Source organism: Pseudoalteromonas sp. NEC-BIFX-2020_015, from assembly GCF_012952265.1.
In the GTDB taxonomy this organism is placed as follows: Bacteria; Pseudomonadota; Gammaproteobacteria; order Enterobacterales; family Alteromonadaceae; genus Pseudoalteromonas; species Pseudoalteromonas neustonica.
Window position 1 is genome coordinate 115,344 of sequence record NZ_JABCJL010000007.1, and the last position, 57,671, is coordinate 173,014.

A 57,671-nucleotide genomic window follows, 5' to 3' on the forward strand; every position below is an offset into this window, starting at 1 on the left:
GGTGTGAACGTTGAGATTAAGCAAGGCTCCATTGCTGCTTTGGCGCGTGGACTTTGTTATTGGCATGCAACGCACCGCTTTTGTGGGCGCTGTGGTAGTAATAATATACTAGTTGAAGCAGGGCACTCTCGTTTATGCATGAATGAAGAGTGCAAACATCCAACCTTTCCACGTACCGATCCTGCCGTAATTATGGTCGTCACGCGCACATTTTCTGATGGTATAGAACGCTGTTTACTTGGTAGGCAAGCAGCATGGGCGCCAGGTATGTATTCGTCTTTGGCTGGATTTGTAGACCCCGGAGAAACACTTGAACAAGCTGTTACGCGTGAAGTGATGGAGGAGGCGGGAATTGCAGTAGATAATGTACGTTATATCGCATCACAGCCTTGGCCGTTTCCATCTTCAATTATGTTAGGGTTTATTGCCGAAGCCGTTACTGAACAAATACAAGTAGATAAAGACGAGCTTGATGATGCGCTGTGGTTTAGTCGTGACGAACTTAATAACTTTGGTAGTTGGGATATCGAAGGTGAACACTTAAAGTTGCCCAGAGCTGATTCTATCTCTCGCTATATAATTGACTATTGGCGTAATTTAAAAGTTTAAGCAATGTGTAGTGTGTTCTAACGAAATATTTTAAGGATTAATAATGACGAGTAAAAGTAATAAAAACACTCTATTAGTAAGTACCGGGCGAAAAAAAGCGTACACGCACGGCGTAGTTAATCCCGTAGTACAACGGGCATCAACGATTGTATTTGATTCTGTTGCTGAACTAAAACAAGCAGCAAAAACCCGAGGTGATAAAACGCTATTTTATGGTCGCCGTGGTACGACGACACATTTTGCGTTACAAGAAGCAATCACAGAGCTTGAAGGGGGCGAAGGCTGTGCGCTCTATCCATGTGGTGCAGCAGCGATAAGCAGTGCACTCTTGGCGTTTGTAAAAGCAGGCGATCACATTTTAATGGTTGATAATGCGTATGAACCAACGCGCGATTTTTGCGATAAAATTTTAGCCGGATTCGGCGTTGAAACCACGTATTATCCGCCTACAATTGGTGCGGGTATAAAAACATTCATCAAAGAAAATACCAAAGTCTTGTTTTTAGAATCTCCAGGTTCTATTACGATGGAAGTTCAAGATGTACCAGCGATGGTTGCTGTGGCTAATGAACAAGGCGTGATGACAATGCTCGACAATACTTACGGCAACGGTTTGCATTATCGACCACTTGAGCATGGTGTCGATATCAGCATTCAAGCGGCAACAAAATATATAGTTGGTCACTCAGATGTGATGATGGGCGTAGCCGTTGCGAATAAAAAATACTGGCCTACATTACGTGAACAGTCTTACTTACTGGGTCAGTGCACATCAGCTGATGATGCATACTTAGCACTACGTGGCTTACGTACTATGGCTGTGAGACTCAATCAGCATGAAAAAGCAGCAATCGAAGTTGCTAAGTGGTTAGAGAGTCATCCATTAGTTGATCATATCCGCCATCCTGCATTTGACAGCTGCCCAGGGCATGCGTTTTTTAAGCGTGACTTTGATGGCAGTAATGGCTTGTTTTCCTTTGTAATGAAAGAAGGTAACCAGCAGGCGATAGATGCATTTTTGGATGGCTTAGATCATTTTAAAATGGGCTTTTCGTGGGGCGGCTTTGAAAGTTTAGTAACGGCTAACTTAACAATGAAAGGATTACGTTCACAAACAGGGTGGGAGTTAGGTCCTGTGATCCGGCTGCATATCGGCCTTGAGGATGTTGATGATTTAATCACTGATCTTAATCAAGCACTTGAGCTGTATAAGCAACATTTAAATTAAGTAAAAACATAATTTACATTCTTTGTTACAAAGCCAACGCCTACGTTGGCTTTTTTTTGCTAGTAATTCAATACGTTTGCACTTAATGTAAGGAAAACACTTTCACGATTAGGACTTTGTGTGACGCAATTAAACCCCAAGCGACTTTTAAATATTACTTTGTTTGAACTAACCCGACTGTTTTTAACTAAACGTGGCTTACTTGCCGTTGCTGCATTTACTATTTGTTGGTTGCTTATTTTACGCTACCCAGTAGGACAAGCGGTAAGCACTATGAGTTCACCTGAGCTTGCTGCAGTTGCTCAACATATATTTGGCGTCATTGGTTTAAGTAAACTATTAATGTGGCCTGAAGCTGAGTTGGCGATGTATTGGCTAATTGCTTTGCATAGCTTTCCTATTTTTTGCTTATTTTTGTGTAGTGACCAAATTGTGGGTGATAGACAACGCGGTACATTACGCTTTTTGTCATTACGGGCAACGCGCAGCGAAATACTATTTGGGCGGTTTTTAGGTCAGGTACTTATTTTAGCAATATTAATTACCATCACTTTAGTCGCAACAGTGGCAACACTTGCATTTAGAGAGTCATCGCTATTGTTAAGCGGGCTAAATCGCAGCCTAGTTTTGTTTTTCTATTTAGTGGTCACAGTACTACCATTTATTGCGTTAATGACGTTTTTAAATACGATTGCTCGATCTTCACGATTAACGGTGATCATGGCCATATTATTTTTTGCAGTGGGTAATATTGTCGTTAGCCTTATGAGCTGGCAACTACCTATATTTGCTATTCTTAATTATATATTTCCCGGCGTTCAGCTTGAGCAAGTTGCAGGGCAGAATGCAGATTTATTTAGCAGTATAGGTATTCCTTTATTACAAACAGTGGTGTTGTTAGTGGCAGCGCAGCGTATCTTCTCAAGGAGTTCACTATGAGTACATTAATACAGGCTAACGGACTCTCTAAACAGTACGGGGCTAAATTAGCGTTAGATCAAGTGAGCTTTGAAGTTAAAAAAGGTGCACCCGTAGCATTAGTTGGCCCAAATGGGGCCGGTAAAACAACCTTATTTAGTCTGTTATGCGGTTATATCATGCCTACATCAGGCAGTTTATCCATAATTGGGCACCGCCCTGGCGCAAGTGCATTGTTTGGAAAGCTATCAGCGTTGCCACAAGATGCCCAGTTAGATCCTCGTTTTAGTATTGCGCATCAGTTAACATTTTATGGGCAACTGCAAGGGCTAACGACTAAGCAAAGTCAATCAGAAGCTCTCAGAGTACTCGAATTAGTTGGTTTAGCTGAGGTTGCAAAACAACGCAGTGATGATTTATCGCACGGCATGCGTAAGCGCGTAACAATAGGGCAGGCTTTAATAGGCAAACCCGAAATTGTAATGCTTGATGAAGCCACAGCTGGGCTCGATCCTATTCACGCACGTGAAGTGAGAGAGCTTGTTTCAAACTTAAGTGAGGAAGCGACGTTTATTTTAAGTTCACATGACCTCACAGAATTAGAGCGATTATGTGGGCAAGTGTTACACCTTGATAAAGGTAAAATCACTGAGCACCAAGCAAACAGCAATATAGAACAAACACAGCATCACATGACAATACTGTTTGCTGAAAACTATCCTAATATTGAGCAAAGCATTCAAAGCTTAGCAGCAGTTAATAGAGTTTATATGAGTCAAGCAAAGGAATATGTTGTTGAATATCAAAAAACAGCGTCTTTGTTTGATATTGAATTACTGCAATATTGCCATCAACAAGGCTGGCGCTATCGACAGTTAGTGAATGGTCATACATTAGAAAACCAAATATTTACACAGGAGAAAATATAATGGGTTTATTTAGCGGATTAATGGGTAACGCAAGTGAAGTTGATGATGCCGATTTAGAAAAGGTATTAGCAAATACACTTGTCGAAGATGAACAAGTTGAAAAAGCGTATAAAGTAGTACGTGATATGTTTATTTTTACTAATAAACGACTCATTTTAATTGATAAGCAGGGCGTAACGGGTTCTAAAATAGAGATGATCAGCATTGGTTACTCAAAAATAACTAAATTTAGTAAAGAAAGTGCCGGCCATTTTGATTTAGATGCCGAGTTAAAAATTTGGGTTGGCTCAGACCCTACGCCGATCAGTAAAGACTTCAAATCAGGCGACAACATCAACGATGTGTACCGTATTATCAGTCAATATGCGCTTTAAAGGAATAAACTAGTTTTTTCATGTATAGCAAAAATGTCCGCGTTTTTGCTATATAGATATCCCAGCCTTAACATCCCTTAACATTTAAGCAACTAAAAACAAGCACTTAGTTAAGTGTTTGTTCAGTTTGGGAGCGTTAGCATGCCCACGTCTTAGCCAGTCGGCTAAAGACATAGCAATGTAACAATTTAATAGGGAAATCTTATAATGAAAAAACTAGCAGTGATAATTTCGAGTATTCTTCTTTCAAGTGCCGCGGCTGCTGCAGACACTTATGAATCAGTTAGCCATCTACAATATATGGATACAGATGGTAATGACAAAATTAGCCTTGATTCAACATACTATTTCTCACCAAAAATGACACTAGGTCCTTATGACCAGTTCGAATACATCAATAAACAAAGTAATGTATATGGTAAGTATTCAGATGATGATTTTAGCGACCGAGCTACTGTGGGCGGTGAGTATTTTCTAGATAGTTTTGTACTTGGTGCTGAATACCAAAACCTAGATTTAGATCTTGGTTCAAGCGCAGATATGATTCAATTATCAGCAGGTTACTTTTTCAACCCTGACTTACTGTTAAAAGTAAGATTTGTTGATGTTGAAAATGCAGACAATCGTTTCTTTTTTGATGTAGCTTACAATCACAAGTTGAACAGCACTGATTATATCGGTTTTACTGTTACAGCAGATGATGAGTTTGATAATCGTGCGTTGAATGTTAAATATTTCATGGATCTTCAACAAGGTAACTACCTAACAGTTGAAGCAACAGTGTCAGATAATGACAATGCATCAAGTGATTGGGTTTTAGGCTCTAATTACTACTTCTCAAAAGCGACATCAGCGTTTGTTACATTTAATAAAAACGATGATTACACCTTGGGTGCTCAACATTTCTTCAATAAAAATGTTGGTTTAAAAGCGGGTTACGGTAATAACTGGGATGATTCTGGCTCAGATGCTTACTTTGCAAATGTAAGCTTACAGTTCTAATTTAATTTTTAACTGTAAAGTACTAAAAAGCCAGCTCACTTGAGCTGGCTTTTGTATTTTAGAATTGAATTATATTAAAACCTGCTTACCAACCGCATTGGCGACCTTTGTTTTGTTTATCAAGGTACTTTTGCAGTGGCGCAAAATAATCAAGTAGTGCTGTTGCGTCCATTTCAGGCTTACCCGTTACAGTTGCTAAGGCTTCTTGCCAAGGGCGGCTTGAGCCCATTTCTAGCATGGTATTAAGCTTTTCACCGGCCGCTTTTGAGTTATAAACCGAACAGCGATGAATGGCTTCTTTATTGCCTGCTATTTCACATAAACTACGGTGGAAATCAAATTGTAAAATATGTGCTAAGAAATAACGCGTGTAAGGCGTATTGCCCGGTACGTGGTATTTAGCGCCTGGATCAAAATCAGTTTCGCTACGCGCGATGGGTGCTTTAACACCTTGGTATTTTTCACGTAATTCCCACCATGCTTTATTGTAGTTTTGCGGTGTTACTTCACCAGAGAATACTTGCCAGCGCCATTGATCTACTAATAATCCAAATGGAATGAAAGCAACTTTATCTAATGCCATTTTCATTAATAGGCCAATGTCTTTTGATTCGTCAGGCACTTGCTCTAATAAACCAATTTCTTTTAAGTATCCAGGCGTAACTGACAGGGCAATCGTGTCACCAATTGCTTCATGGAAACCATCATTAGCACTTTCTTGATAGTAAAGTGGCTGTGTATTGTAAGCGCGTTGATAGAAGTTGTGGCCTAATTCATGGTGAATAACAGAGAACTCTTCACCAGTGCGTTGAATACACATTTTAATACGTAAATCGTCTTTACTGTCAATATTCCACGCTGAGGCGTGACACTGAACGTCACGATCGGCAGGCTTAGTGAACAATGAACGTTCGTAAAAAGTGTCTGGAAGTGCGTCAAAGCCCATTGAAGTGAAGAATTTTTCTGCGCCGCGAACCATTTTAAGCTCATCGTACTTATGCTGCGCTAATAATGCTGTTACGTCATAACCAGGATCAGCATTTTCAGGTGCAACTACATCGTAAATATTGCCCCACGATTGCGCCCACATGTTCCCTAATAAATGCGCAGGAATAGCTTGATCTTGCGGTACTTTATCTTCGCCGTATTTTTCGCCTAGCTTAGCGCGAACATGGCAATGAAGTGAATCATATAGTGGCTTTACTTGGCCCCAAATACGGTCAAGTTCTTTAGCGAAATCATCGGCTGGCATATCGTACTTACTACGCCACATTGCGCCAGTGTCTGCATAACCAAGTTCTTTTGCACCTTCATTAGTAAGGGCAACTTGTTGCTCATAAAGCGGGCGCATTGGTTTTGAAACCTGACGCCAGCCTTGCCACAAATCAAGTAGCTCGTTGTAATCGCGGCTAGTGGCCATTTTAGACGTCATATCACCTAAGCTTAGGCAGCTGCCGTCTTCTTTACAGTATTTTCCTTTGCCGTAAATACCGCCTAGTTCAGCGACAAGCTGAGAAAGTTGCGCTGTTTTTTCCGCATTTTGTGGGGCTGGTAAAGTTAAAGCGAGTTTTAATTTATCAAGCTTACGACGTGCGTCATAACCCAGTTCAAGAGAATCAAATTGCGCAGCTTCATTTGCAAGGCGAACAACCGCTTCTGTCATCTTGCGATTTACTTCGGCCGAAAGTGCAGAGGTGTCGTGCGTAATAAAGTTAGCGTAAATCCATTCTGCGCGGCTTGATTCTAAATACAGTGCACTGAGTTCAAGTTCTGTTGCATCTAAAAAGGTTTGTGCGTCTTGTGCCGTCACTGGCGCAGGGCTGACAGCTTGAGCTGATGTGTTTGTTGTATCTTGGTTGCAGCCACTTAATGCTAATGTGCTGGCGACCATTAAAGCGCTCAAACTGAGCTTAAAATGTGGAGTAGTCATGTTGACCCTTATATTTGTTATTTATCACGTGGGATAATAGCAGCGTCTTGAAGTTAGGCAAAATTTATCAAGCCTAGCATTGAACATTATGGGTAAAACATGTTTACAGCGACATTGTATTTATACAAGGATCAGCCATAATTGAAGGAGTGTATTTTTATTAATTTATAAGGATCGTTCCCATGTCAGTGTTTGTATTATTACTGGTGGTGGTAATAGTCATTTTTGCGGTAAAAGATATCCGCTTAAGTCTAGTAAGCCGACCAACGTTTAAAATGTTTAAAAAAGTGTTACCGCCGCTATCGCAAACTGAACGTGAAGCAATGGAAGCAGGTGATGTATGGTGGGATGGGCAACTTTTTAGCGGCAATCCCGATTGGCAGGTTTTACATAGTTACCCAAAGCCTGAGTTGAGTAAAAAAGAGCGTGCGTTTTTAGACTCTGAGGTCGAAACATTACTGGCGATGCTTGATGACTATCAAATTGTGCAAAAAGATAAAGACTTACCTAAAGAAGTATGGGATTACCTAAAAGCCCAAGGTTTTTTTGCGTTGATAATTCCTGAAAAATTCGGTGGACGCCAATTCTCTGCTATCGCTAATTCAACCATAGTCGCAAAAATTGCGACTAAGAGTTTAACGGCCGCAGTGACTGTTATGGTGCCAAATAGTTTAGGCCCAGGCGAATTACTATTACATTATGGAACCACAGAACAACAAGCGCGTTGGCTACCAAACTTAGCAAGTGGTAAAGATGTACCGTGTTTTGCACTTACTGGTCCAGAAGCCGGCTCTGATGCGGGCAGTATTCCCGATTCAGGTATTGTATGTAAAGGCGAGTTTGAAGGTCAGGAAGTCATTGGTCTACGTTTAAATTGGTCAAAACGTTACATAACACTAGCCCCTGTTGCGACAGTACTTGGTTTAGCATTTAAAATGTATGATCCGGATAGTTTATTAGGTAAAGACAAGGAATTAGGGATCACGTGTGCACTGATCCCAACAGATCACCCTGGGGTAGAGACTGGGGAGCGTCACTTTCCGCTTAACATGGCGTTTATGAATGGCACAACGTACGGTAAAGATGTCTTTATTCCCCTTGATTGGATCATCGGTGGTCAACAAGGTGCTGGTCGAGGCTGGCGAATGTTGGTTGAGTGCCTAAGCGCAGGGCGTGGTATTTCATTGCCAGCACTAAGTAGCGCGACAGGGCATTTGTGTGCGCGAATGACATCTGCTTATGCAACGGTTCGCCAGCAATTTGGTGTATCAATTGGTCAATTTGAAGGTGTACAAGAAGCACTTGCACGTATTGGTGGATTAACGTATAGCCTTGAAGCGTGTCGTTTAATGACCGCAGGGGCAATAGATTTAAAATTGAGCCCATCAGTGGTGACCGCAATTGCTAAATACCATATGACTGAAATGGGCCGTACAGTTATGAATGATGCAATGGATATTCATTCAGGTAAGGGAATACAAGTGGGTCCTAATAACTATTTAGCACATGGCTATATGGGTATACCGGTATCAATTACGGTGGAAGGGGCAAATATTTTAACCCGTAATTTAATGATCTTTGGCCAAGGAGCAACTCGTTGCCATCCATTTGTATTAAAAGAAATGGAAGCTGCGGCAATGGAAGATGATGAACTCGCGTTAAAAGAATTTGATTCCTTACTACAGCAGCATATTTTATTTGCTGCAACTAATGCGAGTATGGCGTTAATCCATGGTTTAACGCGTAGTTACTTTGCTAAATCCCCAGTATGTGGCGCAACCGCAGATTATTATAAGCAGCTTGGGCGAATGAGTCGTGGTTTAGCTTTTTGTACGGATGTGGCGATGCTCATTTTAGGGGGAGAGCTTAAGCGTAAAGAAATGATCTCTGCACGTTTAGGCGATGTATTAAGCCACCTTTACTTAGCTTCATGTGTGTTGAAACGTTTTGAAGATGAAGGGCGCCAACAAGCCGATTTACCTTTTGTTAAATATGCCGTTGAATTATCGTTATTTGAAATAGGTCAAGCGTTTAACGGCTTTTTCAAGAACTTCTCAAACCCAGTTGTTAACTTTGCTCTAAAGCGTATCGTATTTCCGTTTGGTAATCATTATCATCGTCCGAGTGATGATCTTGCTCAGGCAATGTGTGAGCATATGACCCAACCAGGAGTATTCAGAAACCGTTTAACGCATTTATGTTATGTGGATGATAAAGCAGGGACTGGCGTAATGGAAAATGCCTTTATTGCTATGCATAATACCAGTGATGCATTCAAGCAGTTGAAAAAATGGCAACGCGACGGCACCCTTAGCCGCAATGATGATATTGAAACGGCGATTACCAATGCGATTGAAAAGCAGCTCATAACAGCCGAGCAAGGCGTAAAGTTGCACGAAGCTAATAATTTACGTAAACAGGCTATTGCGGTAGATAACTTTCAACCAGGTGAACTTTAACCTTTAAGTATATAACCTTGTATTTTATGCGGGGTTTATTTTTATACGTTAAATGCTCATACACATTAATACCTAGCGATAAAGCTTTGTAGCACAGCGTATGTGTATGTTAGATGTTTAAGGGGGGGAGCTAATGTCATTGGGTGTATTTAAGTAAAGAAAACACGTGGTTTTTAGCTCTTTTCAATAATAGAAAGCGCATAATATGCACTTTCTATTATGAAGAGTTATTTTATTACTGCTTATCTGGTGGGAAGTTACTTAGAATATCAGCCACTGTTTTAGTAATTGCGTCAGTGCGCGCTTCAGGTGATTGATTTTTTCTTAATCGACCTTCTTTTGCTCCGCGCCATACTAATTGATTTGATGCACGGTCAACAACATCAACAATTAACGTGCCTACTTCATATTCACGCGTCGTTGTTTGTGTATTGTAACCCATACCCCAGTAGTTCCAACGTGCGCTGTAACCGGTGTTAAATGTGTCTACATCAATTTTTGTGTCTACCGATGCATGATAGTTAATAAGTACATCAGCTTGCGTTATTTCGCTCAACTGCATGCCCATGTTTGTCAGCTCTGTATTAACTGCATCACGTACGCGCTTTTCCATTAATGGACTGATCTGATAATTGGTCGTATTTTTAGTTAAACTTGCATCTTGAACCCAAGCAAAGGTTTTATAATTACTAAAATCAGCCGATTTATCGTAATCCCAATCAGGGGTTTTTGCGCATGCTGCTAAAAATAGCACTGCTGTTGCAATTAGTAGGTTTTTCATCACGTTTGCTCCTTGGCAAATTTAAACTCTATTCATTTGATAACATAACATAAAAAAAATCCCACAAATGACATTTTTCAATATGTTTGTGTTATTAAAGTTTACCTAACCCGAACTCTGGTTAAGATATTTACTAACTTACGCGTCAGACGCTTTCCAATTGCAAGTAAATTCAACGTAGTTAGCGTTGAAACTTGCCATTTAAACTAGCGACTGAAAATAGACTTATTATCCAGAGTTCAAGTTACTTGGTTGTAAGTTTAGTTGTTATTAGCTGAATTATAGATTAATTAGTCATCAGTAGTGTGCTCTACTTCTATCCAATCTTTTTCATCGACCCAGTTTTGTGCGCCATCTTTAACTGAGCGAATAGGCACAATGTAATCGCAGCTAATTTGTGGTTTCACAGAGGCGAATATTGGCACAAAACCAAAGCTTAATGCGGTCTCTATAATTGCTTTTTGGTTTTGCGGGTCGATATCGGCCGCCTCATCAATGTAAATAGGAATACGGTATAAGTTTTGTTCTTGGTCGCTCAATAGGTAGCGAATAAACAGCATGCCGCATAATAATTTAATGGTGATACGCGTTCCGTTTGAACCTGCTGAATCGATTTTTTCAAAGTGCTCCGTTTCGCCAGCGCGGTTTACCACTTCAAAGCGAATATCAAATAAATCGGTTAATGTTAAACCCGCTTTATCAGAGGCAAGCTTAATTAAATGATCTTTTGCTTCATTAACAGCGCTTTCGCTGTAAGGTTCTTGGCTGAGTAAATCTAATGTATCACCTTGTTCAAACTGGTTTGACGTACTGATAATTGTATCAATACTATCAACCAGCATTTTACGTGGTATTACATTGATTTTAAACGCTTGTAAGTTAGAAATACGGTGCTGACTAATGCCTTTATTAAAGCTGTTCATTTCACGGCGCAGACGGTCTAAATCTTCCCGCAGGCCTTTAATCGTGGCTGCAACTTCGGTCAGTGCAACACGCGCTTGGCGCTCAACAGCGTCACGTTCATTATCAATATTATGAAATGCACCGATGAGTTTTTGGTATTTACTAAACTCGTCGTTTTCGTTATCAAACTTAGTAATACCCGCATTATAAATATGTAAATAAGTGTTACGCACGTTAATATCAAAGTTACGTAGCTCTTGGCAGTTTTTATTAAAGTGATGTACTAAATCACTGAGATTATCAAAGTCGATTTGAATATCAATCATGTACGGGGTGATTTTACCAGTATACAAATCAAGAGTATGGTCAATTCGTTCAGATTTCACTTGGCGTAGGCGATCAGCTTGGCGAGAAATAAGATCTTTTTTCGATTTAATAATCGAGCGTCTATCAGCAATTGAGCCGCTATTTTTTTGAATATCTTGTAAGTAATCGTCTACTTGATCACGCTCTGCAAGTAATTGCTCTTTGAGCATCGATTGCGCATCGACAGATTGCAGCATTACCTCAAACTGTTCAAAGCGTTTTAACGCGCTTTCGGCTGACATGAGCTCATCGTATAACGCGTCTTTTTCTTTTTGTTTGTCAGCTACATTGGCAGCTACATCGCGCTGTTGCTTAAATTCCTTTAATGAATGTTCAAGCGCTGTTAGCTGGGCGGTTAATTGCTCTTTGTTCTCGCCGCTTTGCATTTGCACTGATGAGAGCTTTTTCAGTTTAATCGTTGCGCCGGGCAGGGTAAGTACACCGCCTTTAACGTTATCTGATAATTGCTCTAAAAATGCGCCAAACACATCTTCATCGGTGATATCAATATCGCCATTGCTGGTGGTGGCGAACGAGAGAATATCTGGGTTTAAAATACGTGAAATTTCTTCAACATCTTTTAACGATAAGTCCTCGCGCATACGCGTGAATAAATTGAACTCAAGGTTTTTAAGTTGCAGTTTTAAGCTTTTTATTTGCTTTTGTGTTTCGCTAATGCGGTAGTCAAGGGTGTGTAAGCTTTGCCCTTGCGCACTATTTATTGAGTGCGAAAGTGACTCGTAATCTTGCTTTAACTGGCTAAGGCTCACTTTTAAGGTCGCCATATTCACCAATTCAAATTCAGATTTTAGTGCACCAAAATCTAAAAACCATTGCTCGATTTGTGTTTGTCTGCGCTCAATATCTCGTGATTGCTGCACATAAAGCTGTTGTTTTTGCTCAAACTCGTGCTTTTCGTGCTCTATGTTCTCAAGGGCGATATTAAGTTCATCTAATTGCGCTTCTTGATACGTGTCAAAATCAATTAAGGCTTGATCAATTTTTGGTGCGTATGCGGCCAGTTTACCTTTAAGCACGGTTTGGTTTTCAAGCATAGACTCAAGCGCGCTAATTGGCTCTTGCATAGATTCTAGCGCTTTTAACTCACGTTTTGCGCGGTTTACTTTATCGAACGAGCGACGCCAGACTTCATAAAAATCGACTTTTGAATTTGACATATGGCGTTCAAACACGCGCAACATAAAGCGTTTTACATCTGCAGCACCCAATTTATGCAAGTTTAAAATTCGGCGGAAAATCTCTTTATAAATAGCCGAGTCTTGCACATTATTAAGCGGGATCATTTTTAAGTTAATGTCGCCATCAAATGGCGTAGCACCGCCCGTTAATAACGCGTTTAACTCTTGCGCTTTAAGCTCAATAGGATTAAAGCCTTGCTCTTTTAAGTGATTAAATAGCTTAGTGAATTTTATAATGGTTTTACCTTGAGTGTACTGTTCAAGGTTAAGCTTTCCTTGGTAACAAAAAAACTGATGCGCGTAACCTGCTATTTTACCAAGCCCTGCTACACCAATAACAACAGGGCCATGGGGGAGGTCGGCTTCAAGTAAAATATAAGATTGATCTGACGAGAAATAAAACTTACGGGTTTCGTCTAAATCATGGCCATCCCATTCGGTAAGGCGTAAATCATTGATCAGCGGAAATTGCAGGGCGTTAATGACCGAGCTTTTACCGGTATTATTAGGGGCACAAATAGAGCTACTTTTATCAAGTGGGATCACACATTTTGCATAACCTGCGGTGTTTAAAAGTGCGAGTTTGCTGAGTCCGTAAAGGTTTTTCATTATTCGTCCTCACCAATATAGGTTTCTTCGTTCACTTCCATTAATGCATCGATATAGCGATAAGCAGGTGCTTGTAACATAAAGCCATTTTCCACTTCACGGGCAAGGCCTAAGCGTATCATTCGTAAATACACGTCTTTACGTAAGTCAGAGCCTGAAAAAATTTCGAGTTGATCAAACAAGTGTTTGTTCATCTGTACTAATGTTTGCATTAGTTCAAGGTCATTCACTTCATCAAACAGGGCGCGCATTGGATCTTTACCTGAGTTGGCATAGTGTTCAATCAAAATGTAAATGGTTAGGGCAATCGCGCGGGAGATTTTTCCCATATTTGGGGTGCTTTCGTCACTGGCAAAGTAATAAAAACCACGGCTATCGTGTTGTAAATCATGGCCAAGGGCGCTAAATAATGCGCGATATGCATCAATTTGTTGATCAAGTTCTTGCCACATTACCGTGTCTTGTTCGCTAATATGATAGCCCGTGACTAATTTTTTATTAATCGTTTGTAGGTGGCTTAGTTCATCTAAATTTATGTGTGTCATAACGGTTACTCATTTCCTGTTGATGATTGTGAAGATGCAACAGGGTTAGAATTAAAGGGTGTTGTATTAAAAGGAAAGAGTGAAAAATGTTGTCCTGCGATTTTAACGCGCATTTTTTTATCGCTTTGATTTATTTCAATATCAGTGTCGCTTACTAGCTTTTGATATAAAAATAGCATTTCGTCTGCTTCAAGGTCAGGGTAGCTTTCCCCTAAAAAGCTTAATAATGGTTGTGGTTTTTTACGCTTCGCATTAAAGCGCTTTTTAAAGTTCGCTTTTACATTGTTGTAATCAGGAATATTAGGAGTAACAAAAGCAGGCACATCGTTTTGGTCGGGTAGTTCATATTCACTGTGCTCAAACTCTGTCAACGTGGCCATATAAGCGATGATATGGCGTTGTTGCCCGAGTGAAAAACGTTGCGTGTCAGATACAAAATGAGGTTGAACAGCACTTAGCATATTATCAACACCATTTTTACGCACCAATCCCAGCACTTTTGCCGCTTGGCGAGTGATCATATTATTGCGGCGTAACTCTTCACGCAGTGGCATCAACATATCGGCACTTTTACGTAAGCTTTCGCGACCCACTAGGTGCATCTCTAAAATGCGGGTGCGCAGTTGCTCTAGCATACGTTTGTCTTGGTAGGCTTTACCTGAGCGTTCTATGTATTCAATTTGCGTACTTATTTGCGTTTCAATGGTACTAAAACACGCATGAAAATCGCCACGAATATCAACCATCTCAAGCATTGGTTCTATGTACTCGTCAAATGCTTCAATGACGGCTTTATAGCGCTTTTGCAGTGATTGCACTGCGTTATTGGCTTTAGCTTGTTCGACTATGTTTAAAATGGCGTTTTCATTGTGGGCAAATAATTTCATTATTTTACGCACTCGATCATCCATAATGCGGCTAAAGCGGCGCATCTCATCGTAGTCTTCAATGCTACCGGCATTATCTAGGCGGTTGCCTAGGCGTGCTAAATCTTCAACCAATACGCTAATTTCTTGTGCTAGGCCTAAATGCTCTTCTTGCAATAAAAAGGTGGCGAAATCTGCAATGGCACGGTTAATTTCAAGCTGAGATGATTTTGCCAAGGGAATAATAATATCTTGGTTTAAAAGCCGATTGGTTTCTTTATAGATCCGTTCGTTTGACCACGTTGGTTGTTTTTGTTTGATCGCACTTTGTACGTCTTTTAGGCTAAAATCGGCCATTTTAAAACGTTTAAATAGCAGCTCTAACATTCCCCAGTGCTCGGTTAGGGTATTTAGCAACTTTTTAGCTGGGATCATAAAGCTCCAAAAAATCTAATGAGTGCTGTGTACCTGTGTTATTTGGACACAGCAATTACTTATATAATATTAAATTGGCAATAGTTTTACACAGCCTTTGGTGCTAGACTGCGCGCCGTGTCGATTACTGACACCTAGTATACAATTTTTACATTTTTATAAAGGTTGTTCAAACACCATGGTAACTGCAATTATCCTAACCCTGATAGCGCTTGCATTCGTGCTCATCGTTATAGAGGATATTATCCATGTAAACAAGGCCAAAACCACGCTTTTCTTTGGTACTTTATGCTGGATTATCTTATTTATCTCGCCTTTAAACGGGCAAACCCCCGAAAGTGTACAACACCAACTTGACCACAATATTTTAGAGATTGCCACATTATGGTTGTTTTTAATGGCTGCAATGACCTTTGTTGCCTATTTAAACTCTAAAGGTTTTATCCAAAATATTGTGCACAAGATCATGCCAAGCTCGATTAGCGAGCGAAAGTTAATGTTCTTGATTGGTGGCTTTTCATTTTTATTCTCGTCGATTTCAGACAACATTACCGCGACGCTAATTTCATTGGCCGTTGTTATGTCGTTAAAACTGGACCCGAAAAAACTGATTAAGTACGCAACGTTAATCATCTTCAGTGTTAACTCTGGTGGTGTGTCGTTAATTACCGGTGATGTAACAACCTTGATGATTTTCCTTGATGGTAAAGTCAGTATTGGAAATTTACTACTGTTAATTGCCCCTGCATTATTTAGTGTTGCTTTATTGGCCGTTATGCTGTCATTTGGGTTAAACGGTGCGGTGCAGTTTACTAAGCAAGAAGATCGCCGAATTGAAAAAACGGATATAACCATTGCCGTTATTTTCTTATCGACGATTATTGCAACGCTGACACTCAGTGTGATGTATCACGTACCTCCATTGTTAACGTTCTTGTTTGGTTTATCGTTAATGTTTTTAACGGCGCAATTTTTAATGCGCAAAAAAGACGTCAACAAAAAAATCATCGACTACATTCGTGAAATTGAATACGACACGCTACTGTTTTTTGTGGGTGTACTACTGCTTGTTGGTGCGCTAAAAGAAGTGGGTATGCTAAGCAAGTTTACGAATTTGTATGAGTTAATGGCACCAGAGTATGCAAACTACTTAATGGGTATACTCTCTGCTGCGGTAGATAACGTTCCGCTGACTGCTGCGCTGCTTAAAGCTGAAATAGTCATGAGTCCGCAACAATGGTTGTCGTTCACGTATGCAACTGGTGTGGGCGGCTCAATGCTTATTATTGGCTCTGCGGCAGGTATTATTGCGATGAGTAAAGTAAAAGCACTCACATTTTTAAGTTATTTACGTATGTCGTTGTATTTATTAATAGCGTATACAATCGGTTATATGGGCTCATATTTAGCAGGTAGTTTTATTTAATGACCTTTATTAATTAAAACAACTTGACAGCTAGACGTCTAAACGATAACTTTCAAAGCCCACTTTATGTGGGCTTTGTTATTTTAATTGGCAATTATAAAATGCAATTAATCTAACATTCAGAAGAGGTGCGGTATTTAGGTACTTAATGTGAGGCGACGACTGCCAACGACCATTAAGGAGGGAAATATTCGCCGAGGAAAACAACTGCACGTCACAGTGGTTTTTCGGTTTATGGGGCTGAATCCTCAAAACTGTCACCAAATTAGGTGGAGAGCTTCTGGCAGTGGACTTTTCTTATCGAGCACCCCCTTGCCAAGTTCTTCTTGTATTACCGTGGTTTGAATGCCACAAAAGGAGACGACATGAATACCCAATTAGCTGCTAATAACGCGCAACAGTCAGCACAAAACCAAAAAACAGATCACGTAGTAGCAAAATTTGGCGGCACCAGTGTGGCCAACTTTGACGCTATGAACCGTTGCAGTGAAATTATTGTAGCCGATAACAATGTACGCGTAGTGGCTGTAAGTGCCAGTGCAGGTGTCACTAATCACCTTGTTGCATTGTGTAAAAAAGATATCTCAACGGATGAGCGCGCAGAAAACATCACTGGCGTGTTAGCCATTCAAGAAGCCATTTTAAATGAGCTATCGCTTGATGCAGATTTAGCCCATGGCTTTGACGAAACTATTAAGGCGTTTCAAGCTTTAGCCAGTGAAGGCGTTAAATCAAAACAACAACAAGATGAACTCCTGAGTTTTGGTGAACGCTTATCGTCGTATTTATTTACCCAAGTGCTGCGTTTGAATGGTTTAAACGCAATTCGTTTTGATGTGCGCCAAGTATTAAAAACAGACAGCCAGTTTTCAAAGGCAACACCAGATGTAGCGGCCACCGCTGCGGCTGCGAAAGAGCATTTGGTCCCGCTATTAGCGGAGCACGTTATTGTAACGCAAGGTTTTATAGGCAGTGATGCACACGGCCAAACGACCACTCTTGGTCGTGGCGGTTCAGATTACAGTGCAGCATTATTAGCTGAAGCAATTAACGCCAAAAGCGTGCATATTTGGACGGACGTGGTAGGTATATTTAGCACTGATCCACGTTTATGTGCCAAAGCAACACCGATTGCGCGCTTAAGTTTTGATGAAGCGGCAGAAATGGCCACTTTTGGCGCTAAAGTGCTACATCCTGCGACTATTTTACCAGCAAGCCGTAGTCACATTAACGTCTTTGTAGGTTCGAGCCGTGAACCAGAGCGCGGTGGTACGTGGATTGAACGTGAAAAATCACAATTGCCAGGTATTCGTGCAGTTACACAGCGTAAAAACCAGTTATTGCTTACGCTTAAGAGCCCTGAAATGCTATTAGCCAGCGGTTTTTTAGCGCGCGTGTTTACGATTTTAAGCGAGTTTAACATCTCGGTTGATTTAGTTACCACGTCAGAAATAAGTGTGGCTATTACATTGGATAACGCGCCAAATGCATCGCGTCCTGAGCTTGATCAAGACTGTTTAGATAAATTAGCAGAGTTTTGCCATGTCTCGGTAGAAAACAACTTAACGCTAGTGGCGCTGATTGGCTCACAAATTCAATTACGTCAGCACGAAATGAATTTAATGAACGTATTAAGTGATTTTAATATTCGCTTAATTTGCCATGGTGCTAGTAAGCACAACTTATGCTTTTTGGTAGAACAAGCTGAATCGGATCGCGTTGTACAAGCCATTCATAGCCGCTTATTAGAAGTTCAAAACGCCGCGTAATTGGTCGATAGTATTTACCACAGAGCACTGCCAGTCAGTGCTCTGATTACTCACTACACTCACATCAAACTCATTATATTGGCAGCTTACAGCGCGCAAATGAGCCTGCGTTAATTGATCAAACACATTGGGACTCAGTAATTTTGCAATCGGCTGGCTGGTGGCTTTAGCGAGTGCTTCTTTTAAGGTCCATATTCTAAAAAATCGCTCAGCGCCTTGTTGTTGATTTTGCGTTATTAAATTTACTTCATCAGGGTGGTAAAAATGCTTTGCGAGCTTTTCAAATGGGCGCTTTGTGCTTATTTTTTCAATATCAAAACCAAACTCAATTCGCTCAATATTCAGCGCGGCACCGACAAAACCGTTTGAGTGCGACAGGCAACTGCTAAACACGGTGTTACTGCCCGTTATATGTATGAGTAATTTACTGCTAGGCTCGTCAAATTCAGAGCTAATATGATGAGCTGGTAACTTGGCAAACTCTGGAGAGCTTAGTTTTACTAAATACTTAAGCAGCAGTCGAGTGGCTAAATATTCTTGCTTGGCTTTGTTACTTTTACGACGGGTGATCACCGCGAGTTCAAAAGGGCTCAATAGCGTATTTAAAGCGAACTTATCAATATTTAAATGCTGAGCATCACATAATAAAATAGTGTGGGTATTGAGCGGCTGTACCATGTGCGTTGTAATAACTAGCTGCTGTTGAAAAAATATCGCAGGCATAAAATCCACAATTAAAGAGATAAAAGAACAAATACGTTTATATTTCGTGCGAATGCGCGCCGGTTATTTCAGCCAAGGCAAATTTATTACTCAGTGACTGTGAAATATGGTTTAATTCACAATAATGAAAAATAATAACAGATTTGTAGATGTATGGCACAATCGCGTGATGGTTTTCAAAGCCGCCTTGGCTTTGTTTTAGCAGCGTCTGGCGCTGCGGTAGGATTAGGTAATATTTGGGGGTTCCCCACGCAAGCGGCTAATCATGGCGGCGGCGCATTTTTACTGGTCTACTTTATTGTAATATTTTTATTGGCATTACCCGCTTTATATACTGAATTATATTTAGGTCATAAAGCGCAAGCTAATCCTGTAAAAGCACTCAGAAATGCATGGCAAGAGCAAGCGCCACATGTAGGTGCTGCTGCGGGTTACCTAGGCTTAGCAGGCGCTATTGTGATGCTTAGCTTTTACTCCATTGTAGCTGGATGGATGCTTGCCTACGCACTTGAGCCCATAGCTTTATTTTTAGGGTTTACTGAAATCAGCACGTTTTTAAAAACCGACTCGATGGCACGTAATTTTATATTTACACCACTGATGCTGTTACTCACCGCGAGCATTATTCTTAAAGGAGTTAAATCTGGGATTGAAACTTGGTCACGCCGGTTAATGCCTATGTTGTTGGTTTTACTGGTGGGATTAATTGCTTATATAGCAACGCTTGATGGCGCTAGTAATGGCTTTGCTGCGTATTTAGTCCCTGACTTTAGCCAAATACTCGACCCAGGATTAATTATTGCGGCAATGGGGCAGGCGTTCTTTTCGTTGTCACTGGGTGTGGGTTGTATGATGATTTATGGCTCGTACTTACAGCCTGATGCTAACTTACCGCGTTTAACCGCATCGGTAGCATTGCTAGATACAGGGGTGGCGTTTTTAGCCGGTTTATTAATTATTCCTGCCATTTATGTGGCGCAGCACAATGGCGTTCAAGTATTTAGTGATGGTAAATTGGTGGGCGAAGGGCAGTTAATTTTTGCAATTTTACCGCAGTTATTTAATACCATGGGTGAAGTCGGGTTGTTAGTTGGTTTACTATTTTTTGTATTGATGTCGATTGCATCGCTTACTTCAACAATTTCATCAACCGAAATTCCGGTGGCTTTTCTCGTCGAAAACCATCAAGTAGAACGTAAACAGGCGACTTTTTTAGTAAGCCTTACAGTACTTACAGCATCATCGTTGATTATTTTTAACTTTGATTGGTTATTCGGTTTAGTGATTATGGTATTAACACAGTATCAATTACCGCTGATGGGCTTATTTTACTTTATCACTGTGGGTTGGTTATGGCGCCGTGGTAATCAATTGCATAAAGCTGCAAGTGGTGTACGTTATTGGTTTGCACAGTATATACGTTTTGTATGCCCAATATTGATGACCGCCGTGTTTGCCAATGTCGCGTTTGGTTGATAGTTTAGCCGTCAGATTTTAGTTTTACAAACCAAGAAATTGATAATACCCATTGGTGATATAAGGGGATGCGCTATCTATCAGAGACGCGCGATCCCCGCAGCTATCGAACAGCAAAGTTATTGTATATACCCACGAAATCTCTACATTGATATACAAAAGCAATGTGTCGATTGTCACAGAGCATTTATATTTTTTGCTAAAGAGCAGCAATACTGGTTTGAACAATTAAAATTTTGGATTGATGCAAATGCAATCAAATGTTTTGAATGCAGAAAGAAAAGCCGTGCAATAAACCGGCTGCAAATTACCTATGTAAACTTAATCATTAAAGACCATATAGCGCCATAGGAAACCCAATTGCTCAAGTCCAGCGCGCAACAGCTTTTTGAGTTAGGCGTGATCAAAAAGATTAATAAAATAAATGCTATCCGTAAAATGTAAGTAGACGTATTTAAGGGACCTATGTGATGAAGTTTTAACTTAACCTGTCAGATTCGATTAACTGAGCTTAACCAAAGCTGACAGTCAGAAGTCTATCAATTGCAGGGATTAAGGGTTTTAATGTCTGAAGTCAAGATTTGACCCCTTCTGCCTTGACCCCTTCTGCCTTCATATCTTCTCCATAGTCTTTTGGTGTACCTCTTGTCAACTGCTGTCTCTTTTTTTATAATTAGTTTTTGGCCTCAGCTCTTAAAAGAGGTAACTACAAACCATTAATAATCAACTTGAGTGAATTACATCCACAAAATAATTTAGAATCTCAAATAAGCGTTAGTAAACTTTATTTGAGGTTGTTTTAGATAAAATTTATATATGTATGCGTAACAGTAAAGTCCGTTCCAATTGATAAGTGGCACAGCTAAACAATCAGCGTTAGTAAAAAACTAAAACTTTTCATATGGCTTAGCAAACACCTGATATTCATCTGAATAAACTATTTTTCCTGGTCTGTCAGTTCTAATTTGTTCAACTACGACACCTTTGCTTTCTAGCAATACAATAAATTCTCTCACCTTAGAAATATGTTTTTTGGCCGATATTTTGAACCAACTAATGAAAACATCAGATTTTCTTAGTTTTTGAGTATTCAAATAATCCAACGGTGATTCTAGGTGGTTGTTAAACCAGTCCATGGTTCTCTCTACTTGTTCCAACTCATAATCCAAAAATTTATTATCATCTTTCATATACCTAACAGCATGAAATAGACCTAGTCGCTGATTTGACTCAAGACAAAATTCGTTAATTACAAAGCGGATATACATACTTCATTCCATTAAAATCTAGGACAAAAGCTGCTCATTACTTCCGTCCCTTTTCTAAGATTATTTTAAAGACATTGCGTTAACTAGAAGGAGTATTGTATCGACTTGAGAGTTCGGTATACCATTCACGAGCCTTTTCTGGAAGGTCATGATGATTGAAAGATTCGCTCGTTTGAAGTAGCCACTTTAAGCTTCCAAAAATGATAAAATCTGCATATGTTGGATTTAAACTGCCTACAAACCTTGCTCTCATGAGGTACTTTTCTAAAACCAATAGCTTTTTTAGTAAACTAGATGTGGCTTCAGCACTTTTACTTTCTTGTACATCTTCAAGAGACATTAAGAATAGTGCTTCTCTTGATTTTCTAAAATATGCTTTATCTTTATCTTGTAATTTTTTGAAAATGTCAAAAATTGCAATCTGTGCGATATCAGAATGAAGTGAGTTAGACCACGCTTCAATAAACCTAAAGGCTTGTTTTGCATCTTCATTTGGAAAAAGTAAAGGTGTATCTGGGTAAGCTTCGTCCAGATAGAGAGCAATATCATATGAGTCATTAATAACATTGTTGTTATCTGATATTACTGGCACCGTTTTAAATTGCCCTTCACTGATGTTTTTAATATCCGTGAAAGCTACTTCTTCGCATTCAAAATTCACTCCTTTAAAACTTAATGCCATTCTTATACGCCAACAATAAGGACTAAAAATGACTCCGTTTTTTCCTGCTAATTCATACAATTTAACCATGTCGTTCTCCTAAATAAATCACTTAACATGCGATTGATTAAAAAGCAGGTGCGAAGCCTTTTCATTAACCGTAGGTTGGGTATTAATTCTACTTGCCACCTCAAAAGCTTTAATTGTTGACGGTCTCGTTTTGATATTCTTTAACCAGCGCTTAAGATTACTAAATTTCTCAATATCAATATTTTGATAAGCATGTATTCTTATCCAAGGGTAACACGCGATATCCGCAATTGAATAAAAGTTGCCAGCTAAGTATTCTGTTTGCTCCAGTTGCTTGTTCATAACACTATAAAGACGATTCGTCTCATTTTGATAGCGGTTAATTGCATAAGGCACTTGTTCAGAGGCATAGTGTGTAAAATGGTGATTCTGCCCAGCCATAGGGCCAAGTCCAGTTACTTGCCAAGTTAACCATTGTAATACCTTATATTTATCAGTTAGAGACTCACCGATTAATTTCCCTGATTTTTCAGCTAAATATTGCAAAATAGCGCCTGATTCAAAAATACTGATTGGTTTAAAAGTATTGAATGGGGCGTTATCTGTTATTGCTGGTATTCTTTGGTTAGGGCTCAATTCGCTAAACTCTGGTGAAAACTGCTCCCCTTTAGATATATTTATTGGATGTATCTTGTAATCCAAACCAAGTTCTTCAAGTGCCATAGTGATTTTGTGACCATTGGGCGTAGTCCAGTAATATAAATTAATCATAGTGATTCCTTAAATTATTGAGTTCAGTTTGTTAAGAATTGATTAAACATAAACAAAGCGAAGATAGAAAAAGTAAATGCTGATAGTCGATTGAAGTAATTTGCAAACTTGTCAATGCCTATGGTTTTAGTTAAATAGTTAAAACTAAAACCATAGAAGCTATGAACAAGTAATACATTTAAAGCAAAAATACTTGTTAATAGCGTTGCTATACCCGCAGAAATATAATTCTCTTGCATGTATGTAGGAAAAATAAATATAAAAAAAGCAAGTGCTTTTGGGTTCAGTAGACTAATAACTAGACCTTGAGAAAAATGCTTTTTCTGTTCATAACTCAAACTGTTTTTATATTTAAATGCCCTAAGGTTATTTGCAGTCAAATATAAAAAATAAAAAGCCCCTGCAAGATTAAGAATCTTAAATGCGCCGTCAATAACTTCCGTTGTAAACATTAATAACAAGGTTCCAAAGAAACCTACAATTAAAATTCCTGTTGCAACACCCAAAATTCCCTTCAGTACATCGTGTGAATTAGCATTAAACACATTGTTAATTGTAAATAACACAGCAGGTCCTGGACTGAGTACAGTCAGAAATGACACTAATACAAAACTAATTAAGTGGTAAGTTTCCATATTGACTCCGTTTGATTTACGAGCCTATGTTATATTGTTAGGATAAAACCATTAACCCACTTTTTGTTAAAACAGTTTAAACCAGAGGTTTACATGGATAGATTGAAAGCTATTGAGATTTATATCTCTGTTTGTAAGGAAAAAAGCTTTTCTAAAGTCGCGACGAAATTCGATATTTCCACAACAATGGTAAGTAAATACATCAATTATTTAGAAAAAGAAGTAAATATTAAACTACTTAATAGAAGCACTAGAGGGCAAAACATAACAGAAGCCGGCGAGGTGTACCTAAATAAAGCTAAAGCGTTAGAAAAGCAATATCGAGAATTAGTTCTTTCTATGGATGATTTTACAAAAGAGCCTACTGGTTTGATTAAAGTTAATGCTCCGCACAACTTTGGTACTAATGTATTAACAACAATCATCGCAGAATTTCTAGAGGCTAACCCCTCAATAAGAATAGACTTTACATTATCTGATTCTTTAACTGACGTTGTTTTAGACAATTATGATGTTGTTTTTAGAGTTGGTGATTTGAAAGACGCTTCTTACATCTCAAAGAAAGTTTTCTCACAACAACTTGTTTTTTGTGCTTCACCAACATACCTAAAAACAAACGGTACCCCCCAAGATATGAAGGATTTAGAAAATCATCACTTTTTAGGCTTTAAACCGTGGTTTGATAGCTCCAATTTTAAAAAGGAGTTTAGAGTCGACCTCTTACATTTACAAAACAGTAGATTCATTAGTAATAACGGTAGTGCACTAAAAAATGCAGCACTCAAGGGGATTGGAATTATTCTTCAACCTTATCCTTTGCTTGAAGAAAGTATCCAAACAGGAGAACTCGTTAGAATACTTGAAGGGTGTCAACCAAAAGCCAGAAACGTCCACCTTCTTTATGCAGACAAAAAACAACCGTTAAAAGTTAGAAAGTTCATTGACTTCGTTTCACAAAATTTAATCAACTAAGGGGTGTAACAAACTCGGTTGTTAATAACAACCTGTTAAGGCATGAACAATTCAATACCAAAGTGAACTTCCCAGCTTTCACTAGACAGTTTTTAATTCAGAATAATATATGACAGCAAGAAGTACCTGAAAGACAATTAAAAACTTCTGAAACACTTAAAATCCTTGTTTTGGCACCTAACGCTTAAAGCACCGGCGCAGCCTAGCTGCGTCCGGTGGCTTTACTTGTTAAGTTTCAGTTCATGGGCAAACAGCTGACCAGCGTGCCTCTGTAACTGCCACGTCTCGGCAAAGATCTTGTGCCAAAAAACAAAATAGACACCCATTTTAAAGTTTGTATTTCCTCTATTTTTTACTAACTTTTAATTAGTTTAAAAAATAAACAGGGTGATGTATGGCAGTTGCAAGAAAACGTCAAATAAGTTTGGTTGATACAAAGTACTATCATTGTATTTCTCGCTGTGTACGCCGAGCATTTCTATGCGGTGAAGACCGTTTTACTGGTCAATCCTATGAGCACCGCAGAGGGTGGGTTGAAGAAAGGTTACTAGAATTAGCGAAGGTATTTTGCATTGATGTATGTGCTTATGCAGTCATGAGTAACCACACCCATTTAGTCCTGTATATTGATGATAAAAAAGCCAATAGGCTTAATGATAAAGCCATTGTTATTCGCTGGCATAAGCTGTGTAAAGGCACGGTACTGACGAAAAAATATTTGCAAGGTGAAAAATTGAGTAAAACAGAGTGCATCTTTTTCAACCAAACAGTTGAACAATATCGAGAGCGCTTAGCAAGCATCAGCTGGTTTATGCGGCTATTAAATGAAGATATTGCCCGCAAAGCGAATAAAGAAGATGGGTGTACAGGCCGATTCTGGGAAGGACGGTTCAAATCACAAGCCCTGCTTGATGAAGCCGCACTCGCCGCCTGTATGGCCTATGTAGATTTAAACCCAATCAGGGCCAAAATGGCAAACACACCAGAAGAGTCATTACATACGAGTGTGCAAAAACGATTAGAAAGCGCAACAGAAGGTAAACAACCAAAGCAACTATTACGTTTTGCCGGCATGTCACGTCAAATAATGCCAAAAGGCCTGCCGTTTGAACTTAAATCGTATCTTGAACTAGTTGAATTAACCGGGCGTAGCATGAGAGAAGGTAAGCGCGGTTATATAGAAAGTAGTCATTCACCGCTATTAGAAAGAGTCAACATTAGCCCAGAAAACTGGTTAAAACTCACGGCGCAATTTACGCGCGTATTTCATGGCGCAGTAGGTAGGACGACCTCACAAGAGAGTTACTGTGAACACTTGAACAGAAAACGGCGTAGCAACGTCAGTAACAGCGAAAAACTACTGGCCTAGTTTTTTCACACTCAATTAAAACGTCAACTATTGCCTTAAGGCACTATTTTTTATGTCTGTAATTTAGGTGCCTGCGTTTATGGATTAAGCTAAGGAGAATGAAACCGTGATTATGTTTAAAATGTTCACTTACTGCTGATTTCAATCGATGCGTTTGTTGTTTTACTTCTGATGAAACTTAAAATGGGTGTCATTTTAAGTTTTCATTTTAAGTTTTCATGTATATGGCAATGATGTCAGCTATCCAATGCAACCCTAAATTTAAAGAAATTTATCAACGAATGGTTTCAGCAGGTAAACCTAAAAAAAGTAGCCATCATTGCGTGTATACGAAAGCTGGTAGTAATCATAAATTTAATGGTGAGAGATGGTGCCATGTGGGATCCTAAAATGGTTTAAAATTAGGAATTGACACCATAGTCACTTGTTAGTAATCATTTTCCCAGTCATATTCGTCACCATCTTCAAGGCCAAAAGCAATAGATATTTCTTCATACTCTTCAGCAGAAAAGTATGAATCAATGATTTCATCTCCCTCCAATACCCACCGGATATCATTATTCTCTCGTAATTTCCTCCAATCATTAATAATTAACCAGTCCCTCGTATGCCCCCAAATAGTAGAGCTATAATTCTTTTCTTTACATTTTTGTGCATAATCATTGGGGATAGCATCATTTAATTCAGAAGCTTTGATAATACCAACAGAGTTTAATTCAAAGATTAACTCTTTAATGTCTAACTTATTTTCAACATGCTCTAATGCTAAATCATTAATTTTAAACCAATTGTCAACGAATTGAGGAAGGGTTAGAGAGTCTAAAACATAGTCAAGATTACCTTGGATTGTATCGGAATGAGCTTTTTCTATATATGAATCTATTTCACTAGAGATTTCGCTGAAACCTTTATCTGCAATTTCTAACATACCAGCATATAAGAAAAGTTTTCTTTCTATCTCTGGGGGGAGTTTCCCTAAGAATTTATAGTTTCTATCATGGGCCAGCTCAGCCCAGGCGTGTTGTAGTACTGTTCGTACTTGAATTTCAAACTTTAAATTGGACAGATTAGCAAACTCAGGAAGACCTGCTCTTGCTTGCCCAATGTCACAAACAAAGTGAACAGATCTATAACCAATTTGATCTACGGATAGCTTTTCATCTTGATTTAATGAATTTGAAAGATCTACGGTAAATGCACTGCTAATTAAATTAGATATTTTGGATATATCTGATTCAAAATAACCAACTACCCTAATTCCAGTTAGGTCTGTTAGTTGCTTTGCGGGATCTTTGTAAGATTTTCTCTCAATTTTGTCTAAAATACTTTCTTTTGTTTTAGTTCGACCTGATACAGTCAAGTATTCAATCTCATGAGTTTTTAATAAATTTTCAATTATTGAAACTACAGAGTCTGTAAGTCGTGTATGTTTAGGTAGGGTTTCATCTACCCATGCTTCATATTTACTCATATCTATCCATGATGACTAACATTTTAGTATTTATGCGACACGCAGTTTGTGTTGCAGTGTTGCTTGTTGGACTGAGGCGCTACCTGCTCGGTGTGTCAGAGTTGGTGTTGTTTATGCTATGGACTTTACTTATAGAGAAAGGCTTTTTATGACCTAAGCTACATCAAGCCAATTTCATCGGCGTGTCTATCGTATCTAAGCTATCCCTGCGTAGCTCAGTATTTATTATGTCCCTATTAAACCTAATATTTAACAGTTAAGCAATGATATTTTTTCACGCACAGCTGCTACTAGCCTGAACAATTAAGCAGGTTAATCATACGAATAGCACTTGTGTTATCGATACTGAACTTCTATTTTACTAACGGCCGCTTATCGCTCATAGCAGCCTGTCAGCTGAACTCTAAATTAAGTTTTAGAGCTGATATGAGCTACTTCAGCTTATGTAATTTAACAGGCTTGAGCAAAGCTAACCAGGTTGATTTTTTGTACTTTGGTTTTTAAACCTTTACCTAGCACCTAGCCTTATTTAACTTCATTACTCAGGGGCTTGTTGTGAGTAAATTCAAGGGCATTATCTATCGTTGTTTGGGCAATCTCAGCTAAGGCTTCTTTGGTAAAAAAACCTTGGTGCCCGGTGACTAATACGTTAGGAAAGCTTACCAATCGTGAAAATATATCGTCTTGCATTATTTCGTCACGACGGTCTTTAAAAAACAGCTCTGATTCTTGCTCGTAAACATCAAGTCCTAAATAGCCAAGCTTCTTACTTTTAAGTGCGCTAATGCATGCTTTACTATCAACCAATGCGCCGCGTGAGGTGTTAATAAGCATAACGCCAGTTTTCATTTTGCTAAATGCTGTTTCATCAATTAAGTGGTGCGTGCTTTCGTTTAATGGGCAATGCAGTGAAATAATATCACTTTGGGTGAGTAAAGTGTCTATATCGCATAGGGTGTAATTACCCTCTGTTGCATAAGGGTCGCAAACCAATATATTTGCACCAAAGCCATTGAGTATATTAACCAATGCTAGGCCAATTTTCCCGCAGCCAATTACGCCAATGGTTTTTTTAAATAAGTTAAAGCCAAGCAAGCCGTTTAAGTCAAAGTTATCTTCGCGAATGCGGTTATATGCTTTATGGGTTTTACGATTTAAAGTGAGCATTAATGCGATGCAGTGCTCAGCAACTGCTTCTGGGCTGTAGGCTGGCACACGGCATACTTTGATGTTATGCGCATTTGCGGCAGCTAAATCAACGTTATTAAACCCCGCGCAGCGCAGTAAAATACATTTAATACCGTAGTGTGCGAGTTGTTTAATGACGGTTTTATCAACCACATCATTAACAAATACACATACCGCATCAAAGCCTTGGCAAAGTATGGCCGTTTGCGCATCGAGCGATTGCTCAAAATGGGTTAATTTGATGTCTGTTTGATTTTTTAAGCAGGCATCAAAAGATGTTTGTTCATACTTTTGCGAACTGAAAAGCGCCATTGTTAGTTGCGTCATTTATTGTACTCTCTATTACCTGTTTTAAGGTGTCGGGTTTAGTGCGCGGTGCGTAGCGCACGGCTAATTGCCCCTCAGAGTTTATTAGAAACTTAGTAAAATTCCATTTTATGGCACGGTTTTGTGCTATTCCTCGGGTATGTGCTTTTAAATAGTTAAATAATGGGTGAGCTTCAGGGCCATTCACCATCACTTTACTAAACACAGGAAAGCTAACATTAAACTGTTGTTGGTAAAAGTCTTTAATATCAGGGTTATTTATTGGTTCGTTGTAATCAAACTGATTACACGGAAAGGCCAACACAGTAAAACCAAAATGCTTATATTGTTGGTATAGCTTTTCAAGCGCGGTTAATTGCACTGAAAAGTTACATTTACTGGCCGTATTAACAATTAAAATAGTGCTGCCTGTTAATTGGCTCAGATCAAAGTTTTCGCCATTATAAAGTGGGGCGCTGAATTGATATATGCTATCCATAGGTTTCCTGTTTTGTCTCGTCCATGAAGAAATGTAATGAAGACTTTTTCATTCGCTTTTTGTCTATTCGGTTGAGATAATCAAATTATCTTTTTAAGTTACCACTGAAATAGGTCAATTTTATGTCAATGAAAGTCGCATTTATCGGTTTAGGCGTTATGGGGTATCCAATGGCAGGTCATTTAGCTGCTGCAGGCCACCATGTAACGGTATATAACCGCACCACAGAAAAAGCACAACAATGGGCACAAAAGTACACCGGTGAGGTTGCATTAACGCCTGCAAAAGCCGCTGAAAATGCAGATGTTGTATTTATGTGTGTAGGTAACGATGATGATTTACGCTCAGTTGTATATGGCGCAGACGGCGTGATTGCAGGTATGCAAACGGGCACTATTTTAGTGGATCATACAACAACGTCGGCAGAAGTGGCGCGCGAAGTGTCGGCTAATGCAGCACTTAAAAATATTGCCTTTATTGATGCGCCAGTATCGGGTGGCCAAGCCGGCGCTGAAAGTGGCGTATTAACGGTAATGGCTGGTGGTGATGCGGTAGTGTTTGCAAAAGTACAGCCTATCATGGCGGCGTTTAGTCGCTTTAGCCAATTACTCGGTGAAGTGGGCTCTGGTCAATTATGTAAAATGGTCAATCAAATTTGTATTGCAGGTGTTGTGCAAGGTTTGGCAGAGGGCTTACATTTTGCAAAACAAGCGGGCCTTGATGGTGAAAAGGTAATTGAAACTATTTCAAAAGGCGCGGCGGGTTCTTGGCAAATGGAAAATCGCTATAAAACCATGTGGGCAGGTGAATACGAATTTGGTTTTGCCGTAGATTGGATGCGTAAAGATTTAGGTATTGCGTTAGATGAAGCTAAAAATAATGGTGCAACGCTACCGATGACAGCAACGGTTGATCAGTACTACGCTGACGTACAAGCACTCGGTGGTGGGCGTTTTGATACTTCAAGTTTATTAGCGCGTATTGAAGCACTGCATAAAAAGTAATTATTTAAATGGTTATTAAGCGCCTTCAATTATATTGACTAAGGCGCTTTATTTATTAAAATCAAGCCGCTTACCGCTTACCGCTTACCGCTTACCGCTTACCGCTTACCGCTTACCGCTTACCGCTTACCGCTTACCGCTTACCGCTTACCGCTTACCGCTTACCGCTTACCGCTTACCGCTTACCGCTTACCGCTTTACATACTTTGCGCGTAGTTATAAAGCGCTTTAAGGATAGTCAGATTTTTTTCATTATCGTCATGTTCATGGGCGAGATTTTCAAGGGTTACCATAAAATCTTGTGCGCTAATCGATGGTTGATCTTCACCATGCATTAGCTTGTTTTGGCAATATTGACGCCATTGATCGAGTTCATCTTGATTAAGCGATTGCGGCCAGTTACGGGCGCGATACTTAAACAATAAGTTATCAAACTTTTTGTCTTCAAAATCTAACTTCATACCGGCTAATTGCTCAGGGCTGGCATCTCGGATAATTGCAAATTTAGCTTTATCAGCATGGCTGGTAAAGCCGTCGTATAACATGTAATCAGTATTGGTGGTTTTACCGTAATCAGGCTTGTCATTAAACACTTCAGTCACTTTATCGCGCAGTGTTGAATTGGCTTTTAAAATCGCAAGATTTTTTAAGCATTGCTCGCGGTCAATACCTAATCGAGCTGCATTTTCAGGTAATAACGTTTTAGCAGGTGCTAAAATAGGGCACTTGTTTAAATGCACTAGCTTTAAACCAACGGGTCGTTCATCCTCGGCAAGATCACTGCGCTTGGTATAAAGACGCGTCCGCAGCTCTTCAACTGATAAATCCAGTAACACTTGCGGATCTTCCGTTAGGTTAAAGCATACTACCGCGTTTTTATTGGTTGGATGAAAGCTCATTGGTGCAATCCAGCTTGTACACCCTTGTGTAGCGGGTATACGTGACGAGGTATGTACTAGCGGCGTCATGTTAAACACATCAACTAATTCAGCTAAGGCTTTTTTACCACGTAATCCAAAAAAGAAGTTATACAGTTTAGGCTGCTTGTCTTTTATTAGTTTAGCTAACGCAATAGTGGCGGTTACATCGCTTAACGCGTCATGTGCAGCGGCGTGTTCAATGCCATTGGCAACGGTTAAATGTTCCAGCTTAAAACTTGGGCTGCCATCTTCTTTGAGCGGCCATTCAATACCTTCAGGGCGAAGCGCATAACAAGCGCGCACTAAATCAATAATATCCCAGCGGCTATTATTGTTTTTGTATTCACGCTCATAGGGGTCGTAAAAATTACGGTAAAAGCTGTAACGGCTTACTTCGTCATCAAAACGAATGCTGTTATAGCCAGCTACGCAGGTATTAGGCACACTAAATTCAGCATGGATTTTGGCAATAAACTCAGCTTCAACTAAACCTTTTTGCATCGCCACTTGCGGTGTAATGCCTGTGATCAAACACGCCTCAGGATGCGGTAAATAATCAGCCACCGGTTTGCAATATTCAATCAACGGCTCACCAATAATGTTTAAATCAAGATCGGTCCGAATCCCTGCAAACTGGCTAGGTTTATCCTTTTGCGGACTCGCCCCCCAGGTCTCATAATCGTGCCAGTATATTGTTGCTTGATTTTGCTCTTGATAAGCCATTTAAAAACCCTTTAAGTTAGCTTGAAACGGTTTAAATGCCGCCAAGTTACTAAATTCATGAATTATTTAGATTATGGCACACGGGCAATGGAGTTTATAGGTTTGAATGATGAAATGATGCTAATCATACTCTTCAGGAGTCGGTAGGGCTCAGTGGTGCGAAACCAACAAAACAGCAGAAGGAATTTACACATAAAAGCGCATAGTCTAGGTTACACACCTCGCGCCGCGATTAAATCGCCCCTAGATTGAATAAATTTCAATCTACAAAGATCAACACTCCCTAGAAGCCTCGTAAAAATGAGGCTTCGTTTTAAATAAATAGAGCATTTACTTGCGTTGAATCAGAACAAACCTAAAGGCAACTCTATTATCATTGCGTCTAAGCTGAAAGCTCTTTTCTGACTATCTCTGCACCTGCACTTAAGGCATCTAGTTTCCCTTTTGCTACGTGATGAGGTAGCGGGGCCATGCCGCAGTTGGTACAAGGGTAGAGCTTGTCGGCATCAACATATTTAAGTGCTTTGCGCAGGGTGGCTGCTACTTCTTCTGGTGTTTCAATGGTATTGGTTGCAACGTCAATCGCGCCTACCATTACTTTTTTACCGCGAATGAGTTCAAGCAACTCAATTGGTACATGAGAGTTGTGACACTCTAGTGAGATAATATCGATATTAGACTTTTGTAGTTTTGGAAAAGCCTCTTCATATTGTCGCCACTCAGAGCCCAAAGTTTTTTTCCAATCAGTGTTGGCTTTAATGCCATAACCGTAACAAATATGGACTGCTGTTTCGCATTTTAGGCCTTCAATCGCTCTTTCTAAACAGGCGATACCCCATTCATTGACTTCATCAAAAAATACATTAAATGCAGGCTCATCAAATTGGATAATATCTACACCTGCCGCTTCTAATTCTTTGGCTTCTTGGTTGAGAATTTTAGCAAATTCCCATGCAAGCTTTTCTCGACTTTTATAGTGGTCATCGTAGAGTGTATCTATCATCGTCATAGGCCCTGGCAGGGCCCATTTAATTGGCTGATTGGTTTGCTTGCGTAAAAACTTGGCATCTTCAACAAATACAGGCTTTTGGCGACTAACAGGGCCTACAACTGTTGGTACACTAGCATCATAGCGATCGCGAATTTTAACGGTTTTACGTTTTTCAAAGTCAACACCGTTGAGGTGCTCAATAAAGGTGGTTACAAAGTGTTGGCGTGTTTGTTCGCCATCACTCACAATATCAATACCTGCATGTTGTTGATCTTGTAATGACAAACGTAGCGCATCCTGTTTGCCTGCAATTAATTCATCGCCTTGTAATTTCCAAGGTGACCAAAGCGTTTCTGGCTCTGCAAGCCAAGCAGGTTTAGGTAAACTGCCTGCGGTTGAAGTGGGTAATAGTGTGTTATTAGTCTGTGTTTTCATAATAAATAATGCCGTAAATTTGGATTGATTTTCAACCGAGCAATTAAGCGTAGCTAGCAGACCACTGTTCAAGCACAGTTTGGTATGGTTTGATAAATTTTTCTTCGGCAAACTTTCCTTGCTCATTAGCGAGTTTGCTGCGCTCTTCTCGATCATAAACAATTTGTGTTAATGAATGATCTAAGTTCTTTAGGTTTGGTCGGTACGCCTTTCCTGCAGCTGCATTGGCATTATATATTTCAGGGCGGTAGATTTTTTGAAAGGTGCCCATTGTGCTTATGGTACTGATAAGCTCAAGGCTCGTGTAGTCATTAAGCAAATCACCAAAGAAATAAAATGCCAAAGGCGCTACACTGTTTGCAGGCATAAAATAGCGAACTTGCAGGCCCATTTTTTTGAAATATTGCTCAGTTAAAGACGACTCATTTGGCTGATACTCAACACCTAATACTGGGTGCTGATTTTCAGTCTGATGATACGTTTTATTATCCGATACACTTAGGCAGATAACCGGCGGTTTACTAAAGTTTTGTTTGTAAACAGCTGAATTTACAAAGTATTGAAAGAGCTTGCCATGCAATTCGCCAAAATTATCTGGAATGCTAAATTGTGGTTGATCTTTATTATGTTCTTGTAGCAATACGCTAAAATCATAATCGCGTACATAAGAAGAAAAGTTATTTCCTACAATGCCTTCAATGCGTTTATTTGTTTTATGGTCAACAATATTCGTTTTCAATACTTCAATTGATGGGAAAGTTTGGCCACTGCCTTCAATGTCCATATCAACAGAAATAATTTCAAGTTCAACAGAATAGCGATCGCCTTTAGGGTTATCCCAATTTGCTAAGGCATTAAAACTGTTGTCAATCATCTTTAAAGCGTTGCGTAAGTTAGCTTGGCGGTGACTACCTCTGGCCAAATTAGCAAAGTTAGTGGTGATACGGGTATTGTCTGATGGGTGATAATCTTCATCAAGACAAATGCTCTTAATAGTAAATGTGAAGTCTTTGTTCATGGTGATCTAGTATCCAATTGTCTGATTTAAATCTGAGTTTATGGGTTACGCTTGCTGGACTTTCCAATCAATTTTTATGATTTAATTAGTTAGTAACCGTCACAGCCTTTTTGTTTACGCCCAATGAAGGGGTGGCTGTATGTTGTCTAGCGCTAAGCGTTGAGTAATTTATACGTGGATCGGTACATGAAGAAAAACGGTTTTATTTCACATAAAACATGAACTAGATTCATTACTTATTATTACTAAGTGTTGTTATCTTAAAAATGTTCGCTGTATTGAAGGAAAATATATAAAACTCACTTGGATTTCTGAACTTCTAGACTGCTAGATGTGCGACGTGTATTTATTTCATATAAAACATGAAGAATATTCAGGGCTCATCTTAGCCAAAATAGTGAGCGGGGCTGGGTTATATTGATATACTCGCGCCGGATGTAGCGAGCTTAAAAATGAACCTGAAAGAGTAATACTATTAGTTATCATCGATTTAGTATTGAGTTGATGTAACGCGTAATCTTCAGTAGTAAATTAACAATTAGCTCGCCGCTAACATAATTGCATTCATTGAACATGATTGCCCTAGAATTAGAATTAGAAAGAGAAGAACGGAATGAGTGAATTGATATTGTTAATTATATACTGCGCGATATTAGGCAGTGGTGTTGGTTTTTTAGCTGGTCTGTTAGGTATTGGTGGAGGGCTTGTCATTGTCCCAATATTAAGCAGTATTTTACTTTATTTAGCTGTTTTACCTGCTGAACAGGTGGTTATCGTTGCAATTGCAACATCATTAGCGTCAATATTATTCACTTCAACGTCGTCAGCAATAGCACATCATAAAAATGGCAATGTACCTTGGGAGCTAGCTCCTTGGATAATGACAGGGGTTGCTTTTGGCGCGCTTATCAGTGGTTTTTTAGCCGCATTATTACCAGAGGCAACCGTGCGTATTGTGTTTGCAGTGAGCGTGACACTGATTGCGTTGAAGATGTTTTTAAGCAGTAAAAGTGATTCCCCTGTTGAGCGTAAAATGCCTAACAAAGGCCTGTTAACCTTTTTTACAACGATTACAGGCGGCTTGTCAGCCATGATTGGGATTGGCGGTGGCGCACTTCTAGTGCCACTATTGACGTTTTTCTCACTCGATATGAAAAAAGCGATAGGATGTGCTTCTGCCTGCGGTATTGTCATCGCATTATTTGGATCGATAGGTTATATCAGCTCAGGCAGTAGTCATTTTGCTTTAGAAGATGGGTTTGCTGGGTTTGTATATTTACCTGCTTTATTCGGTATTATTTGCACGTCTTGGTTTACGGCGCCTCTAGGTGCCAAAGCAACACATCATCTACCTGTACCAATGATCAAAAAAGTCTTTGCAGTATTATTGTTAGTGATGGCTGCAAATATGATGTTTAATTAAAGTATAGATAGAATGGTTAGAATACATAGAGGAAGTTAAAGCTTAAAAAAGCTCATTTAACATTTATTTGGGAACAAAACATTTAAGTTCTAACTTAAATGTTATATTTTAGTTAAAATAATACTAACAACATTGGTTATTCAGAATGCTATTTGTAGCCCCTCTTTTATTAGCAAGTACTTTATCGCTGGCTGGAGTACAAGATCCAGTTTATTTAGCGACGTTTGATAATGAACAACAAGAAATAAAAACGCGCATAAGCTTTCATCATGCACTTTTATCTGATGAACGAAATGGCATTTTATTACAGTTATCAAATCAGGATGTTTTACGCTTACAAAGCAAGGGTATTAAACTGACACCAGCAGATGCTTTATGGCACAGTAAAGTAAAAAAAATGCAGGAACAGCATGTATCTCAAAGTGTACAAACATCGGGGATCCCAGGATTTGCATGTTATGCAACAGTTGAAGAAACACTTGCCAGCGTCGAGCAGTTAACGCAGCAATATCCAGATATAACGCAATGGGTAGACATTGGTGATAGTTGGCAAAAAATAAATGGTGGCTCAGGTTACGATCTAAAAGTATTAAAAATAGGTAATAAAAACCTTGATAATCCACCCGTGTTATTTATTCAAAGCGCATTACATGCCAGAGAATATGCGACAGCAGGCCTCACTCTCGACTTTGCTAAAATGCTACTTAATGATGCGAAAACAAATCCGGATATCGCATGGGTTTTAGAGCGTCATCAAATTCATATATTATTTCAAAGTAACCCTGATGGTCGAAAAATTGCTGAGGCAGGCTACTTACAACGCAAAAATCACAATGAAAACCATTGCCCATCGGGGAATGTGGGTGTTGATCTCAATCGTAATTATTCATTTGGTTGGAATACGGTTGAAGGGGGATCTAGCGGGCAAGCTTGCCAAGCAACATATCGCGGTAAAAGCGGCGCGTCTGAACCTGAAGTTGCTGCGATAGAAGATTATATACGCAAGTTATATCCTGATGTGAGAGGCCCAAATGACGATGATGCTGCGCCAAGTGATACACAAGGCCTATACCTTGATATTCACAGCTACAGCCGCCTCATACTTTGGCCTTGGGGAAATATTGATAAACCAGCTCCAAACCAAGCTGGGCTTGAATCGCTTGGTAAAAAGCTTGCATATTTCAATAATTACTTACCACAACAATCGATAGGCTTATATGCTACAGATGGTACGTCGGATAGCTTGGCGTACGGAGAGCTGGGTATTGCGCATATTACATTTGAGTTAGGTACTGACTTTTTTCAGTCATGTGATTATTACCAAGAAACACTAAAACCCGATAATCTAAAAGCGCTTTTATATGCGGCAAAAGTAGTGGAAGCCCCATACTTATTAGCCCAAGGGCCTGATATTGAATCTATTGAGGTCGTTGGCAGTGTTGGTGGTAACATTGAAGTTAAAGTTAGCGCAACAGAAGAGCGCTTTAGTAAGCTCAATGGTGATTTAGTCGCAGATAACATTGCAACAGTAAAATACAGTCTTAACGAATACCCAAGTGCAGGAAATACCCGTTTAGCGACATTTTTAGATGGCAATGCCGACGCTAAAACAGAAAATGTTATTGCTACATTTAATCAATCAGACTTAATTGATGGAAAAATCACACTGTATTTTCAAGGGAAAGATATAACAGGGCAAGTAGGGCCTGTATCAGCATTTAATTTAGATGCGAGCTTACCAACACTCCGAGCGACAGCAACATGTGAAGGCGCAAAATGTGAGTTTAAAGCAGGCAACAAATTTGGTGGTTACTCATATTTATGGCAATTTGCTGATAATAGCTACAATGAAGAGCAATTTACGGCTGTAATGCCTCAACTGGGCGAGAACAAAGTCACCTATCAACTCACTAATAAGTTTGGTACTACACAAAGCATTGAAATAAATGCTCAAGTGCAAGAACTCATTAAACCAGAAGCTAATTTTAGCGAGGCGTGCGAAATATATGTATGTAACTTTGATGCTGGGCTGAGTAGTGATTTAGATGGATCTCAGTTGACATACGAATGGACGATAGATGCCGATGTCGTGAGTGAGCTTGGCAAATTTGAACATGACTTCATACAAGATGGCACTTATGCTGTTGAACTAAAAGTCACTGATGAACACGGCCAGACTGCCACCAAACAAAGCGAAGTTGTATTTACAGCAAATACGACTCCACCTGTAGTTGTTGCGCCACAACCTGATGTAACAGAACCCGAAGCTAAAAATTCAGGTGGTTTACTTAATTTTCTTACTTTAACTTTGTTAGGGTTATTTGTTTTACGAAGAAAAAAGCTGAAACTATAAAATAACGTTAACAGTGATCATTTAGCCACAAAAAAATACCAGTTAGTCTACGCTAACTGGTATTTTTAAATTATTTAAACAAAATTATGGATTAACTGTGCAGTCGGTGATTTTTTCTACTCATTATCTACTTTTTTGTGCGATCTGAGTCCACCAAACTGCCTGCTAAATATATTGTTGGGAGTCTTGTGTTGTTAAAAAATACTACACAGTCCTTAATTAGGCCTGAATTTAGATAAGCTACTGTGCTGTATTAGTTGACCACAACAATATAACGAATAAGGAGGTTTTAAAGATGGAAACTAAATTAGTATCAGAACAGTTAAAACAGCAGGGGTTTGTGCTAATAAAACAAGTGATAGAACCGAGTGAAGTTGTTGCGCTTGGGCATTTTTGCCAACACTTGACTGACGATGTAAAGTCACAATATTTAGCTGGGAGGTCGCTTAATAATGTTGCCATTATGCAACAAGCAGGCGAGCCTTTTGTTTACCGTATTAATTCACTTTTTCAGTTTCAGCCTCGGTTTGCTTGTTTATTAGCACACACCAAACTAATGAGTTATGTTGAGGCTATTGTTGGCGAACCGGTTTTACCTAGCTATGAGTCTATCGTTATTAAAAATTCATTAGACTCACTTGGCTTTGACTGGCACCGTGATATGGCCGTAAAAACGCAAGAACCTATTATCACACTTGGAATATATTTAGACGATGCGATAGCAGAGCAAGGAGCGTTAAAAGTAGTTCCTGGTTCTCATTGTAGCCAATTGTGTGTTTGCGATATAAAACGCCAGCTATCAGATTCTAGACTACAAAGCGTGAATGTGACTGCCAAAGCAGGGGATGTGGTTATTCATCATGTAAATACCGCCCACTGTTCGGGAAGGCAGGAGAGTTCAGCAATACGTAGAACCATTTACTTTGAATTTAGAGCTGTATCTCATTTTATTAATAACCCAAGATTTTCAAGTCAGTGGATTGAAAAACGCCAAGCACTTATGGCAAATATTAAGGCACTCAATTTAGAACACACCCAAAGGCATTTTCAACTCCCCAATGATTTTTATAATACTCAACAAATAGAAGCCGCCGAGTATTGTTTCGAGTTTGCGCAATAACTCGTACAAATAGCTGTTAAACCAATGCTGAATTCTACATTGTGGGGTAAGTTACGTATAGCTACAGCTGATGCAATATTTTTTATTCTGTTTTTTTCTGCGTTATCCTGTAAAATTATTAACTTAACATCTGTAAACAGCGTTTTATAGTTGTTATAAAAATCAACAATTCAAATTATATAAGTAGATTTTATGATTCTGTATATCATTGGGATAAGTATACTTATTGTTATATTGTGCTCGTCGCTTTATGTTATTTACAGTAACATACATAGAACGCGAGTCAGTAAATCTAAAGAATACAATGTGTTATTTGATAAAGATACGATAGTAGATGACTTGATAACTCAACTTACCGAAAAAAATCAAACGCAAGAAAACGAAGATAAAGCACGCAAGAGCAAAGAAGATATCCTGACCACATTTATTGAGTTACACCGTTCAGGAAGTTTTTGTGCGCAATTAAGCGAGCAAGAAATCATTTATTTTGTTAAAAAGAAATTAAATATGGAGAGTAATAAAAATGGATAGCCAGCAACAACCCGCTACACAAGCAAATAAAGGATCTTTTATGGGGCGCTTTGGTCGTCGTAGCGTAATTTTAATTAGTGCCATTGTCATCGTACTCGTAGTGATTGCAACATTGACCTCACAAGTTATTTCGTGGAATGAAGCAGATGAACGGTTGGTTCATCAATCAGCCTTTACCGGTAATTTAACAGTGATTGATCAAGCTGGCCCTTATTTAAAAGCGTTTGGTACTACTTCGGCGTATAAAAAAGTTATTTCAATTAACTTTACAGGCGACAGCACCGCAACTGCCAGTGCTATTGTGCCGTTAATTCCTATTCGCTTTTTGGATACTACAACTGGTGGCGCAAGAGGAGTCTCACGTTTTAGACTGCCTGGTAATGTACCTGCGGGTGAGTCAGGTACTCTTCGCGGACTACTTAAAATACATGAAGAATTTGGTTCGCAAGAAACGCTCATCTCAAATCTATTAATGCGTGCAACCACTGAAAATGTAAAAGCGTCGGCGCGCATGATGTCAGTAGAGCAGCATTACTCTGGCGGTAATGGTCAATTAAGCCAAGATTTTTCTGATCAGCTTACAAATGGTATTTTTGTGACTGAGCAAATAATAAGTACAGGCGAGCGTGATAAAACAGATGATCTTAATAACCTAAGCAAACAACAACGAGTAACTATTAATATTCGTAAAGATGCTGAAGGTAACGCATTGCGTAATGCACCTATTTTAGGTGCGTATGGGATTACGGTTGTAGATGCGAGTATCATCGATATTGATTACGAAAGTAAAGTAAACGCACGTCTTGAGGCACAAAAGCAAGCGGCGGCAGATGAAGCACTTGCGCGACAAAACCTTAAAAAAGCAGAGCAGCAAGCACGAACTGAAGTGGCTTTAGGTGAGCAAGCAATTGCTAAGCAGCGCGCAGAATCAGAGAAGCTAAAGATCAAAGAGCAAATTGATGCTGAGCGTGTAAAAGCAAATGCAATTATTTCAGCGCAGCAACGTGTAGCGGTTAAGGCCGAACTTGCTAAAGAGCAGGCTGAGATTTTAAAACAACAACGTTTAGAAGCATTAGGTATGGATGTACTTGCTGAAGCGCGTCAAAGAGCGAAGTCTGCGGCACTTGATCCTAAATATGTATTTGATGAAACATTAAAAGCAGAAGTTAAAATTCAAACAGCATTATTTAAAAGTTTAGGTAATAGCCGTTTAGTGCCTGAAATTATGATTGGTGGTGGGCAAGGAGAACAGGCTAATGGCTCAGAGTTTATGCGCTTACTAGCAGCTGATGCAGCGTTAAATCTGCAAAAACGATTAGAGAAAAAATAATTTAGGTATTTCTATTTTATATTTTCAAGGCCGGCAAGTTTACTTGCCGGCGTTTTTTATAACTTTTAGGAAGCAAAATTTACTTGCTGCATTGAGCCGATAAACTCAGGGCGTATAAATCATTTAAGCTTTAAATTGTGAGGCACTTGCGTGTAGTTCTTTTCCTGTTTTTTCCATTTGTTGTACAATGGTCATAAAGTTATCGAGTTTATGAGCAGAATCTTGTGATAGTTGACTCATTTCGTTTATATTTGCATTTATATTCTCAGTTACTGAGAGCTGCTCTTGAGATGCACTTGCTACCCCATTGCTAAGATCCCTAATTTTTGACACAGTATTAAAAATAACCTGTAAAACATCTTGTGAATCTGATACTTGAGACTCAGTGGCTTTAACTTGGTTTTTACTTATATCAATAGCACTATTTGCAGTATTAGCCTTTGTTTGAAGCTGTTCGATGATGTTGGCTATTTCTGCGGTGGATTCTTGTGTTCTTTGAGCAAGAGATCGCACTTCGTCAGCAACAACTGCAAATCCTCGCCCTTGTTCGCCTGCGCGGGCTGCTTCAATAGCTGCATTTAAAGCAAGTAAATTAGTTTGTTCGGCTATTGCCTTGATAACTTCAACTACGCTAGAAACTTGTCCGCTTTGCTCGGTTAAATCAGCGATAATCTGTGCCGTTGACTCAAAGCGTTCAGAGAGTTCAGCGAAACTTTTATTTGTTTGGGTCATGACTTCAAGGCCTTTACGTGCCTCGTCTTCAGCTGTATTAGTATAATCTGCAGTGCTTACTGTGTTTTGGGTTACATCATTTAAAGTGGCTGTCATTTGTTCCGCTGCGGTGGCAATACTTTCCAATTTAGCGCTTTGTTCGTGTGCTATGTTGCGGTTATCTTTTACAAACTGCGATACTTCCTTAGCTACCGAGGTCATTTGAGTGCTTGCTACAGCTATAGCTTGTATGGTTGATCTAAAACTGCTAAGCATTCTGTTTACTATAGATGCAACTTCTTTTACTTCAGACACACCTTGCTCTTGGACTGTGGTTGTTAAATTATTACTCTCACCAATTGCATTAAACGCAATACCTAGTTCTATGATTGGTTTTGTCACGCGACGACGCGCAATGTAGAGCCCTCCCATACAAAATGATAAAGAGAAAATCACCACACAAACCGCAACAATAAGTAAAGAGCGGACTTCATCTTCAATTTTCTTTAATCGCTGACTGGTTCTGCTTTCAAGTTGAGTAAAGAATTTATCAACTGGTTTCATTATGTTTGCTTTGAATTCATGATATTCGTCTGAGTGGACAAGTTGTGAGGCAAAGTTTAGATCAGGTTCCCTTAACTGAGTAAACTGACCGTTTGAGTCTTTGAATTTTCCTTTAACCGCATTCATTGCCTCAACTTCTAACTGAACTAAACCATCTGAATTTTTTTTAGCTTCTTCTAATAAAGACAACTCGACTTTAGAAAATCCAAGCTCTTTCATTCGGTTAATAAGGTTATCCCTTGAGCCATCGGGCTTGGGTTTATTACCATAGTCAAGAACGAGATCCCAATAAATTGTATGATAATTGACCGGTCGAGGTTTATCCCCGTTACGAATAGCAAGTACATCAAAATACATTTTTTCGTATTTTTCATCCCCCGTGATTGTGTATGTTCGGCCTAAACGAGTTAGTTCATCTGAGCTTTGGCGGAGCTCATCTGCAGCTTGATAAGCTAAATAGCGGTTCTCAGTGGCACTTTCAATTTCTTTTAACTCCGCGTTTAAGTAAAAAATTAAAAATGTAAGTGCCGAAAGTAATACAATCAGCCCTCCAAAAATAGAGGTCATTAAGAACTTTATTGAACGTACGTCCATAACATACTCTTTTTTATACAGTTACATTAAAGGTAGCTAAATCTGTTTGAAGTGCAAATATATAATTTACTTGTATTTATAAGCTAATAGAAACAGGGGGTTAAAATTTTATATAAAAGCTGAATAGTTTGTGTTTTACGTTAGTATAGGTTCATATGATGAAGTTACTGACAGAAGCCGTCTGGAGTGAAGTTTGAAAGGAATAAAAATTTTTATAGTTGTTTTAATTATTTTATTAACCATAGGTTTATTAATACCTGAAAAAATAGTTATTCCAGTGCAAGGTGCTACGGCGAATGACTGGAATCACACTACCTTTTGGTATGAACCATGGGGGAGATCTGGCGTACACAAAGGGATAGATATTTTTGGTAAAAAACACACGCCAGTGGTTGCAGCCGTGAGCGGAGTCGTGGTGTACTCTGGTGAATTAAAACGTGGTGGAAAAGTGGTGGCATTACTTGGGCCTAAATGGAGAATTCATTACTTTGCCCATTTAGAGGATTACTCGGTCAGTGCTGGTGATTATGTTTCGGTCAACGAAGTCATTGGCAGTTTGGGAGATACAGGCAATGCCGCAGGTAAGCAACCTCATGTGCATTACTCTATTTTATCTTTATTACCATATCCTTGGTTGATGACCACTCAAAACCAAGGTTGGAAGAAAATGTTCTTTTTAAACCCTCATAAAAAACTGTATCGGTGAATCCACGCTAAAGCAGACAAAATAAATGCCGTTATTTTTACACTTACTTTGCTGATTAACTTAAAATACCAGCAATTGACTTTTTTAAATTAGGAATTCAGCAGTAATGGATTCTATTGCATTTAGCTTGCTTGGGCGTTTATTTTCGAAACAAGCTTCCTTAGCCTTTGATCAACATACACTCGTTATTCGTCAAGGTAACTCAATCATCCATATTAGTTGGAATGAGCTGGTTGCACCGCTGTCGTTTGCGTATGGCATTTTGGGCCAAACCGTTCGCTTTGCTACAGTGCAACACAGCTACACTTTTTCAATGTGTGCGTATGGCACTCATAGGGCAATACGTGCACAGTGTGAACAATATTGGGTTAATGCGAATACAGTAAAGCTTGATGCCTTTTTAAATAAAGTAACCAAACTGGTTAATCAGCGATATTTGCGCCAGTCTCATGTGAGTCGCATTAAGCAGCTTGCGCTGCAAGAACACAGCCGATGGCTACCGTGGGTTAAAAACAGTCCAGCCCTTGAATTAGTCAATAAAAAAATAAAGGTATTAGAGCAATATGCTCATTGGAATGATGCCCTTACATACTATTTGCAACAAAAATACGTGACCAAACAACTTAAATTACACCACGAGTTTTTTGACTGTATTGAAGCAAACCCGTTAACGCTAAGACAAAGACATGCTTGTGTGATTGATGACGATAACAATTTGTTATTGGCTGGTGCTGGCACAGGTAAAACCAGCGTGATGATAGGGCGCGCTGGTTTTTTAGTGCAAAGCCAGCAGGCGCGTTACAGTGATATTTTACTTTTGGCGTATGGCCGAAAAGCCGCAGATGAAATGGATGAACGTATTCAACAAAAACTTGCTACGGATAAAATAAAAGCGGCGACGTTTCATAGTGTTGGCCTAATGATTATCTCACAGGTTGAACAGGCTAAACCTAGCATGAGTGTATTTGCTGAAGACGAAAAAGCCAAAGCTAAATGGGTGCAACAATGTTTTGAATCACTGATTGAAAAGAGTGCAACGTACCATAAGTTGGTGTTAGATTATTTTAGTAAATATTATTACGTTGAAAAGAATGAATTTGATTTCAAAACCTTAGGTGATTATTACAGCTACTTAAATGATAATGATATCCGCAGCCTCAAAGGTGACAAAGTAAAAAGCTTTGGTGAGCTTTACATTGCTAATTGGCTTTTTTATCACGGTATAGATTATCAATACGAAGCGCCTTACAAAGTGGCGGTTAAAACTATTGATCGTAGACAATATAAGCCGGACTTTTATTTACCTGAGTACGATATATACATTGAGTATTATGGCATTGATGAGGCCGGTAATACCGCCTCGTATATTGATAAAGCCCAATATCACAACGCAATGGACTGGAAAAACACCACCCATACCAGTAATAACACTCACTGTATAGCGCTGACCTATGGGCAACATAAACAAGGTGCGTTGTTAAGTGAACTTGAGCAGGCACTAAAAAGTGTTAACGTGCACACTCAGATGCTGCCAGTTGAATCACTGCTTGAAAGTTTAAAAGAGACGGGGAGAGTCACTGTATTAGCGGGATTATTTGCTCAATTACTCAGCTTATATAAAGGCGCATATTTAAGTGCTACGGATGAAGTGAAAGTGCTTAAACGTTCGCTTGATGTCAAGCAAACAACGCAGGCACTAGCGTTATTAAAGCCGATTCTCACTCACTACAATGCTCACTTGCAGCAGCGCGGCGAAATAGACTTTGAAGATATGATTATCAAAGCAATTGAGTATGTAGAGGCAGGTAAGTTTAAATCGCCTTGGCGTTATATTATGGTTGATGAATTTCAGGATATATCTGAGGCAAGAGCCCGATTAGTTAAAGCATTGCGCGATAGCCTCAAAGGTAGCTCGGTATTTGCGGTAGGCGATGACTGGCAAGCAATTTATCGTTTTAGTGGGGCTGATATTAAGCTAACCACTGAGTTTGCTAACTACTTTGGTTTTACCTCGCAAACCACCTTGGATACCACGTTTCGTTTTAATAATAAAATAGGCGAGGTTGCCTCTGCCTTTATTAGTAAAAACCCAGCGCAGCTTAATAAAACGATTACTTCTTTAACGCACGTTTCACAGTCAGCGGTGTCATTATTAAAGCGAGGAAGTAACGCGCCAGCTGTTTTTAAAAGTAATTATCACAGTGATATACCTGAGCTTGTAAATGGCGCGATTGATGAGGTGCTTAATGCAATTCATACTAAAACATGCATACCAACAACGGTGTATTTTTTAGCGCGATTTTGGTTCCAACTGCCAAGTAAGACAGATATTCAAACCATGTACGCTAAATACCCATTGTTAAAGATTCAATCGCAGACTTTTCATGCCTCAAAAGGCAAAGAAGCTGATTACGTGATCATTATCGGGTTACAAAAAGGCAAGCATGGATTTCCGAGTGAAAAAGCCACACCTGCAATTTTAGAGGCTTTATTACCAGTGAAAGAAGCGTTTACTTATGCAGAAGAACGGCGGTTATTTTACGTAGCACTAACGCGAGCTAAACATCGTGCGTATATTATCGCCGATATGGCCAATGCCAGCTGTTTTGTTACTGAATTAATAGCTGAACATGACATAGAACAGCATGAATTTAGCACTGAGGTGGATCAACTCCACGGCGAGGATATGAACTGTATGCGCTGTAATGGCGGTGTATTAAAAAAACAAACAGGGCGGTTTGGTGTGTTTTATTCATGTTCGCACTATCCACGTTGTGAACATACAGAAAAACCCTGCGAACAATGTCAAAGTCCCATGACTCGAAGTCGCTATACGGGTTTTAAACTATGTGTAAATACACGCTGTAATCACTTAGTGCCAACGTGTGATAAATGCGACGCTGAAATGGTGCTACGCAGCAGTGCTAAAGGGCAGTTTTGGGGATGCAAAAACTATCAAGGCAATGAAGAACTCAGCTGCAAAAATAGTAAAAACAGCATGGCAATTAAATGGCCAGAGTTGGTCTAGTGGTTAAAAAAGCTTTTTTTTAAAGGGACATAAAAAATTGTCTATAAAAATAACTCATGAAATAATAAGTGTTTTTACTCGTCAACAATGATTAGGTAATTTTAATAATGAGATTTTCGATTGAAGAAATGGAGGCTGCTTTTACAGAAATTAACGAGCATGCAAATCCAAAATTAGCTTTTTTAGGCGCTTTATCAGGCTCATTGCCGGCTATTGCGGTTTATTTTTTATTTATGGAAATGGGAGGTTTGTTACTGACTATGCTATTTTTATCCCCTTTGATTATAGGCTATTTTGCTCGTTTCGTGGGTAGAACTTACAAAGTTAAACACCGTATATCAGTCGGTGTTATTGGCGCACTTGTGTACATCATTGGATGTATATTACTCGGTTTGGGCCCTTTATATTACCTTTTAGTTCCCGTTGCGTTTGGTGTTGCAATGACAACTGCAAAAATTAAACTTTATAGGGTTCATGAGTGGGCAATTGAATGGGAAGAAAACGGTAAACTTTTTAAAAATGAAAATCCTGAGTAATTATTCTATCGTTAATTTATTGAAAATGGTTTTTATTTGCATTAAAGTGCGGTGGGTTCTGCATATGTAAAGCGCATAAAGTGTTTATTACTTTAGCTAGTTTATAAATTTTAAATCGATAAGGAATTTTAAATGAAAATTTGGATTGAAAAGGCTAAAACGATTTTTTGTGCTGTGCTTTTATTCAGTGGATTTGCGTTTAACGTATCAGCAGGCACGCTTCACTTTGGTGGAGAGGTCAACGCGGGCAATATTACCAAGATTTCAACGATAATGAATGATCCGGATGATTATTTAGCCGCGCCCGTTACTATAGAAGGAACAATTGTAGGTGTATGCGAAAAAAGAGGTTGCTGGATGTCATTGGCATCAGATCAGCGCTTTCAAAATTTACGGATTAAAGTTAACGATGGTGACATGGTGTTTCCTATGACTGCTAAAGGCCGCAAAGCAATTGCAACGGGAGAACTTAAAAAAATTGAACTGACCCTGGAGCGCACAAAAACTGTTATGGCACACAGAGCTCAAAAAGCCGGTGATGACTTTGATCCAAGCAGTGTTACGGAACCAATGGCTATTTATCAATTAAATCCAAGTGCGGTAGACATCCTTGAGTAGTACCACAAATTGGTATAAATTAAACCGTAGTCTGCACCGTGATATAGGCTATTTTTGTGTTGGCTTGATTCTTATTTTTTCAGTATCGGGGATCGCTGTAAACCATAAAGATGATTGGAACCCCAATTATAGAGTCGATGTGACACACATTGATGCAGCGGGCACACAGTGGCATGAAGAAAACGATAGTGAGTTAATTTTACAGGTGCTATCTCATGTTGAAGCTAATGTCGAAGTAAAAGCTTCATACTGGTCTGCAAAAGATGAATTTAAAGTGTTTTTGAAAAATGGTAATAACCTAAGTGTGAATTTAGCCACAAGCTCTATTACTTATGAACGCATTGAAGCAAGGCATATATTTCAAGCATTTAATCGCTTACACCTAAATGAAACAAAAGAATCGTGGGTAATATTTTCTGACATATTTGCCGGATTACTGATTTTTCTCGCTTTGAGTGGCTTATTTATGGTTAAAGGTAAATATTCTCCTCTAGGGGTTAAATCACTGTGGATTGGGTTAGGTATTCTATTACCTGCGGGCTATATTTTTTTATGATGGCTGTAAGCTAACACCTTGTTTTAGTAATTAAGTTGTCTTAGATTTCTTAAGTTTTTTTTCCATCAGACTTAGCAGTAGCCCATTTAAATCAATGATTTTATTTTGAAGTATTTTCTTTTGTTCTACTGCTTGCTCAGATTCATCGTCACTCAGTTTTTGTAGCTCTTTTTGTGTCTCAGCTATTTGCTCTTTTAATTTAGCAATCATTCTATCGGTTGGATCTTGACTCGTTTCGTCCTCTTTTTTATCAACGCCATGTTGCGCATTGTCATATAGCTGCTTGGCTATACTTTCTCCTAATTCGGTTTTATTTATCTGTTTATTTTCTTGATTGAGCTTGTCTTTTCCCTGCTCAGAAATAGAGACGTGACTATTTGGCAAACTTACATTTTGTATTGATGGTTGTTGGGCTGTGATTTGTGGCGATACGCGTTGTTTAGCGTATAAGTTGATGTTAAGTGCCATGGTCGTTCTATTAATATTATCCATAATATTTATTAAATTTAAGTGAGTATAAACAAGTGTTATTTTGTTATCGGCCAGGTAAGTTAGAGCATGAGATTTATTTTTTCAGGCAAAAGAAGCACCTTAGGTGCTTCTTTTAAACTGAATGACGTGGGTTATTGCATCGCCACGGCAAGCTGGTGATACAAACCTATACCAATAAGTACATTAAACGGGAAGGTAACACCGAGTGAACTTAGCATAGCAAGGCCAATATCTGCTTTCGGTATCGCGGCTTTAATGGCAGCAGGAGCCGCAATATATGAAGCGCTGGCCACTAAACTACCAAGAATAACCACCGAACCAAGCTCTAACTCTAAAAGTGTGCCAACAGTCACACCCACGGCACCTAATACTAACGGGGTAAGGATGGCAAAAAAAGCCAGCTTCCAATGGTGCCAAGGAATAGGACGTAATGTTTGTGCCGCTGTTAAACCCATTTCTAGCAAAAATAGAGCAAGTACGACTTTAAAGCTATTTGTTAATAACCCCGTTACTTGGCTGCCCTGCTGTGTACCGTACATCATACCGATTATCACACCACCTACCAGTAGAATAACGCTCTTATTAGTTAGCGTCTCATGCCACAGAGCTTTGAGTGATAATGTATTTTCAGAGCTATGTTGTTTGTCTAAGCGTCTATAAAGTAGCAAGCCAACTATAATTGCAGGAAGTTCTAACATGACTAAATAGAGAGTTACCTCTGCCCCAACAGCGAGTTGAGCAGATTCCGCGTAGGCAAGGGCTACCGCAAAAGTACCGGCGCTAACTGAGCCGTAATGGGCTGCAATACTTGCGCTGTTCGCGACGGATAGCTTAACTACATACTTTAAAATAGGGTAAAGAGCTAATGGAATGAGTGCGCCAATTAGCATAACTGAGCCCATCTCGGGGAGTAGTTGCCAACTTAAATTACCATGCAGTACCATGCCACCTTTCAAGCCAATCGTAAGCATTAATAATAAACTCAGTGTCTCGTATGTTGCTTTAGGGATAGTAAGATCCGAACGTAAGACACCGGCGACTAATCCTAAAACAAAAAACATAACAACAATATCTGGCACAACTCTCTCCTGTGGGTTTGAAGTAGGACTATTGTAGAGAAAACTTTGCATAGCAAATAATAAAATGAATAATAGGAAGGCATAGTATATTATCTATGGGTTGATATTTATTACTTATTAAAGGCGTAATAATGGATCTCAGGCATATTTCATTTCGATTACTTGAAGTTTTTATGAGCGTTGTAAAAACGGGCTCAATAAGTGAAACTGCACGACGTTTACACTTAACGCAGCCGACAGTTTCATTGCAAATAAAGCGTTTACAAGAGGCTGTAGGAGAGCCATTGGTCTACATGAAACAGCAAAAACTGCAAGTTACAGAAGCGGGTTTAGCATTATTTAGAACATGTCAGCAGGTGTTTGGTCATTTTGACGACTATAGTGATTTACTGTCCGAAATTAAAGGCGGCGAGCGTGGGCGATGTAAAATTGCGATGGTCAATACAGCTCAATATATCTTACCTAAGTTACTCGGGCCTTACAGTAACTTACATCCACATGTTGAATTACCGCTGGAAATAGGTAATAGAGCTGAAGTTTTATCACGTTTTGAACGCGGCGAAGATGATATTTATGTTTTTAGTCACCCACCTTCATTAGAGCATGCACAGGCCGCTCGGTTTTTAAAAAATCCACTCGAATTTATTGCGCCAATAGATCACCCTCTAGCGGATGCTGAGCAATTGTCTCTTGTTGATTTAGCATCGCACCGGTTTTTGTTGCGTGAGCCTGGCTCTGCCACACGAATGTTGTTTGAAAGCGAACTGCAAAGACGTGGGCTTGTACTTAGTAACACGGTACAGATGGCAAGTAACGAGGCAATAAGAGTAGCGGTATCATCGGGAATGGGAATAGGGGTATTGTCGCGTCATGTTTTACCTGCGCAAGAGGCTGGTTTCAAAGTTTTAACCGTAACAGATGTCAGTTTGGCGAGTCATTGGTATTTTGTAATACGTACAGATCGGCATATTTCATATGCTGCACGCAGCTTCTTACAGTTTGCGCAAATGCATTTGGAGCAATATCTTGATACTCAATGGGTGCGCAACGAGTTACTAACGCTTAATGTGAACTTAGATGCTGAGCAAAAACGTTTCAGCCGTTAAAATACAGTACTCAAGAGTCGTTGTACTAAGAGAAGTATTGCTTTATAAATAATCAGTCAGGATTACTGTAGGTATTAAAAAAGGCCTAACAATGGCTAGACCTTTTCTAAAATTAAACAGGTTTACTGAACAAGTTCTTGCTCAGAAAACTCTTCTGCAAATAATGGGCTAGACAAGTAACGCTCTGTTGCGCTTGGTAAAATAACGACAACATTTTTGCCAGCATTCTCAGGTAATTCCGCAATACGTTTTGCTGCAACTACAGCTGCACCAGATGAAATACCCACTAAAATACCTTCATCTTTCATTAGTTGATGGGCCATTGCAATTGCATCTTCGTTAGAAACAAGTTCAGCACCATCAATTACTTCAAGGTCTAAATTCCCAGGGATAAAACCTGCACCAATACCTTGGATTTTATGTGGACCAGGCTTTATTTCTTCACCTGCTAGGGTTTGGCTAATTACTGGTGAGTTAGTTGGCTCTACAGCAATTGATTTTACATTTAGGCCTTTTTCAAGTTTTAAATAACGGCTTACACCCGTAATTGTACCGCCAGTGCCTACACCTGCAACGAAAAAGTCAACTTTACCGTCTGTTGCTTCAAAAATTTCAGGGCCAGTCGTTTCAAAGTGAATTTTAGGATTTGCAGGGTTTTCAAATTGTTGTAGCAAAATAAACTTAGTAGGATCACTTGCTTGGATTTCTTTTGCTTTTTCAATTGCGCCATTCATCCCTTTTGCGCCATCAGTTAGCACAAGGTTTGCGCCCAATGCTTTTAATAGCTTACGGCGTTCAAGGCTCATAGTATTAGGCATAGTCAGCGTTAACTTGTAACCACGAGATGCTGCCACAAACGCAAGTGCAATACCTGTATTACCGGATGTTGGTTCAATAAGTTCTTTATCTTTAGTCAATTCACCTGATTTTTCAGCTTCCCAAATCATTGATGCACCTATACGGCATTTAATACTAAAGCTTGGGTTACGTGATTCAATTTTGGCAAAAATATTACCAGTGGTTACACGATTTAGTTTTACTAATGGTGTATTACCGATAGTGAGTGAATTATCTTCAAAAATTGTAGACATTGTATTCCCTTGGGTGCTGTTTGTTCAATCGGGGGTTGATATATTAATAAATCAACCGTAATAGCCACACTCTACTGTGCAACGAAAAAAATAAAAGTAAAGTTTGGCTATAAGATATATCTATTCGGCTTATATTTGAATGAAATAAAACCAGCCTTTGTTTTAGTGACTAAAAAATAAGGGAACTTAATATGAAATTTGTTGCACTAGATCATAATGAGCAAAAATCTTTAAATTATAATCAACACACATAAGGAAAGAATGTTGCAATGGTGTAACGATGTTATTTTATACAAACAAACTGTTTTTGAGCGGTTTTATGACACATCTCCTTTAAAACATGATAAAACCCTATGCATCTAAATTTATGAAGTGATCACGATGACGTTAATCTTAAAGTTAATTGCCGGTATAGTGGCCGGTATTTTAGTGGGTCTATATGTACCATTAACAGGTGTAGAACTCCTTTATACTGTAAAAGAAGTAATTGGTCAGTTGATCACCTTTACTATCCCGTTAATTATTTTATTTTTTATCGCATCAGGGATTGCCGGCTTACCTAAAGGTTCAGGCCATTTATTAGGTAAAACCGTAGGTTTTGCATATGGATCTACCGTTATTGCTGGAACATTGGCTGTTGTGGCTGTGAGTGCGATTATTCCGTTGTTTGATGGCGGTTTAACTTTTGAAGCTGAAGTGGCCACTGAAGTTGCCAGTTTTATTGATTTAGAAATCCCTCCATTAATGGGTGTAATGACCGCACTTGCGACTGCTTTTGTATTTGGTATTGGTATGAGTCAATTGCAACTTGAAACACTTAGAAAAGTATCAGATCAAGGTCGCGATGTAATAGACGCTTTATTAGCAAAAGTAATTATTCCTGCATTGCCTTTTTATATTGCGGGTGTATTTGCCGAAATGACTGTTGCTGGTTCAGTAGTTGATACTTTGCAAACGTTTGGTGTAGTACTTGTAGCTGCATTAGTAATGCATTGGCTTTGGTTAAGCGTTTTATATATAGGCACGGGTATTTTGTTAAAGCGTAACCCAGTTGAGTTAATTAAAAACATGCTGCCAGCTTATTTTACTGCATTAGGTACGATGTCTAGCGCTGCGACGATTCCAGTGTCTTTACGTGCAAGTAAAGCAAATAATGTTAAAGAAGATGTCGCTAACTTCACAGTTCCTTTATGTGCGACTATCCATTTGTCAGGTTCGACAATTACGATTGTGACGTGTGCAATGGCAGTTATGTTTTTGTCGCCAAATATGGATGTGCCATCTCTATTTGGAATGTTGCCATTTATTATGATGCTTGGTGTTGTGATGATTGCAGCCCCAGGCGCACCGGGTGGCGCTGTAATGGCTGCATTAGGTTTATTAACGAGTATGCTTGGCTTTAATGAAGGTGCAGTCGCGTTAATGATTGCCCTATACTTAGCGCAAGATAGCTTTGGCACAGCCTGTAATGTCACAGGTGATGGTATTATTGCATTATGGGTTGATCGTTTTAGCGATAAAGCGTCTTCTTAAGTTAATTACCACCACGTTACATAGAGTACTCAAGTGAGTATTTTTACGTAGCGTGGGCTGAATGGAACGATATTTGAGTTATCGTTTCATCTTTTCTGTGTTAATGTGGCGAATTAAATTGTCACAATGACATGCTGTTTAGTTATATGAGGGTGTTCCATTGATTAACGTACTTTTAGTTGATGACCATGAGCTTATACGTACGGGTATCAGGCGTATTCTTGATGACGTTCGTGGGTTCAAAGTAGTTGGTGAAGCTAAAACAGGTGAAGAAGCTGTGCAGTTTTGCCGTCAGCACTCACCTGATATAGTGCTCATGGACATGAATATGCCAGGTATCGGCGGTCTAGAAGCCACCAAAAAAATCTGTCGCTACTGCCCTGATGTAAAAATCATTGTACTTACAGTGAATTGTGAAGACCCTTTCCCAAGTAAAGTAATGCAAATTGGCGCACATGGCTTTTTAACCAAGGGCGCAGGCTCAGATGAAATGGTTAATGCCATCCGTGCAGTTAATGCTGGACAACGGTATATAGCACCAGAAATAGCCCAACAAATTGCGTTAGCGCAAGTAACTGGCCGTACTGATGAAAGTCCATTCCAGTGTTTATCTGAACGAGAGCTGCAGATCATGTTAATGATCACAAAAGGGGAAAAAGTACAAGATATTGCTGAACGTCTTAACTTAAGTTCTAAAACGGTGAACAGCTATCGTTACAGGATGTTTGAAAAACTTAATGTTAGTGGCGATGTTGAGTTAACTCACTTAGCTATTCGACATAAAATGATTGATATAGACAGCTCTCACTAATCTGCTTTATGGCCGAATTTGATCACGCCCACTTCTTAAAAACGCTATCAAGTGAACCTGGTGTTTACAGGATGCTTGATAGTGACGACAATGTTATTTATGTCGGCAAGGCTAAAAATTTAAAAAAACGCGTGAGTAGCTATTTTCGTAGCACTGTAACAGACAGTAAAACGCGTGCCTTAGTCAGTAATATTTGTAACATTGATATTACGTTGACAAATACTGAAACCGAAGCATTATTGCTTGAAAACAATTTAATAAAAAAATACCAGCCTCGCTATAACATTTTATTACGTGACGATAAATCTTACCCTTATATATTGTTGACAGCACACAAGCATCCAAGGCTTGCATTTCATCGTGGAAGCCGCAAAGTTAAGGGCGAATATTTTGGGCCATTCCCAAGTGCCGGCGCTGTATCTGAAAGTCTGCGCTTAATGCAAAAAATATTTCCTGTTCGACAATGTGAAGATGCTTATTACCGTGTTCGCAGCCGACCATGTTTGCAACATCAGCTAAAGCGTTGCTCTGCGCCATGTGTAGATAAAGTATCAGATGATGAATACAGCCAGCAAGTTAGTTATGTACGCAAGTTTTTGACTGGCAAGTCCCATGAAGTTATTTCTGATTTAATTACTAAAATGGAAACCGCAAGCCAAGCATTACAATTTGAACTCGCTGCAAAAGTACGTGATCAAATAATGTTGCTACGAAAAATGCAGGAACAACAATCCATTTCAGGAAATTACGCTGAAATGGATGTGGTTGGTTTTGCGCATTTAAATGGACTCAATGGTATTCATTTGCTTATGATCCGTGATCATAAAGTTCTTGGTAGTAAAACCTACTTCCCAAAGGTTCCAAAAGACTCCCAGCAACAAGAGATTTTAACCTCATTCTTAGGGCAGTATTATTTAGCGCCAGGTGCAACAGGGCGTATTGCGAAAGAAGTTATACTGCCATTTGCAATTGACGAAATAGACGTACTTAGCGATGCATTAAGTCAAGTAAGTGAGCGTAAAGTTAATTTAAAAGTTGTAACTCGGGGAGAGCGAGCACAATACCTACAATTAGCTAATAAAAATGCCCTCAATAGCATCACCGTTAAGCAAAGTACGCAAGACTCAATTAATAAACGTTATGCACAGCTCAAAGCTACTTTGCGCTTAGATGACATTAATCGTATGGAGTGCTTTGATATAAGCCACACCATGGGTGAGAATACTGTCGCCAGTTGTGTTGTGTTTGATTCGCAAGGGCCAAACAATAAAGAGTATCGGCGTTTTAATGTGACGGGTATCACCGGTGGTGATGACTACGCAGCAATGGAGTTTGCACTTAACAAACGTTACAACAAACTGGTAGATGAAGAAAAAATTCCAGATGTTATTTTTATTGATGGTGGTAAAGGTCAGTTATCGCGTGCAGAGCAGTACTTTTCAACTTGGCCCCATACAAAAATGCCGCTACTAGTTGGTGTTGCAAAAGGCACTAGCCGAAAACCGGGGCTAGAAACCTTGTTAATTGATGGTGGCCGAAAAACGATTCCGATGGATTCTGATGCACCCGCACTGCATTTAATCCAACATATACGTGATGAATCGCATCGTTTTGCAATAGCAGGACACCGTAATAAGCGCCAAAAACAACGCACTCAATCATTATTAGAAGAAATAGGTGGAGTCGGCTCAGTTCGACGCCAAACATTATTAAAATTTTTAGGGGGCATGCAGGGAGTAAAAGCTGCTAATATAGATCAATTAAAGCAAGTACCCGGGATCAGCTCTGACATGGCTGAGAAGATATTTAACCATTTGCATGACAAGGGCTAGCCCTTCGTGCGAATATAGAAAAAAAGACATCCCCAAGTAGTTATGTGGAATATTCCAAACACACTCACAACCTTTAGACTTTTCCTTATCCCCATTTTTTTGGTGGTATTTTATTTGCCCTATTCATGGGCTTTCTTTGCTGCGGCCTTTATTTTTTGGCTCGCATCTATCACAGATATTTTGGATGGTTATTTAGCACGCAAGCTTGAACAATCAACACCCTTTGGCGCATTCTTAGATCCTGTTGCTGATAAAGTAATGGTGTGCACCGCATTGGTTGCCTTATCTAGCTATTATCAATCAATGTATATGACAATTCCTGCTTTGATTATTATAAGTAGAGAAATAGTTATTTCAGCTTTACGCGAATGGATGGCTGAACAAGGCAAGCGCGATAATGTGGCCGTATCTAATATGGGTAAGTTTAAGACCGCAGCACAAATGTTAGCCATTATTGGTTTAACATGGCAGTACGATAGCTGGATGATGTATCTAAGTTATGGCTTACTTTATATCGCAACTATTTTAACGGTGACTTCTATGCTGCAATATTTGATTGCTGCGTGGAGTGAATTGACTAAAAATTGAGTCTAAACGTATAATAACGCACCATTTTAGATAAAAAACAAGCAAACAGTTCAAAACTAGCATTTTTTGTATTGACGCGTTTAATAATCTCTGTAGAATGCGTCCGTGTTGAGAGGGCATAGCCCCCTAGATAAACAAAGCGGCACTAGCTCAGTTGGTAGAGCGCGACCTTGCCAAGGTCGAGGTCACGAGTTCGAGCCTCGTGTGCCGCTCCAGTTTATTTTAATGGTTTACCCCAGCGTTGGGGCGGAATGGCAGAGT

Annotated in this window: 50 protein-coding genes, 2 tRNA genes, 1 pseudogene and 1 riboswitch (2 of these 54 cut by a window edge); of the genes and pseudogenes, 33 read left to right on the forward strand and 20 right to left on the reverse strand. The window is 39.3% G+C overall.

Annotated elements, in window-relative coordinates; translation table 11 throughout:
* The 6 genes from nudC to HH219_RS07310 all read left to right on the forward strand — a co-directional run.
* Nucleotides 1-609, forward strand: partial view of an NAD(+) diphosphatase gene (gene nudC / locus HH219_RS07285; RefSeq protein ID WP_169327046.1) — the 3' portion only. 315 nt of this gene lie to the left of the window's left edge; only the last 609 of its 924 coding nucleotides appear in the window; its start codon lies beyond the left edge, outside the window; the stop codon is at nucleotides 607-609.
* A gap of 43 nt (nucleotides 610-652) precedes the next feature.
* A complete protein-coding gene (locus HH219_RS07290) occupies nucleotides 653-1,837 on the forward strand; it encodes a cystathionine beta-lyase (RefSeq protein WP_169327047.1) in 1,185 nt (394 codons plus the stop codon).
* A gap of 120 nt (nucleotides 1,838-1,957) precedes the next feature.
* Nucleotides 1,958-2,776, forward strand: a complete 819-nt coding sequence (locus HH219_RS07295; RefSeq protein ID WP_169327048.1) for an ABC transporter permease subunit — start codon at nucleotides 1,958-1,960, stop codon at nucleotides 2,774-2,776.
* The gene (locus HH219_RS07300; protein ID WP_169327049.1) at nucleotides 2,773-3,684 is read left to right on the forward strand and encodes an ABC transporter ATP-binding protein; all 912 of its coding nucleotides are present in this window, start codon (nucleotides 2,773-2,775) and stop codon (nucleotides 3,682-3,684) included. Before HH219_RS07295 ends, HH219_RS07300 begins: the two co-directional genes overlap by 4 nt.
* Nucleotides 3,684-4,058 carry a PH domain-containing protein gene (locus HH219_RS07305; RefSeq protein WP_169327050.1) on the forward strand — a complete coding sequence of 125 codons (375 nt, stop codon included), beginning with the start codon at nucleotides 3,684-3,686 and terminating at the stop codon, nucleotides 4,056-4,058. Before HH219_RS07300 ends, HH219_RS07305 begins: the two co-directional genes overlap by 1 nt.
* Before the next feature lie 207 nt (nucleotides 4,059-4,265).
* The gene (locus tag HH219_RS07310; protein WP_169327051.1) at nucleotides 4,266-5,060 is read left to right on the forward strand and encodes a putative porin; all 795 of its coding nucleotides are present in this window, start codon (nucleotides 4,266-4,268) and stop codon (nucleotides 5,058-5,060) included.
* An 85-nt stretch (nucleotides 5,061-5,145) separates the two neighbouring features.
* On the opposite strand, the gene HH219_RS07315 is transcribed toward HH219_RS07310, so the two are convergent.
* Nucleotides 5,146-6,990, reverse strand: coding sequence for a M2 family metallopeptidase (locus tag HH219_RS07315; RefSeq protein ID WP_169327052.1), 1,845 nt, complete (start codon nucleotides 6,988-6,990; stop codon nucleotides 5,146-5,148).
* A 182-nt stretch (nucleotides 6,991-7,172) separates the two neighbouring features.
* Between HH219_RS07315 and HH219_RS07320 the strand changes: the two genes are divergently transcribed.
* The gene (locus HH219_RS07320) at nucleotides 7,173-9,449 is read left to right on the forward strand and encodes an acyl-CoA dehydrogenase (protein WP_054205662.1); all 2,277 of its coding nucleotides are present in this window, start codon (nucleotides 7,173-7,175) and stop codon (nucleotides 9,447-9,449) included.
* A gap of 235 nt (nucleotides 9,450-9,684) precedes the next feature.
* Here the strand turns inward: HH219_RS07320 and HH219_RS07325 are convergent, their stop codons facing one another.
* From HH219_RS07325 to HH219_RS07340, 4 genes are all read right to left on the reverse strand, one after another.
* Nucleotides 9,685-10,230, reverse strand: a complete 546-nt coding sequence (locus tag HH219_RS07325) for a DUF4136 domain-containing protein (protein ID WP_054205663.1) — start codon at nucleotides 10,228-10,230, stop codon at nucleotides 9,685-9,687.
* 290 nt (nucleotides 10,231-10,520) lie between these two features.
* A complete protein-coding gene (locus tag HH219_RS07330; RefSeq protein WP_054205664.1) occupies nucleotides 10,521-13,307 on the reverse strand; it encodes a hypothetical protein in 2,787 nt (928 codons plus the stop codon).
* Nucleotides 13,307-13,852, reverse strand: coding sequence for a hypothetical protein (locus HH219_RS07335; RefSeq protein ID WP_054205665.1), 546 nt, complete (start codon nucleotides 13,850-13,852; stop codon nucleotides 13,307-13,309). The genes HH219_RS07330 and HH219_RS07335 overlap by 1 nt, the downstream gene beginning before the upstream one ends.
* Nucleotides 13,853-13,857: 5 nt before the next feature.
* Nucleotides 13,858-15,153, reverse strand: a complete 1,296-nt coding sequence (locus HH219_RS07340) for a hypothetical protein (RefSeq protein WP_054455529.1) — start codon at nucleotides 15,151-15,153, stop codon at nucleotides 13,858-13,860.
* Between the two features lie 178 nt (nucleotides 15,154-15,331).
* Between HH219_RS07340 and nhaD the strand changes: the two genes are divergently transcribed.
* Both nhaD and lysC read left to right on the forward strand, forming a co-directional pair.
* Nucleotides 15,332-16,579, forward strand: coding sequence for a sodium:proton antiporter NhaD (gene nhaD, locus HH219_RS07345; protein ID WP_054205667.1), 1,248 nt, complete (start codon nucleotides 15,332-15,334; stop codon nucleotides 16,577-16,579).
* 115 nt (nucleotides 16,580-16,694) lie between these two features.
* Nucleotides 16,695-16,867, forward strand: a riboswitch (Lysine riboswitch).
* Nucleotides 16,868-16,944: 77 nt separating this feature from the next.
* The gene (gene lysC, locus HH219_RS07350; RefSeq protein ID WP_169327053.1) at nucleotides 16,945-18,348 is read left to right on the forward strand and encodes a lysine-sensitive aspartokinase 3; all 1,404 of its coding nucleotides are present in this window, start codon (nucleotides 16,945-16,947) and stop codon (nucleotides 18,346-18,348) included.
* Here the strand turns inward: lysC and HH219_RS07355 are convergent.
* Nucleotides 18,325-19,071, reverse strand: a complete 747-nt coding sequence (locus HH219_RS07355) for a 4'-phosphopantetheinyl transferase superfamily protein (RefSeq protein WP_169327054.1) — start codon at nucleotides 19,069-19,071, stop codon at nucleotides 18,325-18,327. The genes lysC and HH219_RS07355 overlap by 24 nt on opposite strands.
* 153 nt (nucleotides 19,072-19,224) lie before the next feature.
* Between HH219_RS07355 and HH219_RS07360 the strand changes: the two genes are divergently transcribed.
* A complete protein-coding gene (locus tag HH219_RS07360; RefSeq protein WP_169327055.1) occupies nucleotides 19,225-20,547 on the forward strand; it encodes a sodium-dependent transporter in 1,323 nt (440 codons plus the stop codon).
* 39 nt (nucleotides 20,548-20,586) lie between these two features.
* Nucleotides 20,587-20,898, forward strand: coding sequence for a zinc-ribbon domain containing protein (locus tag HH219_RS07365; protein WP_249118471.1), 312 nt, complete (start codon nucleotides 20,587-20,589; stop codon nucleotides 20,896-20,898).
* A gap of 536 nt (nucleotides 20,899-21,434) precedes the next feature.
* Here the strand turns inward: HH219_RS07365 and HH219_RS07370 are convergent.
* From HH219_RS07370 to HH219_RS07385, 4 genes are all read right to left on the reverse strand, one after another.
* Nucleotides 21,435-21,737, reverse strand: coding sequence for a hypothetical protein (locus tag HH219_RS07370; RefSeq protein WP_211842048.1), 303 nt, complete (start codon nucleotides 21,735-21,737; stop codon nucleotides 21,435-21,437).
* Nucleotides 21,738-21,894: 157 nt separating this feature from the next.
* A complete protein-coding gene (locus HH219_RS07375) occupies nucleotides 21,895-22,566 on the reverse strand; it encodes a glutathione S-transferase N-terminal domain-containing protein (RefSeq protein WP_169327057.1) in 672 nt (223 codons plus the stop codon).
* Nucleotides 22,567-22,584: 18 nt separating this feature from the next.
* The gene (locus HH219_RS07380; RefSeq protein ID WP_169327058.1) at nucleotides 22,585-23,277 is read right to left on the reverse strand and encodes a glutathione binding-like protein; all 693 of its coding nucleotides are present in this window, start codon (nucleotides 23,275-23,277) and stop codon (nucleotides 22,585-22,587) included.
* A gap of 23 nt (nucleotides 23,278-23,300) precedes the next feature.
* Nucleotides 23,301-23,912 carry a LysE family translocator gene (locus tag HH219_RS07385; protein ID WP_169327059.1) on the reverse strand — a complete coding sequence of 204 codons (612 nt, stop codon included), beginning with the start codon at nucleotides 23,910-23,912 and terminating at the stop codon, nucleotides 23,301-23,303.
* A 93-nt stretch (nucleotides 23,913-24,005) separates the two neighbouring features.
* Between HH219_RS07385 and HH219_RS07390 the strand changes: the two genes are divergently transcribed.
* The 3 genes and pseudogenes from HH219_RS07390 to HH219_RS07400 all read left to right on the forward strand — a co-directional run.
* Complete coding sequence (locus HH219_RS07390) at nucleotides 24,006-24,884, forward strand: LysR family transcriptional regulator (RefSeq protein WP_169327060.1); 879 nt, start codon at nucleotides 24,006-24,008, stop codon at nucleotides 24,882-24,884.
* A gap of 394 nt (nucleotides 24,885-25,278) precedes the next feature.
* Nucleotides 25,279-26,253 (forward strand): transposase, encoded by a 975-nt coding sequence (locus HH219_RS07395; RefSeq protein WP_169327061.1) that lies wholly within the window; start codon nucleotides 25,279-25,281, stop codon nucleotides 26,251-26,253.
* Between the two features lie 218 nt (nucleotides 26,254-26,471).
* Nucleotides 26,472-26,652 (forward strand): annotated as a pseudogene (locus HH219_RS07400) (IS110 family transposase); the annotation flags it as partial.
* 28 nt (nucleotides 26,653-26,680) lie between these two features.
* On the opposite strand, the gene HH219_RS07405 reads toward HH219_RS07400, so the two are convergent.
* The 3 genes from HH219_RS07405 to HH219_RS07415 form a co-directional block, all read right to left on the reverse strand.
* Complete coding sequence (locus tag HH219_RS07405) at nucleotides 26,681-27,724, reverse strand: GTP pyrophosphokinase (protein WP_169327062.1); 1,044 nt, start codon at nucleotides 27,722-27,724, stop codon at nucleotides 26,681-26,683.
* Between the two features lie 525 nt (nucleotides 27,725-28,249).
* Complete coding sequence (locus tag HH219_RS07410; protein WP_169327063.1) at nucleotides 28,250-29,239, reverse strand: 2-hydroxyacid dehydrogenase; 990 nt, start codon at nucleotides 29,237-29,239, stop codon at nucleotides 28,250-28,252.
* Nucleotides 29,196-29,717, reverse strand: coding sequence for a glutathione peroxidase (locus HH219_RS07415; protein ID WP_054205675.1), 522 nt, complete (start codon nucleotides 29,715-29,717; stop codon nucleotides 29,196-29,198). The genes HH219_RS07410 and HH219_RS07415 overlap by 44 nt, the downstream gene beginning before the upstream one ends.
* Nucleotides 29,718-29,839: 122 nt before the next feature.
* On the opposite strand from HH219_RS07415, the gene HH219_RS07420 reads away from it, so the two are divergent.
* Nucleotides 29,840-30,721, forward strand: a complete 882-nt coding sequence (locus HH219_RS07420; protein ID WP_169327064.1) for an NAD(P)-dependent oxidoreductase — start codon at nucleotides 29,840-29,842, stop codon at nucleotides 30,719-30,721.
* Between the two features lie 34 nt (nucleotides 30,722-30,755).
* Nucleotides 30,756-30,953: a hypothetical protein gene (locus tag HH219_RS07425; protein ID WP_169327065.1), complete on the forward strand. Its 198-nt coding sequence runs from the start codon at nucleotides 30,756-30,758 to the stop codon at nucleotides 30,951-30,953.
* Here HH219_RS07425 and sbcB read toward each other — a convergent pair.
* The 3 genes from sbcB to HH219_RS07440 form a co-directional block, all read right to left on the reverse strand.
* Entirely contained in the window at nucleotides 30,919-32,364 is a 1,446-nt protein-coding gene (gene sbcB, locus HH219_RS07430) for an exodeoxyribonuclease I (protein WP_054205677.1), read from the reverse strand. The genes HH219_RS07425 and sbcB overlap by 35 nt on opposite strands.
* 382 nt (nucleotides 32,365-32,746) lie before the next feature.
* Nucleotides 32,747-33,790 carry a methionine synthase gene (locus HH219_RS07435; RefSeq protein ID WP_054205678.1) on the reverse strand — a complete coding sequence of 348 codons (1,044 nt, stop codon included), beginning with the start codon at nucleotides 33,788-33,790 and terminating at the stop codon, nucleotides 32,747-32,749.
* Nucleotides 33,791-33,833: 43 nt separating this feature from the next.
* Nucleotides 33,834-34,808, reverse strand: a complete 975-nt coding sequence (locus HH219_RS07440) for a DUF1852 domain-containing protein (protein WP_169327066.1) — start codon at nucleotides 34,806-34,808, stop codon at nucleotides 33,834-33,836.
* A 613-nt stretch (nucleotides 34,809-35,421) separates the two neighbouring features.
* Between HH219_RS07440 and HH219_RS07445 the strand changes: the two genes are divergently transcribed.
* The 5 genes from HH219_RS07445 (at nucleotide 35,422) to HH219_RS07465 (ending at nucleotide 41,565) form a co-directional block, all read left to right on the forward strand.
* A complete protein-coding gene (locus HH219_RS07445; RefSeq protein WP_169327067.1) occupies nucleotides 35,422-36,231 on the forward strand; it encodes a sulfite exporter TauE/SafE family protein in 810 nt (269 codons plus the stop codon).
* 145 nt (nucleotides 36,232-36,376) lie between these two features.
* A complete protein-coding gene (locus HH219_RS07450) occupies nucleotides 36,377-38,584 on the forward strand; it encodes a M14 family zinc carboxypeptidase (RefSeq protein ID WP_169327068.1) in 2,208 nt (735 codons plus the stop codon).
* Between the two features lie 295 nt (nucleotides 38,585-38,879).
* Nucleotides 38,880-39,704 carry a phytanoyl-CoA dioxygenase family protein gene (locus HH219_RS07455; RefSeq protein ID WP_169327069.1) on the forward strand — a complete coding sequence of 275 codons (825 nt, stop codon included), beginning with the start codon at nucleotides 38,880-38,882 and terminating at the stop codon, nucleotides 39,702-39,704.
* Between the two features lie 192 nt (nucleotides 39,705-39,896).
* Nucleotides 39,897-40,235 carry a hypothetical protein gene (locus HH219_RS07460; RefSeq protein ID WP_054205683.1) on the forward strand — a complete coding sequence of 113 codons (339 nt, stop codon included), beginning with the start codon at nucleotides 39,897-39,899 and terminating at the stop codon, nucleotides 40,233-40,235.
* Complete coding sequence (locus HH219_RS07465) at nucleotides 40,228-41,565, forward strand: SPFH domain-containing protein (RefSeq protein WP_054205684.1); 1,338 nt, start codon at nucleotides 40,228-40,230, stop codon at nucleotides 41,563-41,565. Before HH219_RS07460 ends, HH219_RS07465 begins: the two co-directional genes overlap by 8 nt.
* Nucleotides 41,566-41,688: 123 nt before the next feature.
* On the opposite strand, the gene HH219_RS07470 is transcribed toward HH219_RS07465, so the two are convergent.
* Nucleotides 41,689-43,434 (reverse strand): methyl-accepting chemotaxis protein, encoded by a 1,746-nt coding sequence (locus HH219_RS07470; RefSeq protein ID WP_169327070.1) that lies wholly within the window; start codon nucleotides 43,432-43,434, stop codon nucleotides 41,689-41,691.
* A gap of 193 nt (nucleotides 43,435-43,627) precedes the next feature.
* Between HH219_RS07470 and HH219_RS07475 the strand changes: the two genes are divergently transcribed.
* The 5 genes from HH219_RS07475 to HH219_RS07495 all read left to right on the forward strand — a co-directional run bounded on the left by HH219_RS07475 (nucleotide 43,628) and on the right by HH219_RS07495 (nucleotide 48,878).
* Entirely contained in the window at nucleotides 43,628-44,140 is a 513-nt protein-coding gene (locus HH219_RS07475) for a M23 family metallopeptidase (protein ID WP_082916358.1), read from the forward strand.
* 106 nt (nucleotides 44,141-44,246) lie between these two features.
* Nucleotides 44,247-47,168: a UvrD-helicase domain-containing protein gene (locus tag HH219_RS07480; protein WP_169327071.1), complete on the forward strand. Its 2,922-nt coding sequence runs from the start codon at nucleotides 44,247-44,249 to the stop codon at nucleotides 47,166-47,168.
* A 107-nt stretch (nucleotides 47,169-47,275) separates the two neighbouring features.
* Entirely contained in the window at nucleotides 47,276-47,704 is a 429-nt protein-coding gene (locus tag HH219_RS07485) for a hypothetical protein (RefSeq protein WP_169327072.1), read from the forward strand.
* Nucleotides 47,705-47,836: 132 nt separating this feature from the next.
* On the forward strand, nucleotides 47,837-48,322 hold the full coding sequence (locus HH219_RS07490; RefSeq protein ID WP_169327073.1) for a DUF4920 domain-containing protein: 486 nt from the start codon (nucleotides 47,837-47,839) through the stop codon (nucleotides 48,320-48,322).
* A complete protein-coding gene (locus HH219_RS07495; RefSeq protein WP_169327074.1) occupies nucleotides 48,315-48,878 on the forward strand; it encodes a PepSY-associated TM helix domain-containing protein in 564 nt (187 codons plus the stop codon). The genes HH219_RS07490 and HH219_RS07495 overlap by 8 nt, the downstream gene beginning before the upstream one ends.
* Before the next feature lie 30 nt (nucleotides 48,879-48,908).
* On the opposite strand, the gene HH219_RS07500 is transcribed toward HH219_RS07495, so the two are convergent.
* Nucleotides 48,909-49,346 (reverse strand): hypothetical protein, encoded by a 438-nt coding sequence (locus HH219_RS07500; RefSeq protein WP_064436089.1) that lies wholly within the window; start codon nucleotides 49,344-49,346, stop codon nucleotides 48,909-48,911.
* A 155-nt stretch (nucleotides 49,347-49,501) separates the two neighbouring features.
* Complete coding sequence (locus HH219_RS07505; RefSeq protein ID WP_169327075.1) at nucleotides 49,502-50,449, reverse strand: sodium-dependent bicarbonate transport family permease; 948 nt, start codon at nucleotides 50,447-50,449, stop codon at nucleotides 49,502-49,504.
* Nucleotides 50,450-50,580: 131 nt separating this feature from the next.
* Here HH219_RS07505 and HH219_RS07510 point away from each other — a divergent pair, with 131 nt between their 5' ends.
* Nucleotides 50,581-51,555 carry a LysR family transcriptional regulator gene (locus HH219_RS07510; protein ID WP_169327076.1) on the forward strand — a complete coding sequence of 325 codons (975 nt, stop codon included), beginning with the start codon at nucleotides 50,581-50,583 and terminating at the stop codon, nucleotides 51,553-51,555.
* Nucleotides 51,556-51,677: 122 nt separating this feature from the next.
* Here the strand turns inward: HH219_RS07510 and cysK are convergent, their stop codons facing one another.
* Nucleotides 51,678-52,646, reverse strand: a complete 969-nt coding sequence (gene cysK, locus HH219_RS07515) for a cysteine synthase A (protein WP_054205693.1) — start codon at nucleotides 52,644-52,646, stop codon at nucleotides 51,678-51,680.
* A 381-nt stretch (nucleotides 52,647-53,027) separates the two neighbouring features.
* Between cysK and HH219_RS07520 the strand changes: the two genes are divergently transcribed.
* The 6 genes from HH219_RS07520 to HH219_RS07545 form a co-directional block, all read left to right on the forward strand.
* Nucleotides 53,028-54,179: a dicarboxylate/amino acid:cation symporter gene (locus HH219_RS07520; RefSeq protein ID WP_054205694.1), complete on the forward strand. Its 1,152-nt coding sequence runs from the start codon at nucleotides 53,028-53,030 to the stop codon at nucleotides 54,177-54,179.
* 160 nt (nucleotides 54,180-54,339) lie between these two features.
* Entirely contained in the window at nucleotides 54,340-54,990 is a 651-nt protein-coding gene (uvrY, locus tag HH219_RS07525; RefSeq protein WP_169327077.1) for a UvrY/SirA/GacA family response regulator transcription factor, read from the forward strand.
* Between the two features lie 8 nt (nucleotides 54,991-54,998).
* A complete protein-coding gene (gene uvrC, locus HH219_RS07530) occupies nucleotides 54,999-56,822 on the forward strand; it encodes an excinuclease ABC subunit UvrC (protein WP_054455551.1) in 1,824 nt (607 codons plus the stop codon).
* A gap of 42 nt (nucleotides 56,823-56,864) precedes the next feature.
* Complete coding sequence (gene pgsA / locus HH219_RS07535) at nucleotides 56,865-57,410, forward strand: CDP-diacylglycerol--glycerol-3-phosphate 3-phosphatidyltransferase (protein ID WP_169327078.1); 546 nt, start codon at nucleotides 56,865-56,867, stop codon at nucleotides 57,408-57,410.
* 139 nt (nucleotides 57,411-57,549) lie between these two features.
* Nucleotides 57,550-57,625 (forward strand) — tRNA-Gly (locus tag HH219_RS07540).
* A gap of 30 nt (nucleotides 57,626-57,655) precedes the next feature.
* Nucleotides 57,656-57,671, forward strand: a tRNA-Cys gene (locus HH219_RS07545); it runs 58 nt beyond the window's last position.

Excerpts from the sequence above, each read along its gene's own strand:
- HH219_RS07290 (WP_169327047.1), top strand. The coding sequence starts at position 653 with ATGACGAGTAAAAGTAATAAAAACACTCTATTAGTAAGTACCGGGCGA.
- HH219_RS07300 (WP_169327049.1), top strand. The coding sequence starts at position 2,773 with ATGAGTACATTAATACAGGCTAACGGACTCTCTAAACAGTACGGGGCT.
- HH219_RS07305 (WP_169327050.1), top strand. The coding sequence starts at position 3,684 with ATGGGTTTATTTAGCGGATTAATGGGTAACGCAAGTGAAGTTGATGAT.
- HH219_RS07310 (WP_169327051.1), top strand. The coding sequence starts at position 4,266 with ATGAAAAAACTAGCAGTGATAATTTCGAGTATTCTTCTTTCAAGTGCC.
- HH219_RS07315 (WP_169327052.1), bottom strand. The coding sequence starts at position 6,990 with ATGACTACTCCACATTTTAAGCTCAGTTTGAGCGCTTTAATGGTCGCC.
- HH219_RS07320 (WP_054205662.1), top strand. The coding sequence starts at position 7,173 with ATGTCAGTGTTTGTATTATTACTGGTGGTGGTAATAGTCATTTTTGCG.
- HH219_RS07325 (WP_054205663.1), bottom strand. The coding sequence starts at position 10,230 with ATGAAAAACCTACTAATTGCAACAGCAGTGCTATTTTTAGCAGCATGC.
- HH219_RS07330 (WP_054205664.1), bottom strand. The coding sequence starts at position 13,307 with ATGAAAAACCTTTACGGACTCAGCAAACTCGCACTTTTAAACACCGCA.
- HH219_RS07335 (WP_054205665.1), bottom strand. The coding sequence starts at position 13,852 with ATGACACACATAAATTTAGATGAACTAAGCCACCTACAAACGATTAAT.
- HH219_RS07340 (WP_054455529.1), bottom strand. The coding sequence starts at position 15,153 with ATGATCCCAGCTAAAAAGTTGCTAAATACCCTAACCGAGCACTGGGGA.
- nhaD (WP_054205667.1), top strand. The coding sequence starts at position 15,332 with ATGGTAACTGCAATTATCCTAACCCTGATAGCGCTTGCATTCGTGCTC.
- lysC (WP_169327053.1), top strand. The coding sequence starts at position 16,945 with ATGAATACCCAATTAGCTGCTAATAACGCGCAACAGTCAGCACAAAAC.
- HH219_RS07355 (WP_169327054.1), bottom strand. The coding sequence starts at position 19,071 with ATGCCTGCGATATTTTTTCAACAGCAGCTAGTTATTACAACGCACATG.
- HH219_RS07360 (WP_169327055.1), top strand. The coding sequence starts at position 19,225 with ATGGCACAATCGCGTGATGGTTTTCAAAGCCGCCTTGGCTTTGTTTTA.
- HH219_RS07370 (WP_211842048.1), bottom strand. The coding sequence starts at position 21,737 with ATGAAAGATGATAATAAATTTTTGGATTATGAGTTGGAACAAGTAGAG.
- HH219_RS07375 (WP_169327057.1), bottom strand. The coding sequence starts at position 22,566 with ATGGTTAAATTGTATGAATTAGCAGGAAAAAACGGAGTCATTTTTAGT.
- HH219_RS07380 (WP_169327058.1), bottom strand. The coding sequence starts at position 23,277 with ATGATTAATTTATATTACTGGACTACGCCCAATGGTCACAAAATCACT.
- HH219_RS07385 (WP_169327059.1), bottom strand. The coding sequence starts at position 23,912 with ATGGAAACTTACCACTTAATTAGTTTTGTATTAGTGTCATTTCTGACT.
- HH219_RS07390 (WP_169327060.1), top strand. The coding sequence starts at position 24,006 with ATGGATAGATTGAAAGCTATTGAGATTTATATCTCTGTTTGTAAGGAA.
- HH219_RS07395 (WP_169327061.1), top strand. The coding sequence starts at position 25,279 with ATGGCAGTTGCAAGAAAACGTCAAATAAGTTTGGTTGATACAAAGTAC.
- HH219_RS07405 (WP_169327062.1), bottom strand. The coding sequence starts at position 27,724 with ATGAGTAAATATGAAGCATGGGTAGATGAAACCCTACCTAAACATACA.
- HH219_RS07410 (WP_169327063.1), bottom strand. The coding sequence starts at position 29,239 with ATGACGCAACTAACAATGGCGCTTTTCAGTTCGCAAAAGTATGAACAA.
- HH219_RS07415 (WP_054205675.1), bottom strand. The coding sequence starts at position 29,717 with ATGGATAGCATATATCAATTCAGCGCCCCACTTTATAATGGCGAAAAC.
- HH219_RS07420 (WP_169327064.1), top strand. The coding sequence starts at position 29,840 with ATGTCAATGAAAGTCGCATTTATCGGTTTAGGCGTTATGGGGTATCCA.
- sbcB (WP_054205677.1), bottom strand. The coding sequence starts at position 32,364 with ATGGCTTATCAAGAGCAAAATCAAGCAACAATATACTGGCACGATTAT.
- HH219_RS07435 (WP_054205678.1), bottom strand. The coding sequence starts at position 33,790 with ATGAAAACACAGACTAATAACACACTATTACCCACTTCAACCGCAGGC.
- HH219_RS07440 (WP_169327066.1), bottom strand. The coding sequence starts at position 34,808 with ATGAACAAAGACTTCACATTTACTATTAAGAGCATTTGTCTTGATGAA.
- HH219_RS07445 (WP_169327067.1), top strand. The coding sequence starts at position 35,422 with ATGAGTGAATTGATATTGTTAATTATATACTGCGCGATATTAGGCAGT.
- HH219_RS07450 (WP_169327068.1), top strand. The coding sequence starts at position 36,377 with ATGCTATTTGTAGCCCCTCTTTTATTAGCAAGTACTTTATCGCTGGCT.
- HH219_RS07455 (WP_169327069.1), top strand. The coding sequence starts at position 38,880 with ATGGAAACTAAATTAGTATCAGAACAGTTAAAACAGCAGGGGTTTGTG.
- HH219_RS07460 (WP_054205683.1), top strand. The coding sequence starts at position 39,897 with ATGATTCTGTATATCATTGGGATAAGTATACTTATTGTTATATTGTGC.
- HH219_RS07465 (WP_054205684.1), top strand. The coding sequence starts at position 40,228 with ATGGATAGCCAGCAACAACCCGCTACACAAGCAAATAAAGGATCTTTT.
- HH219_RS07470 (WP_169327070.1), bottom strand. The coding sequence starts at position 43,434 with ATGGACGTACGTTCAATAAAGTTCTTAATGACCTCTATTTTTGGAGGG.
- HH219_RS07480 (WP_169327071.1), top strand. The coding sequence starts at position 44,247 with ATGGATTCTATTGCATTTAGCTTGCTTGGGCGTTTATTTTCGAAACAA.
- HH219_RS07485 (WP_169327072.1), top strand. The coding sequence starts at position 47,276 with ATGAGATTTTCGATTGAAGAAATGGAGGCTGCTTTTACAGAAATTAAC.
- HH219_RS07490 (WP_169327073.1), top strand. The coding sequence starts at position 47,837 with ATGAAAATTTGGATTGAAAAGGCTAAAACGATTTTTTGTGCTGTGCTT.
- HH219_RS07500 (WP_064436089.1), bottom strand. The coding sequence starts at position 49,346 with ATGGCACTTAACATCAACTTATACGCTAAACAACGCGTATCGCCACAA.
- HH219_RS07510 (WP_169327076.1), top strand. The coding sequence starts at position 50,581 with ATGGATCTCAGGCATATTTCATTTCGATTACTTGAAGTTTTTATGAGC.
- cysK (WP_054205693.1), bottom strand. The coding sequence starts at position 52,646 with ATGTCTACAATTTTTGAAGATAATTCACTCACTATCGGTAATACACCA.
- HH219_RS07520 (WP_054205694.1), top strand. The coding sequence starts at position 53,028 with ATGACGTTAATCTTAAAGTTAATTGCCGGTATAGTGGCCGGTATTTTA.
- uvrC (WP_054455551.1), top strand. The coding sequence starts at position 54,999 with ATGGCCGAATTTGATCACGCCCACTTCTTAAAAACGCTATCAAGTGAA.
- pgsA (WP_169327078.1), top strand. The coding sequence starts at position 56,865 with ATGTGGAATATTCCAAACACACTCACAACCTTTAGACTTTTCCTTATC.